Annotated in this window: 48 protein-coding genes (1 of these 48 running past the window's edge); 42 read left to right on the top strand and 6 right to left on the bottom strand. The window is 44.2% G+C overall.

What is annotated here, in order from left to right; genetic code table 11:
• Positions 1-552: 552 nt before the first annotated feature.
• The 13 genes from AB5916_RS11395 to AB5916_RS11455 all read left to right on the top strand — a co-directional run bounded on the left by AB5916_RS11395 (position 553) and on the right by AB5916_RS11455 (position 12,354).
• Positions 553-1,065, top strand: a complete 513-nt coding sequence (locus tag AB5916_RS11395) for a prepilin peptidase (protein WP_262582781.1) — start codon at positions 553-555, stop codon at positions 1,063-1,065.
• On the top strand, positions 1,062-2,081 hold the full coding sequence (locus tag AB5916_RS11400) for a hypothetical protein (protein WP_368190907.1): 1,020 nt from the start codon (positions 1,062-1,064) through the stop codon (positions 2,079-2,081). The genes AB5916_RS11395 and AB5916_RS11400 overlap by 4 nt, the downstream gene beginning before the upstream one ends.
• Positions 2,071-3,261 (top strand): CpaF family protein, encoded by a 1,191-nt coding sequence (locus AB5916_RS11405; protein WP_368190909.1) that lies wholly within the window; start codon positions 2,071-2,073, stop codon positions 3,259-3,261. The genes AB5916_RS11400 and AB5916_RS11405 overlap by 11 nt, the downstream gene beginning before the upstream one ends.
• Complete coding sequence (locus AB5916_RS11410) at positions 3,258-4,106, top strand: type II secretion system F family protein (RefSeq protein WP_244092891.1); 849 nt, start codon at positions 3,258-3,260, stop codon at positions 4,104-4,106. The genes AB5916_RS11405 and AB5916_RS11410 overlap by 4 nt, the downstream gene beginning before the upstream one ends.
• Before the next feature lie 15 nt (positions 4,107-4,121).
• The gene (locus tag AB5916_RS11415) at positions 4,122-5,153 is read left to right on the top strand and encodes a type II secretion system F family protein (protein ID WP_368190910.1); all 1,032 of its coding nucleotides are present in this window, start codon (positions 4,122-4,124) and stop codon (positions 5,151-5,153) included.
• 15 nt (positions 5,154-5,168) lie between these two features.
• Entirely contained in the window at positions 5,169-5,348 is a 180-nt protein-coding gene (locus tag AB5916_RS11420; RefSeq protein ID WP_158421730.1) for a Flp1 family type IVb pilin, read from the top strand.
• A 45-nt stretch (positions 5,349-5,393) separates the two neighbouring features.
• On the top strand, positions 5,394-6,899 hold the full coding sequence (locus AB5916_RS11425) for a DUF5702 domain-containing protein (protein ID WP_368190911.1): 1,506 nt from the start codon (positions 5,394-5,396) through the stop codon (positions 6,897-6,899).
• A 15-nt stretch (positions 6,900-6,914) separates the two neighbouring features.
• Positions 6,915-7,760 (top strand): TadE/TadG family type IV pilus assembly protein, encoded by an 846-nt coding sequence (locus AB5916_RS11430; protein ID WP_368190912.1) that lies wholly within the window; start codon positions 6,915-6,917, stop codon positions 7,758-7,760.
• A gap of 15 nt (positions 7,761-7,775) precedes the next feature.
• A complete protein-coding gene (locus AB5916_RS11435; protein ID WP_158421732.1) occupies positions 7,776-8,189 on the top strand; it encodes a prepilin peptidase in 414 nt (137 codons plus the stop codon).
• Positions 8,186-8,620, top strand: coding sequence for a TadE family protein (locus AB5916_RS11440; RefSeq protein ID WP_262582791.1), 435 nt, complete (start codon positions 8,186-8,188; stop codon positions 8,618-8,620). Before AB5916_RS11435 ends, AB5916_RS11440 begins: the two co-directional genes overlap by 4 nt.
• Complete coding sequence (locus AB5916_RS11445; protein WP_368190915.1) at positions 8,617-10,008, top strand: DUF6382 domain-containing protein; 1,392 nt, start codon at positions 8,617-8,619, stop codon at positions 10,006-10,008. The genes AB5916_RS11440 and AB5916_RS11445 overlap by 4 nt, the downstream gene beginning before the upstream one ends.
• 108 nt (positions 10,009-10,116) lie before the next feature.
• Positions 10,117-11,607, top strand: a complete 1,491-nt coding sequence (locus tag AB5916_RS11450) for an AAA family ATPase (protein WP_368190916.1) — start codon at positions 10,117-10,119, stop codon at positions 11,605-11,607.
• Positions 11,608-11,733: 126 nt separating this feature from the next.
• Positions 11,734-12,354 carry a rhomboid family intramembrane serine protease gene (locus AB5916_RS11455; protein WP_173726805.1) on the top strand — a complete coding sequence of 207 codons (621 nt, stop codon included), beginning with the start codon at positions 11,734-11,736 and terminating at the stop codon, positions 12,352-12,354.
• Here AB5916_RS11455 and AB5916_RS11460 read toward each other — a convergent pair.
• Entirely contained in the window at positions 12,306-12,992 is a 687-nt protein-coding gene (locus AB5916_RS11460; protein WP_158421735.1) for a PAS domain-containing sensor histidine kinase, read from the bottom strand. The genes AB5916_RS11455 and AB5916_RS11460 overlap by 49 nt on opposite strands.
• Before the next feature lie 231 nt (positions 12,993-13,223).
• On the opposite strand from AB5916_RS11460, the gene AB5916_RS11465 reads away from it, so the two are divergent.
• Entirely contained in the window at positions 13,224-13,628 is a 405-nt protein-coding gene (locus AB5916_RS11465; RefSeq protein ID WP_158421736.1) for an HIT family protein, read from the top strand.
• Between the two features lie 43 nt (positions 13,629-13,671).
• A complete protein-coding gene (locus tag AB5916_RS11470; RefSeq protein ID WP_158421737.1) occupies positions 13,672-14,199 on the top strand; it encodes an RNA polymerase sigma factor in 528 nt (175 codons plus the stop codon).
• On the opposite strand, the gene AB5916_RS11475 is transcribed toward AB5916_RS11470, so the two are convergent.
• Positions 14,200-15,264: an undecaprenyldiphospho-muramoylpentapeptide beta-N-acetylglucosaminyltransferase gene (locus AB5916_RS11475; protein WP_158421738.1), complete on the bottom strand. Its 1,065-nt coding sequence runs from the start codon at positions 15,262-15,264 to the stop codon at positions 14,200-14,202. It abuts the gene before it with no gap.
• Positions 15,265-15,389: 125 nt separating this feature from the next.
• Between AB5916_RS11475 and AB5916_RS11480 the strand changes: the two genes are divergently transcribed.
• The 3 genes from AB5916_RS11480 (at position 15,390) to AB5916_RS11490 (ending at position 19,472) form a co-directional block, all read left to right on the top strand.
• Complete coding sequence (locus AB5916_RS11480) at positions 15,390-15,785, top strand: hypothetical protein (protein ID WP_368190921.1); 396 nt, start codon at positions 15,390-15,392, stop codon at positions 15,783-15,785.
• Between the two features lie 566 nt (positions 15,786-16,351).
• A complete protein-coding gene (locus AB5916_RS11485; RefSeq protein ID WP_158421740.1) occupies positions 16,352-16,768 on the top strand; it encodes a hypothetical protein in 417 nt (138 codons plus the stop codon).
• Positions 16,769-17,051: 283 nt separating this feature from the next.
• Positions 17,052-19,472, top strand: a complete 2,421-nt coding sequence (locus AB5916_RS11490) for a glycoside hydrolase family 3 C-terminal domain-containing protein (protein WP_368190923.1) — start codon at positions 17,052-17,054, stop codon at positions 19,470-19,472.
• Positions 19,473-19,590: 118 nt separating this feature from the next.
• Here AB5916_RS11490 and AB5916_RS11495 read toward each other — a convergent pair whose 3' ends face one another.
• Complete coding sequence (locus AB5916_RS11495) at positions 19,591-20,331, bottom strand: 1-acyl-sn-glycerol-3-phosphate acyltransferase (RefSeq protein WP_158421742.1); 741 nt, start codon at positions 20,329-20,331, stop codon at positions 19,591-19,593.
• Positions 20,332-20,455: 124 nt separating this feature from the next.
• Between AB5916_RS11495 and AB5916_RS11500 the strand changes: the two genes are divergently transcribed.
• The 10 genes from AB5916_RS11500 (at position 20,456) to AB5916_RS11545 (ending at position 34,729) form a co-directional block, all read left to right on the top strand.
• Positions 20,456-20,866 carry a protease complex subunit PrcB family protein gene (locus AB5916_RS11500; RefSeq protein WP_244092893.1) on the top strand — a complete coding sequence of 137 codons (411 nt, stop codon included), beginning with the start codon at positions 20,456-20,458 and terminating at the stop codon, positions 20,864-20,866.
• 39 nt (positions 20,867-20,905) lie between these two features.
• On the top strand, positions 20,906-22,456 hold the full coding sequence (locus AB5916_RS11505) for an SPOCS domain-containing protein (RefSeq protein WP_368190925.1): 1,551 nt from the start codon (positions 20,906-20,908) through the stop codon (positions 22,454-22,456).
• 85 nt (positions 22,457-22,541) lie between these two features.
• On the top strand, positions 22,542-23,423 hold the full coding sequence (gene ispE, locus AB5916_RS11510) for a 4-(cytidine 5'-diphospho)-2-C-methyl-D-erythritol kinase (protein WP_368190928.1): 882 nt from the start codon (positions 22,542-22,544) through the stop codon (positions 23,421-23,423).
• The gene (locus AB5916_RS11515; protein WP_158421745.1) at positions 23,413-24,087 is read left to right on the top strand and encodes a GntR family transcriptional regulator; all 675 of its coding nucleotides are present in this window, start codon (positions 23,413-23,415) and stop codon (positions 24,085-24,087) included. The genes ispE and AB5916_RS11515 overlap by 11 nt, the downstream gene beginning before the upstream one ends.
• A 129-nt stretch (positions 24,088-24,216) precedes the next feature.
• Positions 24,217-25,746, top strand: a complete 1,530-nt coding sequence (locus AB5916_RS11520; protein ID WP_368190930.1) for a spore germination protein — start codon at positions 24,217-24,219, stop codon at positions 25,744-25,746.
• A complete protein-coding gene (locus AB5916_RS11525) occupies positions 25,746-27,455 on the top strand; it encodes a GerAB/ArcD/ProY family transporter (RefSeq protein WP_368190932.1) in 1,710 nt (569 codons plus the stop codon). The genes AB5916_RS11520 and AB5916_RS11525 overlap by 1 nt, the downstream gene beginning before the upstream one ends.
• 25 nt (positions 27,456-27,480) lie before the next feature.
• Positions 27,481-27,735: a hypothetical protein gene (locus AB5916_RS11530; RefSeq protein WP_368190933.1), complete on the top strand. Its 255-nt coding sequence runs from the start codon at positions 27,481-27,483 to the stop codon at positions 27,733-27,735.
• 273 nt (positions 27,736-28,008) lie between these two features.
• Positions 28,009-33,174, top strand: coding sequence for a hypothetical protein (locus tag AB5916_RS11535; protein WP_368190934.1), 5,166 nt, complete (start codon positions 28,009-28,011; stop codon positions 33,172-33,174).
• 159 nt (positions 33,175-33,333) lie between these two features.
• Positions 33,334-34,155, top strand: a complete 822-nt coding sequence (gene murI, locus AB5916_RS11540) for a glutamate racemase (RefSeq protein WP_158420879.1) — start codon at positions 33,334-33,336, stop codon at positions 34,153-34,155.
• A gap of 130 nt (positions 34,156-34,285) precedes the next feature.
• Positions 34,286-34,729 (top strand): DUF1934 domain-containing protein, encoded by a 444-nt coding sequence (locus AB5916_RS11545; protein ID WP_158420887.1) that lies wholly within the window; start codon positions 34,286-34,288, stop codon positions 34,727-34,729.
• A gap of 155 nt (positions 34,730-34,884) precedes the next feature.
• Here the strand turns inward: AB5916_RS11545 and AB5916_RS11550 are convergent, their stop codons facing one another.
• Positions 34,885-35,439: a hypothetical protein gene (locus AB5916_RS11550; protein WP_158420878.1), complete on the bottom strand. Its 555-nt coding sequence runs from the start codon at positions 35,437-35,439 to the stop codon at positions 34,885-34,887.
• 229 nt (positions 35,440-35,668) lie between these two features.
• Here AB5916_RS11550 and AB5916_RS11555 point away from each other — a divergent pair, with 229 nt between their 5' ends.
• From AB5916_RS11555 to AB5916_RS11610, 12 genes are all read left to right on the top strand, one after another.
• Positions 35,669-37,450, top strand: coding sequence for a polysaccharide deacetylase family protein (locus AB5916_RS11555; RefSeq protein WP_368190937.1), 1,782 nt, complete (start codon positions 35,669-35,671; stop codon positions 37,448-37,450).
• A gap of 53 nt (positions 37,451-37,503) precedes the next feature.
• Positions 37,504-38,790 carry a trigger factor gene (tig, locus tag AB5916_RS11560; protein WP_368190938.1) on the top strand — a complete coding sequence of 429 codons (1,287 nt, stop codon included), beginning with the start codon at positions 37,504-37,506 and terminating at the stop codon, positions 38,788-38,790.
• On the top strand, positions 38,790-39,893 hold the full coding sequence (gene nagA, locus AB5916_RS11565; protein WP_368190940.1) for an N-acetylglucosamine-6-phosphate deacetylase: 1,104 nt from the start codon (positions 38,790-38,792) through the stop codon (positions 39,891-39,893). Before tig ends, nagA begins: the two co-directional genes overlap by 1 nt.
• A gap of 132 nt (positions 39,894-40,025) precedes the next feature.
• Positions 40,026-41,165 carry a polysaccharide deacetylase family protein gene (locus AB5916_RS11570; RefSeq protein ID WP_368190942.1) on the top strand — a complete coding sequence of 380 codons (1,140 nt, stop codon included), beginning with the start codon at positions 40,026-40,028 and terminating at the stop codon, positions 41,163-41,165.
• Between the two features lie 255 nt (positions 41,166-41,420).
• Positions 41,421-42,773: an alpha-amylase family glycosyl hydrolase gene (locus AB5916_RS11575; protein ID WP_368190943.1), complete on the top strand. Its 1,353-nt coding sequence runs from the start codon at positions 41,421-41,423 to the stop codon at positions 42,771-42,773.
• 34 nt (positions 42,774-42,807) lie between these two features.
• Positions 42,808-44,691 (top strand): 1,4-alpha-glucan branching protein GlgB, encoded by a 1,884-nt coding sequence (glgB, locus tag AB5916_RS11580; RefSeq protein WP_368190945.1) that lies wholly within the window; start codon positions 42,808-42,810, stop codon positions 44,689-44,691.
• 218 nt (positions 44,692-44,909) lie between these two features.
• On the top strand, positions 44,910-45,143 hold the full coding sequence (locus AB5916_RS11585; protein ID WP_368190946.1) for a polya polymerase: 234 nt from the start codon (positions 44,910-44,912) through the stop codon (positions 45,141-45,143).
• Between the two features lie 265 nt (positions 45,144-45,408).
• On the top strand, positions 45,409-46,569 hold the full coding sequence (locus tag AB5916_RS11590; RefSeq protein ID WP_368190948.1) for a CobW family GTP-binding protein: 1,161 nt from the start codon (positions 45,409-45,411) through the stop codon (positions 46,567-46,569).
• Between the two features lie 15 nt (positions 46,570-46,584).
• Positions 46,585-47,535 carry a GTP-binding protein gene (locus AB5916_RS11595; RefSeq protein ID WP_368190950.1) on the top strand — a complete coding sequence of 317 codons (951 nt, stop codon included), beginning with the start codon at positions 46,585-46,587 and terminating at the stop codon, positions 47,533-47,535.
• 16 nt (positions 47,536-47,551) lie between these two features.
• Entirely contained in the window at positions 47,552-48,127 is a 576-nt protein-coding gene (pth, locus tag AB5916_RS11600; protein WP_158420869.1) for an aminoacyl-tRNA hydrolase, read from the top strand.
• A complete protein-coding gene (mfd, locus tag AB5916_RS11605) occupies positions 48,124-51,438 on the top strand; it encodes a transcription-repair coupling factor (RefSeq protein ID WP_368190951.1) in 3,315 nt (1,104 codons plus the stop codon). The genes pth and mfd overlap by 4 nt, the downstream gene beginning before the upstream one ends.
• Positions 51,439-51,584: 146 nt before the next feature.
• Entirely contained in the window at positions 51,585-52,874 is a 1,290-nt protein-coding gene (locus AB5916_RS11610) for an FKBP-type peptidylprolyl isomerase (RefSeq protein WP_368190953.1), read from the top strand.
• An 81-nt stretch (positions 52,875-52,955) separates the two neighbouring features.
• Here AB5916_RS11610 and AB5916_RS11615 read toward each other — a convergent pair whose 3' ends face one another.
• Complete coding sequence (locus AB5916_RS11615) at positions 52,956-53,750, bottom strand: Cof-type HAD-IIB family hydrolase (RefSeq protein WP_368190955.1); 795 nt, start codon at positions 53,748-53,750, stop codon at positions 52,956-52,958.
• Positions 53,743-54,915, bottom strand: a complete 1,173-nt coding sequence (locus tag AB5916_RS11620; RefSeq protein ID WP_368190957.1) for a DUF4317 domain-containing protein — start codon at positions 54,913-54,915, stop codon at positions 53,743-53,745. The genes AB5916_RS11615 and AB5916_RS11620 overlap by 8 nt, the downstream gene beginning before the upstream one ends.
• 272 nt (positions 54,916-55,187) lie before the next feature.
• On the opposite strand from AB5916_RS11620, the gene AB5916_RS11625 reads away from it, so the two are divergent.
• Both AB5916_RS11625 and AB5916_RS11630 read left to right on the top strand, forming a co-directional pair.
• Positions 55,188-56,339 (top strand): substrate-binding domain-containing protein, encoded by a 1,152-nt coding sequence (locus AB5916_RS11625; protein WP_368190959.1) that lies wholly within the window; start codon positions 55,188-55,190, stop codon positions 56,337-56,339.
• Positions 56,340-56,515: 176 nt separating this feature from the next.
• Positions 56,516-57,671: the 5' portion of a sugar ABC transporter ATP-binding protein gene (locus tag AB5916_RS11630; protein WP_158420864.1), read on the top strand. The gene runs 350 nt beyond the window's last position; the window shows 1,156 of its 1,506 coding nt (coding positions 1-1,156); it begins with the start codon at positions 56,516-56,518; the stop codon falls past the right edge of the window.

The following is a 57,671-nucleotide window of genomic DNA, read 5'->3' on the forward strand; positions in this document are numbered from 1 at the left end:
GGTGCGCGTCATGCAATTGCATGACGTACTTCTCCTGCGCACCTCTGCAATCCTGCCGGAGGCTATATCAGCTGGGGGATTTACTCCCAGCTGATATACTGAATGCGCATTATGATCTGTTTTTTCCATACAAATCAGTCCTTTTTCTAACAATTTATATTTTCGACTGACTCTATTATACCACGGATTGTGTCACAGAACAAGCGTTCTTTTCGCTTTTTCGCAATTCATCTCCCACCTGCAGAGGAAGGAGAATTCTTGCTATATTTATGTTAAAGTATATGACGAAATGAACAATCTGTGAAATGGTTCTTGCAGTTTATTGTTTTTTTAGAATAAATACATAAAAATATACTGGACAAATCCAGGATACTGTTCTATACTCTTTTCATCAGCAGGGGCGAATCTTAGATCTGCTGATCCACCGGATATCTTCCGGTATCGAGAACCGTCAGTTCAGACGGTAATTTTCCTATTTTACTTAAGAACTTTATATGAGCATGTACACCCGATAAGAAATCTGAATCACTCATGAGAAACGAGGTGATATTCATGTTTTTCTATACCGGGATTCCGGTAATGATGGCAGCTGCCGCTGTAGTGATGGATCTGCGTACCGCCAGGGTCGATAATGGTTGGATCCTTTTCTGCATGGCAGCAGGCCTGGCAATGCGGATCCTGGCAAATGGAATCATAGGTGTATTTTGGTATTTTACTGGCGCCCTGATTCCTGTCATCCTGCTTGGGTGGCTTTTTGTATTCCGTATGCTGGGACCTGGAGATATTAAACTGCTGTCTGTGATCGGAGGAATTATTGGGGCAGGGGAAATCGTGAAATGTATTCTTGGAGCCATGTTCATTGGCGCTGCCATTTCAGCTGCACTGCTTATATCTAACGGCAATATCTGCCAGCGATTCCTGTATCTTTGGAGTTATATCTGCCAGACGGCCAGAACCGGAAAAAGGAAGCCCTATTACCAAAAGGGGATGTTACCTTTGGAAAATTTTCATTTTACAGTACCGGTATTTTTAAGTGTACTGCTGTATGCAGGAGGTGTGTATTGAAAAAGAATGTTTTTGCAGTGTGTGACCTTGAGGTGGATTATGCTCTGAATTTTATGGAATATCTGAATCAGAAGAGAAATATTCCTTTTGAGATCCAGGCATTTACTACAGTGGATAGTCTGACTGCTTATGGGGAAAAAGTACATATTGAGTTGCTGTTGATTTCCGGGAAGGCAATGTGCCAGAGGGTCCGGGAATTGGATATTGGAAAGATCATAATTCTGTCGGAAGGTGTACATCCACCAGAATTAGATCAATATCCAAGTGTGTACAAGTACCAGTCTTCAGCCAATGTGATCAGGGAAGTGATGGCATGTTATGGAGAAGAAAAGGCAGTTGAGCCCACTGTTTATCCTGTATTGAAGAAATGTACACAGGTTCTGGGGGTATATTCTCCACTGGGTCGCTGCCTGAAAACATCCTTTGCACTTACACTTGGGCAGGTGCTGGCCAGAGAAAAGGCGGTTCTTTACCTGAACCTGGAGGAGTATTCAGGTTTTGGAAGGTTAATGGGAAAGGAGTATGACCATAATCTTAGTGATCTTTTATATTATGTGCGGCAGGGCAGTCAGAATCTGATCCACCGGATGAATGGGATGATACAGACAGTGAATAATCTGGATTATATTCCGCCGGTACAGACACCGGCAGATATCCGTGGGACAGCCTGGGAGGACTGGGAGCAGTTGATACGGGAAATCGTCAGGGACAGCTCCTATGAGATCCTGATCCTGGATATAGGATCGGGCATAGATGGTACATTCCAGATGCTGGATCTATGCAGTCAGATTTATATGCCGGTGCTGGCAGACAGCATATCTGTATGTAAGCTGGAAGAATTTGAAAATCTTCTGAAGGTTTGGGATTTTTCACAGGTGCTGTCAAAGATTATAAAGGTAAAACCGCCTTTTCATATGGGAAACAGTTCCATGGAAACTTATGCAGAAGGGCTTTTATGGAGCGAACTTGGGGATTATGTAAGAAAAATAGTAAAGAAGAATGAGAATGAGCGATGACAAATTTGGCAGATTACGGCAGATGCTCATGGAGAAGCTGGACATGGGTCGGGAATTGTCAGATGAAGAAATCCTGGAAGCAATTGATGGACTGATCCTGACTAACCTGCGAGGTTCATTTACTACTTTGAAGGAAAAGGTGGAATTGCGCCAGGAACTATTTTACTCTGTGCGCAAGCTGGATGTTCTTCAGGAACTGATCGAGGATGAGACAGTTACTGAGATTATGGTCAATGGACCGGATTCTGTATTTGTGGAACGAGCCGGACGTTTGACCAAATGGGATAAATCTTTCACATCAAAGGAGAAGTTGGAGGATGTGATCCAGCAGATCGTAGGAAAATGCAACCGTGTGGTAAATGAGTCCATGCCTATTGTGGATGCACGGTTGGAAAATGGCTCCAGAGTAAATGCTGTGATTCAGCCGGTGGCTTTAGATGGACCTATTCTGACGATTCGACGTTTTCCTGACAAACCGGTGACAATGGAAAAGCTGATTGCATTGGGTAGTCTGACCAAGGAATGTGCGGATTTTTTAAACGCACTTGTAAGAGCCAGATATTCTATCATTATTGGCGGTGGTACAGGAAGTGGAAAAACCACATTTCTGGGGGCATTGTCGGAATACATTCCGGCAGATGAAAGAATCATCACCATAGAGGACAGTGCAGAATTAAGGCTTCAGGGAATTGACAATCTGGTACGTCTGGAGGCGAAGATGGCAAATATTAACGGAGCCGGGGCAGTGACCATCCGGGATCTGATCAAGACGGCTTTGAGGATGCGTCCTGACAGGATTATTGTTGGAGAGGTGAGAGGCGGTGAAGCGGTGGATATGCTGCAGGCGCTTAATACAGGACATGAGGGAAGTTTTTGTACTGCTCATGCCAACAGCAGCAGGGATATGCTTTCAAGATTGGAAATGATGGTTCTGATGGGAGTGGAACTTCCGCTGGACGCTATTCGCAGACAGATCACAGCAGGAGTAGATATTGTGATCCATCTGGGGAGACTGCGGGATAAGTCCAGAAAAGTTTTGGAAATTTCGGAAATCTGTGGATACAGGGACGGAGAGATTCAAATGCAGCCTCTGTATCAGTGGCAGGAGGAAAAGGGACTTGTGTCTACAGCCACTCTTCTGCACAGGGAGAAGCTGGAAAGGGCAGGGATATGTTTATGAAAAAGAAAAACAGGCAGAATGATATGGAAAATACCCGGAAACATGTGCGGGGGACAAATAGCCCAAGCTATGGAAAAGATAATTCTGTCAGGGAGTGGGAAAAAAGCAGGGATTATGAGAATTATCGGTTCAGTACAAAGGAACTGGCATTGTATCTGATGCAAGGCAGTTTTTTGGCTCTGGGAATTAATTATCTGTTTTATAAAAGTATATGGGCAGCAGTTGTATTTTTGCCTATCCCAGTTGTTTACATTTGCTGGCAGCGAAAAAGGCTGGCAAAGGAGCGAAGAAAGACTTTGAATTTTCAGTTTAAGGATGCTCTTAATTCCATGAGTGTGGCAGTACAGGCCGGTTATTCTGTGGAAAATGCGGTGTCGGCCTGTGTGCGGGATCTGCGGCAGCTGTATGATGGGAATGCGGATATCCTACGGGAATTTCAGTATATTGATCATCAGCAGCATGTAAGCGTTCCAGTGGAAGAACTGTTCCTTGATCTGGGGCAGAGAAGTAATGTGGAGGATATAGAAAATTTTGCTGAAGTATTTTATGTGGCAAAAAGAACAGGCGGAGATATGAATCAGGTGATTCAGAAGGTGGCTAGGATGTTGGGAGATAAGATTGATGTAAAAAAAGAAATCGAAGCTACCCTTGCGGCCAAGAAGTCGGAACAGCTGATCATGAGCCTGATGCCGGCTGGGATCATTCTTTATCTGAGGCTTACATCTCCCGGCTTTTTGGATGTACTGTATGGAAATCCATTCGGGATTTGTGCAATGACTGTATGTTTGGGGATTTATACAGGTGCTTATTGGATGGGAAGGCGCATTGTTGATATAGAGGTTTGAAAAGCAGGAGGAAAGATGTGGATACATATAGTTATTTTTGGAATCCTGCTGGTGGTTTTTATTGGCAGCAAAGCAGGATGGTTTTCTTCCAAAAAAGAAGAAAAAGACAGAAGCCTTTCTTTGTTTCTGGCAGTAGCATTGGCTGGAAACCTGCTTGGAATGGCTCTGACTGTGCAAAATGGAGACAGTCAGGTCTATGTGGAAGGAACAGGACTGAAAAAAGAGGAGGATCAGACCTATGAGGAGAAGTTCATGGTATCCGTGGATGGAAAAAAAGCAGGCAGTGTGTATGTACAGATTCCAGAGAAAGAATTGGAGGAAGAACAGGAGAAGACCCAGGATCAGAATATAACTTCTGAACAGCAGCAGAAAAAGGAACTGGAGGAAGCAATTGCAAACTACAATCTGGAAAAGAATGATCCAGACTATTATTATCTGCCGGAAAAGTGGAAGGGGAAACATCTGGAATGGGAAAAACCAGGAAATAATATGGGTAATCTTGTTGCTTTTCTATTTCTTATTACAGGGACGGTGCTGTTTCTTATAAAACGAAGGGAAGGACAGGCTGTTCTAGTGAAACGACAGGAAGAACTTCTAATGGATTATCCAGGACTGATTATGAAATTTACTTTGCTCGTACAGGCTGGAATGACTGTGCGCAAGATTTTTCAGAAAATGGCATTCGATTATCAGCGAAAACAGGGAAAACGAAAAAGAACGGCGTATGAAGAAATCCTGATCCTGTGTCATGAGATGGATAGTGGAGTGTCAGAGATGGAAGCATACAGAAGATTCGGAGAACGATGCGGGCAGGTGAAGTATAAGACCTTTGCCACAATGCTGATTCAGAATCTGCAAAAAGGGAGCAGGCAGCTTGCAGATATGTTGGAAAAGGAATCCATGGAGGCTTGGGATGAACGGAAAAGGAAGGCGAGGGTACTGGGGGAGGCTGCAGCGACTAAGCTTCTGGTGCCTATGATCCTGATGCTTCTGGTAGTAATGGCAGTGATCATGATACCGGCCTGCCTGGCCTTTTATGGGAACTAGAAAGGAGGTGAAAGGATGAAAGGGTTACGACAGCTGATAAAGGAATTTGCAATGGAAGAAGATGCAGTAGGCGTTGTGGAGATTATTCTGATTCTGGTGGTTCTCATCAGTCTGGTTATTATCTTTAAGGAACAGCTTACAAGTCTTGTTAAGAAAATTCTTTCCAAAATCACAAAACAAAGCAACTCGATCTGACAAAAAAAGAAGGTCACGGCTATGACCGGAAAGGAGGGGCTGTCTATGGCTGGGAGAAACAGGAAAAAATCCCAGGGGAGTATTACTGTTTTTATGGCACTGATCCTGAGCCTTGTGGTTTCACTGATCTGTACGGGGATTGAATCTGTACGTATGGCAGCAGCCAGAACGCAGATCCTGGCAGGCATGGATATTGGTTTATATTCTCTGTTTGCACAGTATGATCAGGCACTTTTAAAGGAATATGATCTGTTTGCACTGGATGTTTCAAATGGGACAGAAGCTTTGGATCTTGCCTTTCTCTGTGACGAACTGGAAAAATATATGAAACCTGTACTGAAACAGAATAGTCAGAAACTGAAGCTGCAGCAGTGCGGACTTACCGGATACCGGCTTCTGACAGATCAGAAAGGGGAAGTTTTTTTTCAGCAGATTACAGAATATATGAAAGAAACTTTGGGCAGCCATGGTATACAGCTCCTTCTTGACAAAATGCAGGAAAGAAATGAGAAAACCCGGAAAGCTGAAGAGGAAGGAAATAAAGCGGAAAATGGAGGCACACTGGAATCATATGACCATGAAATGAGCAGTGCTGCCAGAGAAAGCGAGGAAGAACAGAAAAAACAGGAAGCAAATTCGGAATTTTCGGAAGAACTGGGGGATGGAAGTCAGAAGGAGGATAATACAGGAACGCAGGTGGTCCAGGCTGATAATCCTATCCCTTCCATACGAAGAATCCGCTGGATGGGGATCTTGGATTTGCTTTTGCCGCCGGGACAGCAGGTATCGGATAAGGAAGTGTCAAAAAGAAAACTGGTATCTGGACGGGAAATCCAAAGCGGAATGCCTATGAGAGAAAATTTGAAAGAGGATACTTCTACAACATCACAGATCTTGTATCAACAGTATTTGATGGAAAAACTGGGAAATTATAGTGATCCTGGAAAAGGTGGCTTAAGCTATCAGATAGAGTATGTGCTTTATGGAAAGGACAGCGACAGGGAAAATTTGAAAGCTGTAGCCAGAAAGCTTCTTTTGATCAGAGAAGGAGTAAATGCGGCATGTCTGGCAGCAGATCCGGTCAGACAGGGACAGGCATCAGCCCTTGCTGCTTCTATTGCCTCCGGCTTTCTGATACCGCCTGCTGCACCTGTGATTGAGGCGGCACTGATCCTTTGTTGGGCATTTGGGGAAAGCGTGCTGGATGTACGGGAGCTTTTTGCAGGTGGGAAGGTACCTCTTATAAAAAGTGGCGAAAACTGGCAGCTATCACTGGAAAATCTGCCACATCTTCTTGACGTGGCGGAAATGGAAAGAAAGGAAAGCCCGGGAGGAATGAATTATGAGGATTATCTGCAGATTTTACTATTGTCTATGAACCGGGAAAATAAAAAAATGCGGGGAATGGATATGGTGGAGCTGGTAATGAGGACAAGTGCCGGCTGGGAATCTTTCCGCTTGGATGGATGCGTAACCGCACTGGAAGCATCTGCGGATGTGAAGGCCAATACCAGAAAAGTGTTTTCCGTTGCAAGGGAATATAGTTATTAGAAAGGAGGCACAGGGATGCTTTTTCAGGAACCTGCGGTGCATTGCACAGAATTGTGGAAGAAGCCGGGCGAAAGCTGCGGCATGGAAAAAATTGAAGAGATAGAGTCGAGAAATGACAAAGCAGAAAGGAAAAGCTTTTGGAAATACCGGGCAGATTTGTTTCCCCCGAAAAGCAAAGTCTGTCGTCCTGAAAAAGTGTCCCTGTGCCGTCCTTTCAGAAGGCTGAAAAAAGCAAGTTTGACTGTGGAATGTGCGTTGGTACTGCCACTGTTTCTGGCAGCAGTAACTGTCATGATCTCTTTTATGGACATTTACAAGGTACAGACCCAGCATCTGGTCTCCTTGTGCCAGAAGGCAAAAGAAATAGGAATGTATACTTATGCCATGGGTGAAAACGGTACCAGTGAACTGATATTGCCGGACATATATTCCTTTCAACCAATTGGGGGTATCCTTCCCTTGCCGACAGTGTGGACCTGTACAACTGTAAAAGTTCACACCTGGACAGGTATGGAACATCGGACAGGAATTGGAGATGGATCTGAAAGTGAATCCGGAAAAATGGTTTATATGACAGAAAACGGTCAGGTTTATCATAAAAAAATGAGCTGCAGCTATTTGGACCTGTCCATTACTCAGGTAGCAGGAAGCTCAGTGTCATCCAGGCGAAATGCTTATGGGGAAAAATACTATCCATGTGAAAGCTGCAGTAAAGGCAAGAAAGCAGCCGGACGGGTTTATATAACGGAAAAAGGCAATCGGTACCATAATCTGGAGACCTGTAGTGGATTGAAGAGAGCGGTACGACTTGTGAAGAAATCTGAAATTAAAGGTATTCATGCCTGCAGCAGATGTGGCTGAAAGGATAGATGTAAAATGCTTAAAACAGCAGGGGTAATACTGTTCCTTGGATGGAACAGCTGGAAGGATATACGTAAAAAAGAGATTTCCCTGATAATAACCGGCATCTTTGCTTTTCTTGGAATTATGACAGCCTTCTATAATCGAAACGTGACAGCACAGTATTTTATTCCGCCTCTTGTGGGAGGAGGTTTCCTGGGAATCAGTGCAGTGTCAGGAAATCAGATCGGAGCAGGAGATGGCCTTCTGTTGATTGCCCTGGGTACAGTGCTGGAAACGGAAGAATACCTGAGAACTATATGTCTGGCATTGATTGGCTGTGGTCTGTGGGCAGTGATTTTATTGGGAATCCTGAGAAAAAAGAAAACAACGGAACTGCCATTTGTACCTTTTGTCCTGTTGGGATATGTGGGAGGGCTTTTACTGTGAAGAAGATCAAAAAGGGAAGTATGACAATTGAAGCAGCGTGTTTGATGTTTCTGGTTTTACTGGTGATCATGAGCTGTGTGTATCTTTTTTTCTTTGTCCATAACCGGGCATGGCTTACTGCGGCGGCTTATGAAGCAGCCATAGACGGAAGCATGGAAGGAATAAAGAAAAATGGAAAGCCTGTGGAAGTGGCCAGGAAAAAATGTGAAGAGCTGGGAAATACAGGTTTTTTTACAGCGGAAAATCTGAACGGACAGGTTAGTGGACAAAAGAATATTCAGGTAGTCTATGATCTGGATACTGATAAAGGTTTTGGAGGATTTGACTGGCATATTCGGGCAGAAGGCAAGACTGCTGTTATAAAGCCTGTGTCATGGATACGGAAAGCAAAAGCCGTATCGGAGATGGTGAAAGGAGCCACGGATGGATGATGAAAGCAGAATATAAAAGAGATATGAATCATAATTATCTGATTCTTTATCAGGAGGAGCCGGTGGACACTGCCTCCTATCAGGTGAGAATGCTGGTTGGGAATGTGATTCCATCTGTGCTGAAGTGCCGGATGCAGGGAGTGGACGGACAATTGATGGTTTATTATGATATTACATCCAGGCAGCCGCTGGCGTCTTTGTTTGAGGATAAGAAACTGAATCATGAAGACCTGCGGCTGGTTTTTGGAGGTTTTATCCAGGTAATGGAGGAAATGTCAGAATATCTTCTGAATCCGGGAAGACTGGTGCTGCAGCCGGAATACATGTATGTGGATCTGGAAAAAAGAGAATTATTCTTCTGCTATTTGCCTGGGTATGAAAAAGATATAAGGATTCAGTTTCAGTGTCTTACTGAGTATATTCTTCCCAGATTGGATCATGAGGATTCACAGGCAGTAATGCTTGGATATGGTATTTATCGCAGGGCACTGGAGGATAGTTTTCACCTGGAGCATATCAAAGAAGAATTGTTCCGTAAACGCAGTGATGAAGACGTCGTTATAAAGCAGGAAGTAAAGGACAGTGGGGTATGGAAAGAAGATCCGAAAAGTGCAAAGATTCCGGAGGGGAAAGATCTGTGGATGGAAGATGGATCTGCAGGAATGCAGGCGGAAACTCCGTTAGCACAAAGCAGGAAAAATAAAAGGAATCAAAATAGGAAAAGTGTGGAAAACAGAAAAAAAGATACAGAAAAACGGGAAATACCATGGAAAGAAATAGGGGGCTGCATGACAGGGGCTGGCGTAGGCCTTCTTATCCTGGCTGCCAGAATCTGGGGATATCTGCCGCAGATTCCGTTTTGGCTGCTTCTTAGCGTGATGGTGAGCTTTATGGGGATCGGAACATTAGCCGCCGTACTTTTGGAGCGAAAAGAAACCAGAAATGCTGAAATTGTATATAACCAAAGATCAACACCTATGCAGAAATCAGAAGACAGTTTTTCACAGGTTGGCAGTGTGGGAGCTAAAGGAGAAGATAATGAATTACTTGGAGAAACTGTGGTTTTGTCTTCCGGAAATGTATATGGCCCGTCTACTTTGGTGAGTAAAGAGCCAGGGGAACTGGCAACCATCTACCTGAATGAGGATCTGACAGTAATCGGGAAACTGGAAAATGCTGCAGATGCAGTGATCAATCTTCCTACTGTCAGCAGAATGCATGCCAAGATCAGAAAAAGAGAAGGGGAGTATTATCTGACAGACCTGAATTCCAGAAATGGGACGGCTGTAAATGGGCAGATGCTGAAACCAGAGGAGGATTATCTTTTGCAGGATCAGGACGAGGTGGATTTTGCACAGGCAAGATATATTTTTATTAAAATCGGATAAAAAGCAAAGAGCTATTTGACGCGGCAGAGAAACATAGCTATAATTGCAACTATCTAGTACAGTGGATGCGGAATGGTTACATATAATTCATATCAAAGGAGGATCACCATGCCGGTTTTTGATTTTAATAATACGTCTGAACAGACAGAAATGGTTCAAAGTGAGTGTACGTATACGGTTTTTTATTCAGATGAGACAGAGGCTACACCTGAAAAGCCCATGCTGGTTTTAGATAATAAAGAGAGGCAGTGGAAGCATCATTCCTGTGGATATTTTACAAATCCGGGAAAAAGGACTTCTTTTGAATTTAAAGAAGATGAGGGTGTTTTCTGCACAGATATTCTGAAAATAGATGCAAGATTTGTAAGCCTTTTAAAATGGCTGGGAGAAAATCATATTAATGTAAGGCTTTCCGGAGAGAATCAGGAAGATGGATATGCAGTTTACAGGATTCGTGAGATCGCGTTTGGAGGCGGAACAAAGCTGTCGGCAGAGGATGGTTTTCTTCAATTTATGATCGGAAGACTTCTGGCCAGCAACGCACCTGCACAGGAACAGGAAGATGAGGATGCAGTTGAAGATGGCGATGAGATGAAGCTCACCAGTATTCAGAGTATTACAGATTTTATGAACTGTGCAGGGAAAACACTGCCTGATAATATACGGTTGTGGGCAAGGAGAAATTTGGCAGTGGCACGTTCCCATGAAGTATCACAGGAAGAACGCAGGCATGCACAACGCGCATTGTCTATTATGATGAATATTCAGTGGAAGAGTAATTATTTTGCTCCCATTGATCCTGATGAGGCAAGAAAGATCCTGGATGAAGAATTGTATGGTATGGAAAGGGTAAAGCAGAGAATTATTGAGACGATCATACAGATCAACCGGACTCATACACTTCCCGCATATGGACTTTTATTGGTAGGACCTGCAGGAACCGGCAAATCCCAGATCGCATATGCAGTAGCACGTATTTTGAAGCTTCCCTGGACAACTCTGGATATGAGTTCCATTAATGATCCGGAGCAGCTGACAGGAAGTTCACGTATTTATGCAAATGCGAAGCCGGGGATTATTATGGAGGCCTTTTCGGCGGCAGGAGAATCAAATCTTGTATTTATCATCAATGAACTGGATAAGGCTTCTGCCGGGAAAGGAAATGGCAATCCTGCAGATGTGCTTTTAACTTTGCTGGACAATCTGGGCTTTACGGATAATTATATGGAGTGTATGGTTCCTACGGTGGGCGTATATCCTATTGCAACTGCAAATGATAAAGATCAGATCAGTGCACCGCTGATGTCCCGCTTTGCAGTGATCGAGCTTCCTGATTATACTCCGGAAGAAAAGAAAGTGATCTTTTCACGGTTTGCGCTTCCAAAAGTATTGAAGCGTATGGGATTGAAAGAACAGGAATGTGTGATCAGTGAGGCCGGATTAGAGGCAGTTGTTGAGAAGTATGCAGATACAACCGGTATCCGTGATCTTGAGCAGGCTGCAGAGCATATTGCGGCGAATGCACTGTATCAGATCGAAGTAGACCATGTAAAGTCAGTAATCTTTGACAGGGATATGGTAAGAGAGCTTCTTTCTTGAGAGATAATATTGTAGCGATACAATTTTACTGGCTGATAATTTTTTTGCATTTCATGTGCAAATTTAGAGAATTTTTTGTATCCACAGGTTTGCAGATATGCTATAATGCTTAAGTAGGGAAATTAGATGAAAGATGAATTGAAAAAAATGCCTGTAACAGCGTGCCTGATATTGGTGAATCTGATCGTATTTTTGATCACAGATTTTACAGGCGGTACAGAGAACACAGTTCATATGATCGCCTGTGGAGCCGGTTATGGTCCATTAATAACAGGTGCAGGGGAATGGTATAGGGTGTTTACCTCTATGTTCCTTCATTTTGGAATTTCACATCTGGCTAATAATATGCTGGTTTTGTTTGTCCTTGGACAGCGCCTGGAGCCTGCAGTTGGAGGAGTAAGGTATCTGCTTATTTATCTCCTGTCTGGCTTTGGAGGGAATGTGATTTCTTTGGGATTGGAAATGCAAAGCAGTAATTATGCAGTTTCTGCAGGGGCTTCAGGAGCTGTATTCGGCGTGATGGGAGCCATGATTTATGTAATTCTGCGCAATAAGGGAAGGGTGGCTGATCTTTCCATTAAAAAGATGATGATCATGGCGGCCTTTTCTCTATATTTCGGCTTTACAAGTACAGGGGTGGACAATGCTGCTCATGTGGGCGGTTTGATTTGTGGCTTCTTGGCAGCTTTGCTGTTATATCATCCAGGGAAAGGGACAGTAAGGATGATACGGAAGACCGAGCCCTGATCAGGAGAACTTTCGAGATCGATCCTGCCTCCGTGAGCTTCCACAATTTCTTTTGTAACAGCAAGTCCAAGCCCGCTGCCTGTGGACTTGAAGGTGATGAAGGGTGAAAAAATATCTTTTTGTACTTCAGGAGGGATACCACATCCGTTGTCCATGACAGAAATACAGACAGCTTGTGCACTGGCATGGACACGGAAGGTAATCTTGCCTCCAGAGGAAGGAACTGCTTCCTGTGCATTACGCAAAAGATTCAGAATCGCCTGTCTGAGCTTGATTCGGTCAACTGGAAGTATGGGAAGGTTGTCAGGGCAATCCGCTGCAAAGTTAATGCCAAGATAATCGAAAGTAGGTTTTACCGAGGAAATAATGGAAGACAGATAAGAACTCAGGTCTGTAAGTTCCAGTTTGATATGCCCGGCATTGCTGTAGCAGGACAGATCATTCAGAAGCTCTCTTATATATTCCATATTTTCCATAATCTCTTCCCATTCCTGATAATCTGCAAGTTCCGGATGAGTGGATACCATCAGAAGCAGTTCGCTGTTGATCAGAGAAATGGGATTTCGTATTTCGTGAGAAAATTTTGACAGTGTAAGCCGAAAATGGTTTTTTAACTGTTCGGTAGTGGTATTTGTCATATTATCACCTCAATTGGAAGTGTATCATGGTAATACTCTGACAGCAAGCAATATCGTAGTAAAAATATCGAGATAATCCGACATTTACGAATGATTCCTGACAAAGATACTGATTTGTTTCTCATTATCTACAGAGTTGGGGTCACGGCATAGCTAATGTATGCATAGAGAGGCTATATAGTCTGGAATGCATTTCATTATACATAAAGAAAATAACAGGAGGAATGAAAGATGGAAACGTGTATTTTTTGTAAGATCGCAAATGGCGAGATACCGGCTGCAACATTGTATGAGGATGAGGATTTTCGAGTGATCCTGGACCTGGGACCTGCAAGTAAAGGACATTCTCTGATCATTCCCAAGAGTCATGTGGCTAATATTTATGAGATACCGGATGAACTTGCTGCAAAAGCAATGCTCCTGGCAAAAAAAATGGCAGGTAAACTGACAGACGCTCTTGACTGTGACGGATTTAATATTGTACAGAACAATGGAGAAGCTGCAGGTCAGACTGTTTTTCATTTCCACATGCATTTGATTCCAAGATATAAAGATGATCATGCGGGAGTAACATGGACGCCTGGAACTTTGACTGATGAAGTAAAAGAAGAAATACTGGCAAAAATCAGAGGTTGATAGAGCACATCTATGGGATGGCTGATCAGAACAGGACAAGTATATGAATAATGCGGAATTCCAGGAATTTTACGAAAAATACTATGAATTCTCAACAAGGATAGCAAATAAGATTGTAAAGAGTCATGTTGTTGCGGAAGATATCAGCCAGGAAACATTTTTTAATTTATACAAGATCAAAGATGCTCTGGATTGCAGCAGTGAACTTAGGCTGCAAGGATTGGTCGCCAAAGCTGCTGTAAATAAAGCAAGAGATTATCTGAGGAAAAATTACACAAAACGGGAAATCTTTCAGATGGACCAGATTGGACAGGAGAAATACCTGGAATCTGTGGAGGATCAATTCCTTGATGTGGAGAAAAAGAAGTACATGTTCAAGGCACTTGAAAACCTCAGAAAGAAAAATAAAAAGAATTATGAGATTTATGTTGCAATAAAAATCCTGGATATTCCTCCTGAAAGGGTTGCCTTGGTATACAAGATGTCAAAAAATAATGTAAACAACCGTATTTACAGGACAAAACAATGGTTGATGGAAGAATATACCAGGATTTATGATAGTTTCGGCTGATCAGGCAATACAGCTTTCGATGATGGAAACGATCTGGTTGATAGAATCTAACTGCTTGCTGCTTTGCATAGCTTCAATGTAGGAATTGCGGTTCTCATATAATTTACGGATGGAATCCATTAACACAGATTCTGTGATTTCCTCTTCTTCAAGAACCATACTATAGCCCTGACGCTCAAATGAACGGGCATTCAGAATCTGGTCACCACGGCTTGCATTGGCAGACAGAGGGATCAGAAGGTTTGGCTTGGCCAGTGCGTTAAGTTCGCAGATGGCATTTGCACCGGCTCTGGAGATTACGATATCGGCTAAAGCAAACAGATCGGGAAGTTCTTCTTTTATATATTCATATTGTACATATCCTGCGGTGTGTTCAAGAGAACTGTCGGTTTTGCCTTTGCCGCAAAGATGGATCACCTGAAATTCTTTCAAAAGCTCAGGAAGGATCTTGCGTACATTCTCATTTACTGAGGCAGCACCAAGACTGCCGCCAATGACCAGAAGAACCGGTTTGTCAGAGGAAAAACCGCAGAAGTTACGGGCAGCTTCTTTATCACCGTGAAGGAGTTCCTGACGGATAGGAGTTCCTGTAAGGACTGCTTTATCTGCTGGAAGTGTGGAAACAGTTTCCGGAAAATTGCAGCAGATTTTGGTTGCTGAAGAAAGACACAATTTATTTGCCAGCCCCGGGGTCATATCGGATTCATGTATGATGGCAGGTATTTTACGCTTTTTTGCAGCCAGAACTACAGGAACTGTGACGAAACCACCTTTTGAGAATACTACATCAGGCTTTAACTGTTTCATCAGTTTTTTTGCCTGACTATATCCTTTCAGTACCCGGAAAGGATCAGAGAAATTTTTGATGTCAAAGTACCGTCTTAATTTTCCTGAGGAAATACCATAATAAGGAATTCCAAGTTCCTGGATCAGGCTTTTCTCGATACCATTATAAGAACCGATATAAGATATCTGGAATCCTTTTTCCTGGAGCTTGGGAATAAGAGCGATATTTGGAGTTACGTGGCCGGCGGTTCCGCCACCGGTGAGTACAATATGTTTCATAGGGGCCTCCTGGAAATTCTTAGAAAGTCCAGCCGGAATAAATAATCGGCTGGCAGATGTATTAAGATAAATATGAACCCCTGTGGAAGAATTGTCAAGGACAGATGAATGTCCGGGAGAAAAAAATGAGTAGACGATTAGTGGATGAGGATGATTTATCAGATCAGAGATTATATACAGATGAGGAAATCCATGTTTTTTATGGGCAACTGGTAGAGCGCCTGAAAGCAGAAGGGGTATACAGGGAAGATGAGGATGAATCAAAGGAAAAAACCCATGCAGGAAAGAACAGGTATAACAAAGTGGTGCAGCAGCATCGGAGAGTAAAGACCGCAGGATTTGCCATTGTATGTTTTCTTGGCGTGTTAGCTGTAAGTATGATAAGCGAAACAAACAGGAATTATGTTGTAAAAACCATTATATACTTATTTAGTGATGAGACTAATGTGATCGTAGACAATGTCCCAGAGAATGAATATCCGGACCTGAACGAAGAAGAGGCAGGGACAGAAAAAATCTAAAAAATAATAAAAAAATTGCAGATTTTAAGTGATTTTTGAGAAAATCTTTCGTATTAAAGATGTAATGTAAATTTCACAGGAAAATAATGGTATGGTACCGGATTAGAAATAACCTGCTTGACAAAACAAATTCATCCAATACGTATTATTTCCGTGCAACAACAATAACCCAACTGCACAGTGTACAATACGGTGATGAAAACTAAATAGTCAGACATTGAAAAACCGTTGTCCGAAAAATAGAACAAAAAAATAGCACTGTGATTTTGCATTACCGTTCAACGGTTTGAAATGCCTGCCCAAATTGTCTGGCAGGAGCTGATAGAAGCAAATGAAGAAATTAAAGAACAAAAATTGAGCTATTTGAACAAAAATGATAGCTGAAATTTAGGAAAAACAACCAAAAAGATTTGGCTTTTATATAGAAATTTGTAAATGCAAAAATTCATTTTCTATGGTATTATGCTGTGTATTCAAAGAGCCTTGAGGGTGACGGGGAGAATGCAGAAGTGAAGATTTCTGTCGGAGAAGTTGGGCAGATCAGAGCTGCAAAGGAGGAATAGAAAATGGATTGGAGAGATTCCTGTGTAGATGAAATATCTAAACATCACTGCTTTTTTTCGGCATTACACAGACAACGGTTTATGGAATTATTTGAGATGGTACAATGTGAGCCTTTTCTCACAAAGGAGATTGCAAAATGCATTTTCCTTGCTGCATGGCAAAGACCTTCTACAGATGAAATGGCCGGGATTTTTCAGAAACTGATCGATGAAGAGGCAATGGAGGCAAATTGCCTGCAGGGAGCCAGAGACAGTCGCCCTGCAACAGCGGACGAGCGGGAGATATTTAAGCTTGCCCAGGATTTCCTGGCACATCCGGAGGAAACACCAGATGAAGCATGTCTGATCCGATTGTCAAAAGCATGGATTCCGTTGGGAGACTGCGCACTTCAGGTCAGTGAGATTATAGATAGCTTATAAAACAAACAGGATTTTGGTCTGAAGAACCTATAGGGTATCATAAGAAAGCAGACAGATATCAAGATGAAAATCATTATGTATCTGCCCCATCTTATGATACCTTTTTTTATGATTACACGGATTGTTCCGTGCTTTGCACTCCCACAATCACTGTAATCATAAAATCATTGAGGTATGAATTGTTCACTGGTATAATGATTGCAAAATATAGCACTCATCATTACAGGTGATGAGAAATAAATGTCAATTGATGAACACCAATGAATACGAAGGAGGAATACAAGTGAAAAAATGGGCGCGGGCACTGTATCAGCCAAATCTTCCATTGGAAGAAAACCATCGGGTAACAGCATGCGAAGAACACATCCGGTTATCAAAAGAAGCTGCAACAGAAGGAATGGTGCTTTTGAAAAATGAAAAAAATCTGCTTCCCCTGGCAAAAGGAACCAGACTGGCACTTTTCGGAAAAGGTACCTTTGATTATGTGAAAGGTGGAGGCGGCAGCGGAGACGTAACTGTTTCCTATATTCGTAATTTATATGAAGGTCTGAAAATGCAGACCGGTATAGTAGACATATATGAACCTTTGGCAGATTATTACAGGGAAAATGTGCACCACCAGTATGAACAGGGAACTGCTCCTGGGATGACAGTAGAGCCGCTGCTTCCGGAAGGGCTGTTAAAAGGAGCAAAGGCTTTTGCAGATACTGCCGTGATCGTGATCAGCCGTTTTTCTGGAGAAGGATGGGACCGTTCTGGTATAGAATGCAGGGATGAAGATGATGAACTGCCGCAGGGCGAACTGACCATGCCCAAGATCTCCCAGCAGGTATTCCCAGATGGGGATTTTTATCTTACAGAAAATGAGAAGAAGATGATCCGTCAGGTGGAAACAACATTTGACAAGATTGCAGTAGTTTTAAATGTTGGCGGGATTGTGGACACTACATGGATCAAAGAAAATGATCAGATCAGCAGTGCACTTCTTGGCTGGCAGGGAGGCATGGAAGGCGGTCTTGCCATGGCAGAGATCCTTTGTGGAAAGGTAAATCCATCCGGAAAGCTGACAGACACCTTTGCAAGGAGAGCTGAAGACTATCCCTCTATGGAAACCTTTCATGAGTCTTTCTACTATGTGGACTATATGGAGGATATCTATGTAGGATATCGGTACTTTGAGACCATTCCCGGTGCTGCTGCAAAAGTAATATATCCCTTTGGATATGGGCTTTCCTATACGGACTTTGAAGTACAGACAGAACAAACAGAAGAAAGAGAAGGCAGGATCTTAATTTATGTAAGGGTCACAAATACAGGGAAGCGGGCAGGAAAAGAAGTGGTGCAGGTGTACTTTCAGGCACCCCAGGGACTGCTTAAAAAGCCATTCCGTCAGCTGATCACGTTTGAGAAGACAAGGCTTTTACAGGCAGGGGAAAGCCAGATTCTGAAGCTTTCCTTCAAAGCAGATGAGATGGCTTCTTATGATGATCTGGGTAAGATCCGTAAATCTGCCTGGGTCCTGGAAAAAGGAACCTATGAATTTTATGTGGGAACTTCTGTAAGAGACACAGAAAAAACAACATATAGCTGGGAGCAAAAAGAAGATAAAGTTACAAAGCAGCTTATGGCAAAGCTGGTGCCGTCCAATCTGAAGAAAAGGATGCTGTCTGACGGTACTTATGAGGCTTTGCCATTAATGGAAGCCAATGATCCGAATGCATGTGTTTTTGAAAAAATGCATCCTGGAAGCGAGGAAGGGCTTACACCGGTTATCCGTGCATGGGAACGGAGAAAGCTTTGGGGAGTGAGAAAAGAAGAACCAAAGCAGTTTATACAGGTGGCAGAAGGAACACTGACGATGGATGAGTTTATAAACCAGCTCACAGAAGAAGACCTGCTGGAGCTTCTGGGTGGACAGCCTAATACAGGAGTGGCGAATACCTTTGGATTCGGTAATCTTCCCGGATACGGAGTACCTAATATTATGACTGCAGATGGTCCGGCCGGTCTCAGGATCGCACCGGAGTGCGGGATCTGCACTACAGCATGGCCCTGCGCTACACTTCTTGCATGTACCTGGAATACGGATCTGGTAGAAATGATAGGTGAGGCCGGAGCCAAAGAGGTAAAGGAAAATAATATCGGCGTATGGCTTACTCCAGCAGTAAATATCCACAGAAATCCTCTTTGCGGCAGGAATTTTGAGTATTATTCAGAGGATCCGCTGGTAGCAGGTAAAATGGGAGCAGCCATGGTACGTGGGATCCAGTCCAGGCATATTGCAGCTACTGTAAAGCATTTTGCGGCTAATAATAAAGAAACTAACAGAAAGCACAGCGATTCCCGGGTATCTGAGCGTGCACTTCGTGAAATCTACCTGAAAGCTTTCCAGATTATTGTTGAAGAGGCTGATCCATGGGCAATAATGTCTTCTTATAATATTATCAATGGACACAGGGCTTCGGAATGTAAGGAATTGCTGGAAGACATTTTGCGTGGAGAGTGGGCCTTCAAAGGAATGGTTACCACGGATTGGTGGACCAGGGGAGAACATTACAAAGAGATTAAAGCAGGAAACGACTTGAAAATGGCAAACGGCTTCCCGGAAAGAGTGAAGCGAGCCATGGATCTGGGAGAATTGGACAGGAAGGATCTGGAGCATTGTGCAAAGAGGATCCTGGAACTGATCCTGAAACTGGATTGATCATAAAAAGGAGCACATCTCATACTGTAAAGGGTATGGAATGTGCTCCTTTTCATATATTACCGGATGTGTACCGGTGAAATCAGATGGTCACTGTCGGGAACTGCTTGCCAAACAGTTATATCAGATATTCATTTTTCTTCAGCATTTCCAGAAGGATGTTCTGTGTGTATGCTCCGATATGCTTCTGGGTCTCTTTATCCAGCTGATCCACATAAATAGGTTTGCCGTATTCAATAACTACATGGCAAGGCTTGATCTTTGGAAAATGAGCTTCCCACAAATTCACTGAACCGGAAATCGCCATTGGGATAATAGGGCATTTGGCACGGGTGGCAATCTTGAAGCTTCCCTCATGGAATGGCAGAAGATCTGTCTCCTTTTCATTCTTATTACGTGTACCCTCAGGGAAAATACAGATGGAAATCCCGGATTTTACCTTCTCAATAGCAGTAAGAATGGTTTTCAGTCCCTGTTTAATATCTGTACGGTCAAGGAAAAGACAGTGCAGATACTTCATCCAGCTGGAAAGAAGAGGTACCTTCTCAAGCTCCTTTTTGGCTACATAGCCTGTGCGGATAGGACATCTGGGATATGTAAGCGGAATGTCGAAAAAGCTGCGATGATTGCCGATGTAAAGGACCGGTGCGTCCTTGGGAACATTCTCCTCGCCGATCACTGTGACCTTAACTCCGGAGATCCATAGAACACCCTTAAATACAGCCTGGATGATTCTAAGGGAACTGATATCCTTGGCAGATGGTGAAAATTTCCCGATGATCCATTCAGCGATAAGAAGGGGAATGGAAAGGATAAGAAATACCACTACATAGGTTACACAAAGTATAAATCGAATCATAATTTTGGCTCCTTAGTTTTCCTGAATTTCATTCTAGCAAGGGAAAAATGGAAAGTCAATACTGTGTTCATAAACGGCAGAGTACCGCATAAAATGAATAGTGAAAGACCAGTGGAGGTTTGCCATGGGAAGGAGAAAACTGCTGATCAGTCTGCTGCTGTTAATGCTGGTTTTGCTTTCAGGCTGCAGATTTGTCAAGATCCGGGAGGAAGAAAGGCAGCCTCTGGAATATGAAATCGTCGGCCAGGATCAGATACCCGAAGAGCTGGCAGCGATTATCCGGGAGCGTAAAACCGGAAAAATGCAAATGACTTATCAAAGAGGCGGGGAGATGTATCTGGTAAAAGGCTACGGACAGCAGCTTAGCGGCGGGTACAGCATTCAGGTGAAAGAATTGAGCTGTTCCTCCAACGGAGTGTTTTTTAAAACCAGGCTGCTGGGACCGGAGGATCTGGAAAAGGCGTCAGGAGTTCCATCCTGCCCTTACATTGTGGTTAAGATGCAAAACCGAAAGGATCCAGTGGAGTTTTTGTAAAAAGATTTTTGTAAAGGGAAGCAGGAAGGAGAGGGGAAAGTGGAATTAAGAAAAGAAAGTGTTCAGATGCTGCGGATCAAAAGCAAGGCCACCAGTCAGGTGACTTTTGATGTGGATTATAATGTGCCGGATGTAAAACCGGATATTGGCCGGATGATCCAAAGTAAAGGTGAGGTTTCCATGGATGAGGTGCGCCTGGGTGAGGGGAAGGCATTTATAAAAGGAAATCTGCTGGCAGATATGCTGTATGTGGGGGAAGAAGCCGGAAAAGTGCACAGTCTGACAGCTAAACTGTCCTTTGAGGAGACTTTGAACCTGGAGGGAATCGTCAGTGGGGATAAAATCTGCCTGAAGTGGGAGATTGAAGATCTGAGTATACATGTGATCCATTCCAGGAAGCTGAATATAAAAGCCATTGTTACCTTACGGGCAGTTGTGGATGAAATGAAAGGGATTCTGATTCCTGTAGACGTTTGCGAAGAGAATGTTTCTGTAAAAAAGAAAAAGATTCATCTGATGAGTCTGATGGTACATAAGAAAGATACTTTGCGGATAAAGGATGAAATGACCATTTCTTCCAATAAGCCCAATATAGGGAATCTGTTGTGGCATACCATTTCGGTAAGAGGTCTGGATCTGAGGCCGGAAAACCATCTCCTTCGGGCCAGAGGGGAACTGGCGGTGTTTGCCCTGTATACCGGAGATGATGAAGGAAATACCCTGCAGTGGGTAGAATATGCCCTTCCTTTTGAAAGGGAGGTAGAATGCAGCGGATGCCAGGAGGAAATGATTCCGAATATTGAAACCTGGGTGATGCATCAGTCACTGGAGGTAAAGCCAGATGCAGACGGGGAAGAGCGGATCCTGGTTGCAGATGTGGTACTGGAACTGGATCTGAAGCTTTACAGGGAAGAGGATCACCAATTGGTACAGGATGTATATTCCCCTCTTAAGGAGTGTATTTCTCAAGGGAAAACAGAAACACTGGAAGGGCTTCTGGTACGAAACTTTTCTAAGTGCAGGGTAACAGACCGGATCCAGGTAAAGGAGACCCAAGGCAAGATCCTGCAGCTGTGCAGCAGTCAGGGCACGATAAAAATCGACAAAACAAAGATTGTGGAAAATGGTATCCAGGCAGAAGGGATCCTGCTTTTGAAAGTGCTGTATGTGGTAGGAAATGATGAAATGCCGCTGTATTCTATGGAAGGAATGATCCCATTTACACATGTGATCGAAGCTCAGGGAATCCGTGAGGGATGTTCCTATTATCTGCAGGCAGAGCTGGAGCAGCTCTCTACTATGATGGCAGACAGCAACGAACTGGAGATCCGTGCAGTTCTTGGCCTGAATGTTCTGGTGCAGCAGCCAGTGGAAGAGCTGATCATTGACAGGATCCAGGAAAAGCCTCTCGACATGGAAAAAATACAAAGTATGGCGGGAATCACCGTGTATATGGTAAAACCAGGGGAAAGTATGTGGGATATTGCTAAAAAATTTTATACCACAAAAGAGGAAATCATCAGGATGAATGAACTGGCAGATGATCTGGTAACACCGGGGCAGCCATTATTGTTGGTAAAAAAAGTATAATTCCCCATGAAAATATGTATTGAAATAAATACAAAACTCATTTAAAATGGATTGTATACAAAGTACAAAAGATGTGGGGGATTTTATGCGATTACGTGCATATGCGAAGATTAATCTTGGATTAGATATTCTGGGGAAGCGGTCTGATGGATATCATGAAGTAAAAATGATCATGCAGACCATTCAGATGTATGATCTGCTGGAAATAAAGAAAAAGAAAACATCAGGCATCAGCCTTACATCCAATGTGCCCTATGTGCCTACAGATGAGCGGAATCTTGCATATAAAGCAGCTAAGCTGCTGATGGATGAGTTCGAAGTTCAGGAAGGGCTTTCCATTAAGCTGGAGAAATTTATTCCTGTGGCAGCAGGGATGGCCGGGGGCAGTTCTGATGCAGCAACAGCCATGATAGGAGTGAACCGGCTGTTTCAGCTGGGGCTTACAGACCGAGAGCTGATGGAGCGAAGTGTACAGATTGGTGCAGATGTGCCCTATTGTATCATGAGGGGCACAGCCCTGGCAGAAGGGATCGGGGAACGATTGACTTCATTACCTGCTCTTCCCAGATGCTATGTTCTTATTGGCAAGCCCTCGGTAAGTGTATCTACCAAGATGGCATATGAAAGTCTGGACCTGACTTCCGTTTCGGTACATCCGGATATTGATGGTATGATCCGTGATATCCAGGCTGGGGATCTCACCGGGATAGTATCCAGGATGGGGAATGTATTTGAGCCAGGTATCCAGAAGCGGTATCCTGTGATCGGGGATATCCGCAGACTGATGGAAGAGTATGGGGCCATGAAAGCTATGATGAGCGGCAGTGGTCCTACTGTATTCGGCATTTTTCAGGATGCAGCCCAGATGGAAAAGGCAGCAGCAGCTTTGCGGGACAGCCATCTGGCAAAAGTAGTATTTGCTACAGAAGTATACAACCGGAATGGAGGAACTACCAATGACAAGTGATTTTTCGGCAGATATGAATGAGTACCTTCCTCTGCGGGAAGTTGTTTTTAATACCCTTAGGCAGGCAATCCTGAAAGGTGAGCTGAAGCCAGGGGAGAGATTGATGGAGATCGCACTGGCAGAGAGGCTGGGAGTCAGCCGGACTCCTATCAGGGAGGCTATGCGTAAGCTGGAGCTGGAGGGGCTTGTAGTTATGATCCCAAGAAGAGGTGCACAGGTTGCTAACATTACAGAGAAGGATCTGAATGATGTGCTGGAGGTACGTATCGTTCTTGAGAATATGGCCATTGAGAAGGCATGCGCCCGTATGACTGAAGAGGATATTGAGAAGCTGTGGGCGGCTGCCAAGGCTTTTGAGCAGACTACGGCAGAGGGGAATCTGGTGAAGATGGCAGAGGCTGACGTGGCTTTTCATGAGATCATTTATCAGGCCTCTGACAATAAAAGGCTGATCCAGGTACTGAACAATCTTCGGGAACAGATCTACCGCTACCGGGTAGAATATCTGAAGGAAGAAGAAACGAGGAATCTTCTTGTAAAGGAGCATGAGGAGATCACACAGGCGATCCGGGAACGTAATGTGGGACAGGCCAGGGAGCTTTCCTACCAGCATCTGGAGAACCAGCGCAAGGGGATCATTTCTTCCATTCAGACAGAAGAGTGATCTGCAGTTGCTTTCACCGTACTAGTACAGGTGGATCTGCTTTATTAAAGATATAGATCCGCTGATGTTCCTGCATAAAACCCAAATATCTGGAAATTCTAAGAGAGATGTAAAAGTCTCTCTTTTTTTATGTTTTATGGAGGAATGGCGGTGGATAAGAATAACAGCAAAACGGAAGAGGAGAAAAAGGTTTCGGTAAGTCTGAGGGAAAACGAGGCTTATATAAGGAAACGGTGTGAAAACTGCGGAGATATTGTGATACGTCCTATGCGGCTGGGAAAAGAGCGGAAAGCAGACTGCCTGATGGTTTATCTGGAAGTGGCAACCGCCAATATGATGCTGGAGGATTCGGCACTTGGAAAAATGATCAATCACTTCTGGGAAATTCCTCCGGAACAGATCCGGGAATTTGTGAAGAACAACAGCCTTGGCATTGCATCAGCAGGGAAACTTTCTACAATGCAGGAAGTTTTTGCAGCACTGCTGGCAGGGAATGCGGTGTTTTTCCTGGATGGATTTGATCAGGCAATGAAGATCTCAAGCAGCGGCTATCCTGGTATGGGCGTGTCTGAAACGGAAACGGAAAAGGTACTAAGAGGATCCAAGGAAGGATTTTCTGATAGTGTAAAGATCAATTCTGCACTGGTAAGAAAAAGGCTGCGGGATACCAGAATGAAGGTGGAAGAGCATTATATGGGTGTTCGTTCCAATACCCTGATCCATATGCTTTTTATGGAGGATCTGGTACGGGAAGAGCTTCTGGATGAGATACGGGAGCGGATGGAAGCCTTTCAGGTGGATGGGATCCTGGACAGCGGCATGCTGGAGCAGCTAACAGAAGATTCCTGGATTTCACCCTTTCCCCAATATCAGACTACAGAGCGGCCGGATCGGGCGGCACAGGAGATTTTAAACGGAAAAGTAGTACTGCTTTGTGACAATTCCCCTTTTGCTTTAATCTTTCCGGGAACTTTTTCAGGCTTTATGGAAAGCAGCGAGGACTGGTATAACCGGTTTGAGATGGCTTCATTTCTGCGGATCATGCGGTATCTGGCAATGCTGGCCGCCACACTGCTTCCAGGACTTTATCTGGCTGTGATCCGGTTCCATACCCAGGTTCTGCCGGCCAATCTGATCCTGTCTTTTGCACAGGCAAGGGAAGGCGTGCCTTTTTCCAGTGTGGCCGAGCTTTTGTTTCTGGAGCTGGGGTTTGAACTGATCCGGGAGGCAGGGGTACACATACCGGGAACACTGGGAAATGCCATGGGGATCGTAGGCGGCCTGATCATAGGATCTGCAGCAGTGGAGGCCAATCTGGTAAGTCCCATCGTGGTAATGATCGTAGCGATTACTGCTCTTGGTTCACTGGCAATTCCAAATGAAGAATTTACGTCTGCTTTTCGGCTTATTAAATATTTTTTCCTGTTTCTTGGCGGCTATCTGGGTATTTACGGGATGGTGCTGGGGATCTACATGGTAATCTCTCATCTGGCGGGGCTTTTAAGCTTTGGATTTCCTTACCTTGGTGCGTTTACCAGGAAGAACAAAGCCCAGGGAGTAGGGGACGGCATTTTCCGGATACCATTTCGGCTTCGCAGGTACAGGCCTGTGTTTGCCAGCAGAAAAGAAAGAATCCGGCTGAAAAGGAGAAAACAGTAATGAAAATGGAAGAAAATAACAGGATTTCTCACAAACAGCTTTACTTCCAGATCCTGCTTACGTTTACATCCCCGTTACTTCTGGGACTTTTTGGAAAAGGAAGACCTGCAGGAATCTGGGGGATCCTGGGTACGGCAGCAGCGGTGATCCTGTTGTTCCTTTATCTGGTATTTCTCATCCGGCTGGCACCTTTTTGCACAAATCTGAAAAAATATGCAGGGACAGGGGGAGGCATTGTGATCGCCTTGTTTTTGTCAGTATATGTGATCTTAACCTGCGGATATCTGCTGCATATGCTTGCAGTGATCGTACCGGAGAGCCTGACAAACCAGATCAGCGGAAAATGGATCGCTTTTCTTGCAGTGCTGGTGTGTGCTATGGGCACCCATAAAGGGATGCAAAGACGGGGGCGCATGGCAGGAGCAAGCGGTGGCCTGTATTTGGCAGCAGTTATTCTTCTTATGGTACTGACCGCATTTCAGGGAAGGAAGGATTATCTTGTACAGATGATAGAGGATTCTGTTGCAGCAGGTCTGGAGTTTAAAGATGGATTTTATATTCAGTTGTGTGCTTTTTCAGGGATCGGACTTTTGCCTTTTTCCCTGCCTTGCGTGGAAAAGCAGGGCAGCAGCGGAAAAGTCCTGGCCTGTGGGATATTGACTCTGGGCGGGATACTTGTGGGAATGGAGCTGCTTCTGCCCGCTGTTTTTGGATGGAACAGGGTTTTGCAGGAGGAATATCCGGTGCTGCCTCTTTTGGCAGGTGCCAATCTGCCGGGCAATGTGCTGGCGAGATTTGATGTGATCTGGATGGGAATCCTGGTGTTTGGGCTTTTATTTTCTATAGGAAGTCTTCTTCATTACGGTGATCAGATCCTGAAAAATGCCAGGCTTGGAACTGGCAGATACTGGCTGGCAGGTGCTGCTTATGCTGTTTCCCTGACGAAAGTAAAGGGGCTTGGTATCGGGCAGATTTTTGAGCCCTATTTGGAGTATGTTTTCCTTCCCGGGCTATTGCTTCTGCAGATATTCCTGATGGTGCGGAACCGAGGAAAATGGAAGAAAAAAGGTCTGGCAGCTGCGGGAATGGTTTTGAGTATGTGTTTATTTGCAGGGGGATGCGGAGGTGTTGAGCCTGAAAAAAGAATTTATCCGTTGGCCTTAGGCGTAGATCTGGATGAAAAAAAGAATTATGTTTTCACATATGGAATGCCGGATATGATGCGGGCTACCGGGCAGGATAAGGCAGGAGAGGAAGGCGTGGGCAGTCTGACTGTTTCAGGTAGCAGCTTTTCTGAAATAGAGCAGGTCTATCGCAGGTCACAGGGAAAATATCTAGATCTGGGACATCTGCAGATCCTGGTGCTTGGTAATTCCATGCTGGAAAGGGAAAACTGGAGGCACCTGGCAGATTATCTGCGGCAGGAGCTTTATGTAGGGGAAAATATTTACGTATTTCAGGCAGAAAACGGACAGAGGGCTGTAAGCTGGAGGTCCGGTACAGAAAGCTCTCTCGGAGAATGGGTACAGGGGATCATGGAAAATAACCAGTGGGACAGAAGACCTGATGGGATCACTTTGCGGGACATTTATTATGATTTTTATACAGGAAAAGAACTACAGAAGCTACCGGTGATCCGTGTGGAAGGAGAGCAGATCCATGTGGATTTTCCAGGGCAGAATAAACAGGAAAAAACAGGGAATACTTAAGGGAAAGAAACAGGAGGTACAAAAGGTGAGAAAGTGGTTAAGGAGAAAAAGCACCCGGCTGTGTCTTTCCCTGCTGTCAGGTCTTCTGGCAGTGGGATTTACAGGAAATACAGCGGATATGGGAAATACACAAAAGCCTCACAGTATAGTGGCATGGTGGGGGCTTTTGTACCCTGATTTTTGCAGGATTCCGGCGGAAGAATGGAAAGAGGAGCAGGATGTGGAGGATACACAGCCTCAATATGTCTTTTGGATTGTGGAATTTATAAAGAATCTGTAAGTGCAAAGCACGGAACAATCCGTATAATCATGATTTTGGTGTTTTAACACCAAAATCATGATTATACCAGGGGAAGGCATGTGGGTTTTTGTGAAATTTTGCGACTTTTGTGTTGGGGTTTATGGAGTTTTATAGAGTTTATATGGGATTTTGTTACTTTTTATGTTGTGGTTTATGGAATTTATATAGGGTTTTATGATGGATTTTATTGACATATATTTATCTTTTCAATACAATTAAAATAATAATAATCACAAGAGGGAGAGGAACAACATGAAAAATCGTTTGATATCACGAGTATGTTCCGTGCTTTTAACGGCTGCAATGCTGGTGACTTCTGCACCTGCATCTGTATTTGCAGAAAGCATAGGAGAAGAGAGTGTTTTCACAGATGTGGAAGCAGAAAATGACTTTGCAGAACCGGAAGTAAAGGATGCACAGGATCTGGAAAGCGAAGTTGTTGAGGATGTGGCAGAGGAGCCGGAAGCAGAGGCAGATCAGCTCTCTGATTTTTCAGATGGAGCCACTGTCCAGGGGACAGATCCTGTCCTGGCTGATGGTCAGGTGGACGCAGACCAGGTAGCATCTGTGTCTATAGATATGCTTCATGCACAGACTGAATTTTATGAACATCTTACTGATCCATGCAGGATCGTAGGTGCGGTGCTGCATATTACTTACGGGGATGGTTTTACAACAACGCTCACATTTAACCAGTACAGCTCTACAGTTGAAGATAATGATAAGGGATATCAGTGGACCTATACTTATGAAAAAGATGGACAGCCGGTAAGTGGTATGTTGGCTGCAGGTACATATGACCTGGTTCTTACAGGCAAAGATATCCGTGGGAAGGGAAGACCGGATGTTACAGTGAAAGAGGGGATCTGTCCCATTACTATAAAGGCCAGAAGTGAAGCACCAAAGCTTACTGTGGGTGATGAGAATCATGATATTGCAAGTCCGGCAGACGGAAGGGATTCCTGGTATCAGATCACAGCTCCCCAAACAGGTATTTATGTTTTTGAACCAGTGGGGGATTATGTAGATGTGATAGAGGAGAATGGTGACAGTCTTACCGGAGTTGACCGGCTGTTTACACACCCTCATGAATTTACCAGCGTTGCTTATCCGATGACAGCGGGGAAAATATATTATGTGAACTTTAGAGGTAACATTAGTATTTATGATGATGACGGGTATCATGCATCAAATACGGCTTCCCAGATGAAAATCTATCAGACTCCGGGGATTTCTGCTGTTGAAGTAGATGATACAAATGTGCAGAAGGACTTTGTGGCGAATCAGGATGCGGTCTCTTTCGGGGGTGCAAAGGTACATATAAATTATGATAACGGAACATCTTATGACCTTGAGTATAATGGCGGCAGTGTGTATGACGAATATGGAAATAATTTTTCAGAGTATATCATAACAAATGATGGTATGTCTAGAGGCGAAGTTGAGCTGGAAGCAGGAGAATACAAAATATACTTTACCTGTAACGACCAGAATGTGGGCCAGAAGAATGGATATGATATCCGGGTGATCCCATTAAAGGAAGTACGTACTTTGCAGTCCGGTTCCAATGCAGATATAGAGGGCTGTTCAGGAAGGAACTACTGGTATCAGTTTACTCCTGGAAAAGACGGTACATACAAAATATATCCTATGTCCATCAACAGCTGGGTTTATCCGGAAAAAGAGGATTCTTCCAGTTATGCGAACAGTGATGCACTGAGCGCTGTTTCAGAGGATGATAATAAGGATACCGGGCTTGGACGGACTTATGAGCTGAAAGCAGGAACTACTTATTATCTGAAATTTTCTGACCATCTGTACACAGGTATTGATGAGAATGGGTATCCTAAATATGCAAATAAGGCAGACCTGCAGATTAAACTGGTTCCCCATGTGCAGTCTGCAAGCACAACCTTGTATCGTACAGAGTTTACAGAACGCTGGTCCAATACCTTGCAGTCAGAAAGTGTTCTTCATGTTATATTCAGTGACGGAACTACAGAGGATCTGGGTTTTGATGAAAGGACAGACTCTCTTGGAAATAAATACAGCAAATACTTCCAGGATATTTTAGACGAAGAGGGAGAAGAGTATGCGATGGGTGCTTTTTTGCCTGCAGGTACTTACAAACTGATCGTAAAATGTAATGACAAGCCCCTGCCCCTAGACAAAGAATATACTATTCATGTAAGTGCACTGGATGAGCTGACAGAGCTTCATGAAGGAGTAAATAAAGAAGTAAAATATAATAAGACCAGCGGTAACAATCAGGAATGTGTATGGTATCGTTTTACAACAAAGGATGCAGGAAATTATGTGATCCATGGCAGCAAAGAGGTTTCTTCTGTAGTCCGTGAAGATTATGGAAATGATTACACGGATCTTGTCTGGGGAAAAACCGATGATGGAGATCAGGTTTATACCCTTGAAGGAAATAAAACCTATTACATAGGCCTGGGATATGACTGGATGGATGTGACCGAGACAGTATGTGATCTTACCATCACGAAGAAAGAGGATGCACCGGCGATTCAGTCTGCTAGCCTGGAGTTTGGCGAAATGAACTATACAGAGCGACTGGACGATGTGTATTTGAGTGGTACATTCACGGTTCATTATGAAAATGATGTTGAGAAAGAATTTACTTTTGATGGTTGGAATAAGAAGGAAGCAGTTGACGAAGATTATGGATATGTTTATACCTATAAGCTGCAAAGATGTGATGTGGAAGATGGCATAGAAGTGGCACCTGGGAACAGCCTGGGGGCAGGAACCTATAAGATCCTTATAAGCTGCAATGGAAAGCAGATCACAACCATGGATCAGACATACACCTTCCAGGTGAAAGCAGTTTCACAGCTTGCAGAGCTTAAGGTAGGGATCAATAATGGAGTGAACAGCCCTGCAGGTAAATATTGCTGGTACAGATTTACAGCACCGGCATCCGGGAAATTCAAACTTGGGATTAATACAGAAGATGAAGATGCTAAAATGGGCACAGTAAGTGTCTTCCAGTTTCTGGATGACTTTGAGGATCTGCTCGCTCCGGAAATGAATGCAGAAGGGTATAAAACCTACAATCTAAAGCAGGGTACAACCTATTATGTTGGCTTTAGCGGCAGGGTATTTCTTGGTTATGACGATGAAAGCGATGAGATGTATACCAATGTTTTCAATCTGAAGATCACATACCTGAAAGAAGTGAAAAAGGCTTCTATAGAGTGGAAACTGGAAAACAAGATAGCTGAGTATATAGATATGTTCTATCTGTTTGGTATCTTACATGTTACATATCAGGATGGCACAACAGAGGATGTAGAGATCCGCACCAATGAGGATAATCAGGATATATCAGGCAACAGCTATGATCTGTGGCCGCAGAAAGTCAGTGTGGATACAGATTCTTCCGCACACTATCCTGCAGGAACTTATAAAGCAGTGATTTATGTCAATACCTTTGATCAGCTGACCATCGAAAATGAAGAAGACTGCATGATCCAGGTATTGCCTGTAGATCAGATGGTTCTTGGCACTTTAAAAATGGGCACCAACGAAAATATAAAAAATCCATTACAGTATCGTAATGCCTGGTATACCTTCACACCGGATCACACAGGTGCGTATGTGTTTGATCCGGCACTGCGGCCGGTTATCTATGCTATGGAAGGCGAAAAGCCTGTAGCTCAGCGGGAAATAGTGAACACTTCCGATTGTACTGTAAGATATAACCTGACAGAGGGGATCACCTATTATGTTGGGTTTAACGGGGGATTTGTTGTAGGAATTGATCCGGATGACCAGCATTTGATCTGCACAGATATTGGAACTGTCAACATTCATGAATATCAGTCAGAAGACCAAATAGGGGATAAGATGGATGAAATCGACAGTACGCTGGAAGAAATTCTGGAAAACATTGATGAAGATACAAAGGAATTAACAGAAGAGCAGAAGGAACGCATCAATGATTCTGTAAAAGACCTCATTTCCATTGACAATGAAGAACTGGCTTCCAGAGGCAACTTGAATAATGTTCTTCCAATATCAGAGAAGCTGGCAATAATGGCCAATGAGAATGTTACAGATACCGTTACAGATGTAACAGATAAGGTAGGCAAGATCCAGGTTACAGGAGCAGCGCTTACTGCTTTGGATGCTGCGTCTGCCGGAACCAGCCAGGATCAGGTACTGGCAGCCAAGCTGACAGTAAAGGAATCAGGTAATACTTACGGTTATACACCAGGTAACAGTCTGGTACTTAGTATTAAGCTGTCTGTAGTGGATACAAAAAATAATAACCAGGTAGTGGAAGGAAAAGAAAACATCCAGCCATCTGCACCAATCCGTGTAACAATGCCGATCCCGGATGGAATGGATCCAGATAATATGAAGCTGATCCACGTACTGGGGGATGGAACAAGGGAAGAACTGCCATTTGATTATGAGGAAGAGGACATGACCGTTACTTTCCTTATCAGTTCTCTTAGTGATTATATCTTTACTGAAGAAAATCAGGACAGTGATATTTGTACAGCTCATGTGCCAAATGAAAACGGATGGGTTACTGTAAAGGAGCCAACTTGTAAAGAGGCAGGTCTGAAAAAGACTACATGTATTAAGTGTAACACACCGGTAGAGGCAGTGATCCCTGCAACTGGAAACCACAGCTATACAGTGGAAATCGGAGGCAAGGCTGCTACCTGCAGTGAGAATGGATACAAGGTTCTTAAGTGTGCAACCTGTGCTGAAACGACCCAGACAGTGATTCCTGCAACAGGTAACCATCAGGCAGGAGAATGGACAGTGGTTCAGGAGGCAACTGCTCTTGTGGCAGGAAAGAAGGTACAGAAATGTACGGTATGCCAGAAAGAACTGAACGTACAGGAAATTCCTGCACTGCCGGCAACACTTACCATGTCTGTTGGGGCAAAGAAAACGGTTCCTCTGAAGGTAAAACAGTCTTATACTGTGAAGGTAAGTGGTCTGGCAAAGGGCGACAGTGTTGACCGTTTTGTTAGCAGCAAACCAAAGGTTGCAGCAGTAAGTAATAAAGGGAAGATCACAGGCAAGGCAGCCGGTACTGCAGTGATTACAGTGAAACTGAAAAGCGGATATTCTGTATGGTTTAAGGTAAAGGTACAGAAAAAGGCAGTAAAGACTACTGCTTTGACAGTTACCAATGCTGCTACAGGCAAGAAGGTTGCAAAGAGCGTAAAGCTTGGAAGGAACAAGAAGTTGAAGCTGCAGGCAACAGTTGCACCTGTGACAAGTCTTCAGAAGGCAACATATACTTCCTCCAACAAGAAGGTTGCCCAGGCTGCTAAAAATGGAGTGATCACAGGTAAAAAGGCCGGTACTGCAGTGATCACAGTAAAATCAGGGAAGAAAACCTGTAAGATCAAAGTAACCGTTAAATAAGGAGCAGGGTCTTTCCGTTTACATGGGCAGGATCTTTCTGGTTCATGCTCAAGGGCGGCCTGTCTTGCACTTGGGCTGATTTGGTGGTAAAATGATTCAACAATCCTAAGATGCAGGGGACAAATTCTGCCCTGAATCCATGAGAACGGAGAATTAATAATGAAGATAGATAGAGATGCCCCTGTTGGAGTATTTGATTCCGGGATAGGCGGGTTGACTGTGGCAAGAGAGATCATGCGTAATCTTCCTTCGGAGAAAATCGTATATTTTGGTGATACAGCCAGAGTTCCATATGGAAGTAAATCAAAGGAGACGATCGTCAGATATTCCAGGCAGATCATCCATTTCCTAAAGGAACAGCAGGTAAAGGCTATTGTCATAGCCTGCAATACAGCCAGTGCCTTTGCACTGGATACTGTAAAGGCAGAGCAGGATATTCCGGTGATTGGAGTGATCGAGGCCGGTGCAAAGGTAGCTGCTTCAGTGACCAGGAATCACCGCATTGGTGTAATCGGCACAGAAGGTACCATTGGCAGTGGGATCCATGCAAAATATCTGAAAAAGCTGGATCCGAAGATCACAGTGATCGGCCGGCCCTGCCCGCTGTTTGTACCTTTAGCAGAAGAAGGGTGGACCCATGATCCTGTAACCACCCAGGTAGCCGAAAGGTATCTGGAGGATCTGAAAAAAGAGAACATTGATACACTGATCCTTGGCTGTACCCATTATCCATTGCTGAGATCCACCATCGCACAGGTGATGGGAGATGGTGTACGCCTTGTGAATCCTGCCTATGAGACAGCGTTGGAGCTGGGACGGCTTTTGAAAGAAAAAGATATGCTCAGTGCAGGAACAATCCAGGAGGATTTTCCTTATAGATTTTTCGTCAGCGATCTGGCAGACAAATTTACAGGATTTGCAAATTCCATCCTGCCCTATGATGTGTCTATGACAAAGAAGATCGACATAGAGAAATACTAAAAGGACCGGCATAAGAACAGGGACATAACAAAAACAGAGAATTATAACACAGGAGCAGGATGCATATCCAAAAGGCCGGCTCCGGTGTAATGCCGAGGCATTCTTGAACAGAAAAGGAAATGAACATAACATGGAAAAACAGGTGCTGGTGCATGTAAGCGGATTGCATATGATGGAAGGAGATGGACAGGAGGAACCGGTAGAGATCGTGGTTCCGGGGGAACATTATTTCCGCAATGGCAGCCATTATGTGCGATATGAAGAAATGTTGGATGACAGCAATAAACCAACAGTAAATTATATCAAGATCTCCCCTAAGGGGATGGAGGTGCGTAAGAAAGGCCTGGTGAATACCCATATGGTCTTTGAACAGGGAAAGAAGAATGTGGCTTTTTATACCACACCCTTTGGCACTCTGCAGATGGGGATCGCTGCTACGAATCTGGAATTTAAAGAAAAAGAAGGATGCCTGGATATGAAAGTAGACTATGCCCTGGAAATGAATGAGGGTTATGTGGCGGACTGCTGTCTTTCTATTCTGGTAGAAGAAAAGAACGATCATTTTGCTTTATAGAAGATATTGAAGATCCGGGTAATCCGGATCCAAAAAAAAACCTGTATATACAGCCTGGGAAGCAGGTCTGTGTATACAGGTTTTTGTATACGGCTTTAGCTTGTTCAAAATGTCTACGCAGCGTGTAGACATTTCATATAGTGCCGAAATACGGTTTATTTCTTTTTCTTGTTTTTCTTGTCGGTTGTATTGGTATTAGCTGCAGCAGTTTTGGTATTTTTTGCGGATTTGCCGGACTGCTTTGGCTGTGACTGGACTTCCGGAGCTTTGTCTTTTTTGAAGCGGGCAAAAAAGCCTTTTTTCTTCTTGACTGGAGCCTCCAGAGTACCATGGATACCCTTAACACCTACAATATATAATCCGCTGACTTCTGCCTTGATCTCTTTCTTTACTGGGATCAGGTCAAAAACCTTCTCATCTGCGATCAGGATAGAAATCTTCGGGCCGACTTTTGCTTTTACGATCGGCAGTTTGGAACGGCGCAGAAGCTTTGGAGTCTGGTCAATGACCATCTGTGGAAGACCGGACTGCTTCAGCGGCAACCGTTTTTTGTCGATGACCAACATGGAAACCGTCTGTTTGGAAGCTTCGATCTGTGCCTGCTGCTCCTCTTGCTTCTTCTGGGTCTTTTTTCCGAAAAAATACAAGCCGATCAACAAGCCTACCAGAACAACCAGAATGACAAGAAGGACGATAGTTACTGTACTCATATACGCATCCTCCTGTGTGTAATTTGTAATAATACTCACGCAGAGTTTATTTTAACATTGTTTGAGGTAAAACGCAATTATTAAAATAAAATTAAAACGGAATAGGAATGTAGAATTTAGGAGAATAAACGGTTATAATAAAAAATACGATATTGGGAATCATACAGATAAGAAAAACTTTTTGGACGGATGCTTTTGTATCGTCCATGAAGAAAAAGGAGTATATTGAATGAGGGAGATGAAGCCGGAACAGGAGGACAGCAGGGAGATTAAGGACGAACTGCAGCTTCCTGAAGAAGAGAAGCCAGGATTCTGGGGAGACAGTTTGGCTGATTCCGGGGAAACGGATACAGATGAGAAGGCTGAAGCGGCTTATTATGAAGCACGCAGACAGGAACGGCATGAGCGGATCCTGCTTCGCAGAAAGAGAAGAAAGCGGAACAGGATTCTTGGATCGGTTCTTGCTATATTGGTACTGTTTACCTGCGGAGGGATTCTATTCCGTAAGGATATCGGGAAGCAGTTTGGCAGGATCCGGACGGCTGTGACAAATGGAATTAAGACGACCGGTAATAAGAACAGCACAGATAATAAGAAAGATATTGATGTGGCGGCAGTGACAGGAATCACACCAACGCCAGAGGTGACAGAAGAAGCTACACCAACGCCGGAGGTGACAGAAGAAGCTACACCTACACCGGAGGTGACAGAGGAAGCTACGCCTACACCAGAGGTGACAGAGGGAGTTACGTCTACACCAGAGGTGACAGAAGAGCTTACACCAATCCCGGATCCGGCGGCAGCTGCAGAGGCAGAGCGAATCCAGCAGGTATTGGCTCAGGCAGAGAACTGTGCAGTTCAGTATGACTATGACCAGGCGATCAGCCTTCTTCAGAATGATGCTGCTTACGGAAGCAACCCTGATATGCAACAGGCTGCTGCAGGTTATCAGCAGACAAAGGATGCCTGTGTGGTATGGAGCCCTGAGCAGGTAACACATATCTTTTATCATTCTTTGATCGTAGATCCATCAAAGGCATTTGATGGAGATTACAAACAGGGCGGTTACGACCAGGTCATGACTACTATGAGTGAGTTTAACCAGATCACCCAGACCATGTATGACAAAGGTTATGTGATGGTGAGCATTTATGACCTTGCCCAGATGGATGAGAATGGTGTGATGCAGGGAAAAGAGGTGCATTTGCCGGAAGGGAAAATCCCGTTTGTGCTTTCACAGGATGATGTGTGTTATTATCATTCGCAGGATGGAGACGGGATCGCTACAAAACTGGTAGTAGATGGAGATGGCAGGGTTCGGAATGAATACGTGGAGGATGACGGGAGTATCTCTGTGGGGGATTATGATGTGGTTCCCCTGATCGACCGTTTTGTTGAAGCGCATCCGGATTTTTCCTATCATGGAGCCAAAGGCATTGTTGCACTTACTGGATATAACGGGATTCTTGGATACCGTACAGATATCAGTTATCAGACCAGACCGGATGATCTGAATGATGATAAGAAAGCCTGGTTGGATGCACATCCGGATTTTAATCTGGATACAGAGCGTGCAGGAGCAAAGGCAGTAGCAGATGCTATGAAAGCTGAGGGTTGGATTTTTGCCAGTCATACCTGGGGACATAAGAATATGTCCAGTGTATCCATGGAACGGCTTGTGACAGATACGCAGAATTTTAAGGAGAATGTGGATCCGCTGATTGGCGGTACAGATATTATTATCTTTGCATTTGGCGCAGATATTAATGATGGCGGCGATTATACTGGAGATGAGAAGTTTGAATATCTGAAGTCACAGGGTTATAACTATTACTGTAATGTGGACTCTAGCAGATATTTTGTACAGATCAGAGACGGTTATTTCCGTATGGGCCGCAGGAATGTGGATGGGTACAGGATGTACTACAATCCGGAGATGCTGTCAGATCTGTTTGATACATCTGCTGTGTTTGATCCTTCAAGACCCACGCCGGTACCACCTATGGGCTGATGCCGGGGGGATCATTATAAAGATGGCATAAACAGGAGAAAGGAAGACAGAAAATGAAACGAAAAACATGTGTGGCAGTACTTGCCATGTGTCTGATATTGGCTGCTGGCTGCGAAAATAATGGAAGCGGTAACGCAGACAGGACAAAGACAGAGGACACAAAGACCGATACAACACAGGATACAGATATGAACAAGAGCAGCCAGGACTCAGACACCCGTCTGGTCTCTGTAGATGATATAGATAAATATATTACACTGGGTGAATATAAGGGAATCGTCCTGACGAAAAGTAATGTGCAGGTTACAGAGGAAGATGTGGACAACCGTGTTACAGAGAATCTGAAGGACAATATGAAGGAAGTTACCCAGAAGGGAGCGACTGTCCAGGATGGAGATGCAGTTACCATTAATTTTGTAGGCAAGAAAGACGGAGTGGCTTTTGAAGGCGGATCAGGGAACAATTATGATCTGACCATCGGAGACGGCACCATGATCCCAGGCTTTGAAGAAGGTATTATCGGTATGAAGAAAGGTGACACCAAGGATGTTGAAGTTACATTTCCGGAGAACTACAGACAGACAGATCTGGCAGGGCAGGATGCTGTATTCCAGATCACTTTGCAGAGCTTTCGGAGAGCACCTGAGTTTACAGATGAGTGGGTGACTGATAATACCGATTATGCCAATATGGAAGAATACAAGGCAGGGGTGCGTACCCAGCTGGAAGCAGAGGCTGTAACAAATGCGGATCAGGCTTTGAAGACTCAGGCATGGTCACAGGTATTTTCCAATTCTGAGGTTAAGGAATACCCGCAAGCGGATATGGATGAGGCTTCTGCAGAGTACAAACGTCTGGTACAGAAGTATGCAGATCAGGCAGGGATGAAGCTGGAAGAGTTTGTAGAGTCTCAGGGACTGACTACCGAAGATTTTAACAGCCAGTGTCAGTATTATGCACAGCAGAAGGTAAAACAGAATCTGATCGTCCAGAAGATTATGGATGCCGAGGGCATTGCATTGGATGATGAGGAATGTCTGGCTATTCAGGATCAGATCCTGCAGCAGTCAGGTGCAGGAGATATGGCTGTATTGATTGATACTTACGGACAGGCAGCAGTGGATGAGACGATTGGACTGCTGCGTATCGAAGATTTCCTGGTAGCCAATGCCAATGTGGAGCAGACAGAAGCAGCTACGGATGCAGAAGCAACAGGTGCAGATGCAGCAAATACGGAGACAACAGAAGCAGAAGCAACAGGTGCAGATACGGCAAATACGGAGACAACAGACACAGCAGATACAGATGCAACAGGTGCAGACAGTACGGAGGCTCAGTGATGATCATTCAGGGCGGGATGGTGTTCCAGGAGGACGGAAGTTTCCGCAGACAGGAACTGTATATTGAAGGACACAGGATCGTATCCGGCCAGGAGCAGCTGACGGACTGCACTGTAATTGATGGGGAGGGATTGCTTGTTCTGCCGGGACTGATAGATATCCATACCCATGGAGCCTGCGGACATGATTATTGTGACGGAGATATGGAGGGACTGAAGGCTATTCTGAGATATGAAAGGCAGCACGGGATCACATCCTGCTGTCCAACATCCATGACATTGCCAGAGGATAGTCTGAAGGATATTTTTATCAACATCCGCAGTCTGGGAGAATACCGGGAAGGGGCAACCGTTCAGGGAATCAATATGGAGGGACCTTTCCTTGATCCTGTCAGGAAGGGTGCGCACAAGGAAAGCTACATCCTAAAGCCAGATCCTGAACTATTTAACAGGCTGAACAGGTATTCCGGCGGACGGATCCGTATTATGACCCTTGCACCCAATACAGAAGGGGCAATGGAGTTTATCCGGGAATTTCATGATCAGGTATGTATTTCCCTTGGACATACATCAGCAGATTATGATACAGCCAGGGCAGCCATGCAACAGGGAGCACATCATGTGACCCATCTGTTTAATGCTATGGAGCCTTTGGGACACAGGGCACCAGGGCTGATCGGCGCGGCCCTTGATGATCCTGAATGTATGGCAGAGCTTATCTGTGATGGGATACATGTACATCCCTCAGTAGTGAGAGCAGCATTTCATATGTTTGGATCTGAGAGGATGATCCTGATCAGCGATTCCATGATGGCAGCCGGAATGGAAGATGGTACTTACCATCTGGGCGGCCAGCTGGTACAGGTACAGAATAAAAAGGCACTCTTGCAGGACGGCACGATTGCCGGCTCTGCGACCAATCTTTTTGACTGTATGAAGAAGGCAGTATCTTTTGGGATTCCGTTGAAGGATGTTATTTTTGCAGCAACCAGGAATCCGGCAAAGAGTATAGGGATCTATCACAGAACCGGATCAGTAACAATTGGAAAGGAAGCAGATCTTCTTCTGGTAACACCGGAATTGGATCTTATTCAGGTAATATGAGTATAGAAGTGGGATGTTAATCCTGCCATATGCGAATAATCATACAATCGGTTAATCATAGTTAAGAGTGGGGTTATTGGTGAAATGAACAGAAGAACAGCACGCGAGAGGATGCGCAGAAAAAAGCGCCAGATGAGACGAAGGAAGATCATCAGGCTTGCCACATATTTGGTGGCTATGGTTCTGGCAGTGGTATTTGTAGTAAGAGGGATTATTATTCCCATTGCCAACCGTATCAGTGGAAAGGATGAAAGCAAGTCGGTAGAGGTACAGGCCAATATATCAACAGATCCAGATGCAGCGATCCGCCAGCCTTTAAAGGGGCAGCAGGATACGGCCAAGGTGGCATATGTAACTCCCGGATGGCATGAAGATGAAAATGGCAAGTGGTATCAGAATGCTGATGGTACATATTATGCAGGAGGGCTTCAGGATATTTCCGGAACAAAATACTGCTTTAATGATAATGGTTATGTTCAAACTGGCTGGGTATCAAAAGGAATAAAGGATTATTATTTTAATGAAGATGGATCTTATGACCCCACACAGAAGCGTAAATTACTTTGTCTTACTTTTGATGATGGACCGGGACAGTATACAGATGATTTGTTGAACTGTCTGGAAGAGAACAATGCACATGCAACGTTTTTTATGCTTGGACAAAATGTGGGCAATTATCCGGAACAGGTACAGCATATTCTAAAAGCCGGATGTGAGATCGGAAGCCATTCATATGATCATCCGAATCTTAAAAATCTGGATCTGGATTCTGTAAAGAAACAGTTTACAGATACAGATGATCTTCTGATCAAAGCCTGTGGCCAGGCGGCAACGGTAGCCAGGGCACCTTATGGAGAATGGAATCAGGATATCATTGATACTGTTGGAAAGCCGTTTTTTACCTGGAGTGTGGATTCCAGGGACTGGGATTATAAGGATGCAGATCTTGATTATAAGTCCGTTATGGAGGGGGATCTGTCTGATGGAAGTATCATTTTGATGCATGATATTCATCAGCCTACAGTAGAGGCCGCAAAGAGGATCATTCCGGAGCTGGTGGCGCAGGGTTATAAGCTGGTCACAGTAAGCGAGATGGCTCAGGCTAAAGGAGTGACTCTGCAGATGGCATCCTATTCCGATTTCTGGCAAAGTTCTTTTGATAAGGGGATCATTGCTGGGGCTTCTTCTGATGCAGGAGATACTTCTGGCGAAAGTACTGATGGAAATACTGACGGAAGTACAGATGGCAATACGGATGAAAGCGGCGAATAACTGGAATAGTCAGAAATAACAGATTTATGCATAAAATACAAGAATATGGGAGGGTATGTTGTCATTTAACATTGACGCATTGCCCTCCCATTGGTATAATATTGACTATGAGGCGGTTCTATAATATGACTTTTTTGAACAAAGTGCATAGATACAGACGGAAAAGGTATGGGATCGCCCAAATTGCGATCCGGCAGATATTACAGAGCAGGAAAATGCCGGATGAGCGGATTTAAGAGCAGGAGGCATAAAACATTGAGCAAATGGTATGAAGAAGCAGTATTTTATCACATGTATCCAATCGGTATGACAGGTGCACCCAGGCAGAACACACAGGAGGAAGTGACACACCGTTTTCCGGAACTTATGGAGTGGCTTCCGTATGTTCAGTCATTAGGCTGCACTGCGATTTATATAGGACCATTATTTGAGTCTACTTCCCATGGCTATGATACCAGAGACTATAAGCTGGTTGATCGCAGACTGGGAGACAATGAGGATTTTAAAGCTTTTGTGGCAAAAGCGCATGAGCTGGGGATCAAGATTGTTGTGGATGGCGTATTCAACCACACAGGCAGAGAATTTTTTGCATTTAAGGATATTCAGCAGAACAGGGAAAATTCCCCATACTGTTCCTGGTTTAAGGGGATCAATTTCGGATGGAATTCCCCGTATAATGACGGATTCGGCTATGAAGCATGGCGGAATTGTTTTGAACTGGTCAATCTGAATTACTGGGAGCCAAAGGTAAGGGAGTATATCCTTAGTGTGATCGGCTTCTGGATCGATGAATTTGATATTGATGGTATCCGTCTGGACTGTGCAGACTGTCTGGAATTTTCATTTATGGAGGAGATGCGCCGTTATACTAATGAGAAAAAAGCAGATTTCTGGCTGATGGGTGAAGTGATCCATGGGGATTACAGCCGTTATGTAAGTGCAGATAAACTGGACAGCGTAACCAATTATGAACTTCATAAGGGCCTTTATTCCGGTCATAATGATCACAATTATTTTGAGATAGCGCATACCATTCGCAGGGAATTTGATGCTAACGGAGGCATTTACAAAGGACTGAAGCTGTATTCCTTTGTAGACAACCATGATGTGGACAGAATTGCTTCCAAGTTGAATGTACCAGGACATATTTATCCGGTACATACCCTGTTATATACACTTCCTGGTATTCCATCCTTGTATTATGGTTCAGAGTGGGGCATTCAGGGAAGAAAAGAAGGGGCAAACGATGATCCTCTTCGTCCTGCAGTAGATCTGAAGGAGGCCCTTGAGCATGTACCGGATCCAAAGCTTCTTCAGTGGGTAAAAACACTGGGACGTATCCACAAGGAACAGCCGGCATTGTCTGATGGACGGTATCAGGAGCTGCTTCTTACGAACAGACAGTATGCATTTGCAAGGATTCTGGGAGATGAGGGTGTGATCGTTGCAGTGAATAATGACGATAAAGATGCATACTTAAGTATCCGTGTTCCGATGCAGGGTAAGACATATACCAGCCTTCTGAACGGATCAGTAATAAAAGAAGAAAACGGTGCTCTTCAGGTGAAGCTTGCACCTAATGAGAGTTTTTTAGCAGCTATGCGCTGATATGCCAATAAATGTTTTCTAGGAGGTATTCAGTATGGGAGAGAGAATGCAGTTCACAGAACTGGATCAGTATCTGTTTGGACAGGCAACGCATTATGATCTTTACAAGAAGCTGGGAGCCCACCCGGTTTCTTATGGCAGACAGAAAGGTGTATATTTTGCTGTATGGGCACCGAATGCACAATATGTATCCGTGATCGGCGAGTTTAATGATTGGGATACCCAGGCAAATCCTATGGAAAAGGCCGGGCCTATTGGCGTTTTCCAGGTTTTTGTGCCTGGAGCCAGAGAGGGGCAGCTGTATAAGTTTTATATTGTGGGGATGCATGGCGAAGAGCTTTATAAGGCGGATCCATATGCAAATGCAGCCGAGATGCGTCCTGGAACTGCCTCCCGTATTACAGATATTTCCTCATATAAATGGAATGACGGTGTATGGATGAAGAACCGTCCCCGGTTCAACGAAAAAAAGGATGCAATGGCGATTTATGAAGTGCATCCTGGCTCCTGGATGAAGCATCCAAGCACTGAGGATAACAGAGAAGGCTTTTTCAATTACCGGGAATTTGGTGAGATGTTAGCCAAGTACGTAAAAGAAATGGGATATACCCATGTAGAACTGATGGGGATTGCAGAGCACCCGTTTGACGGTTCATGGGGGTATCAGGTTACCGGCTATTATGCACCTACTTCCAGATATGGCACTCCACAGGACTTTAAGTATATGGTCGATTATCTGCACAGACAGAAGATCGGTGTGATCCTGGACTGGGTTCCGGCTCATTTCCCCAAGGATGCCCACGGACTGGCCAATTTTGACGGTACAGCAGTTTATGAGCATGAAGACCCAAGACAGGGGGAGCATCCGGACTGGGGCACTAAGATCTACAATTACGGACGTCCGGAGGTAAAGAATTTCCTGATTGCCAATGCACTTTTCTGGATCGAAGAATGCCATGTGGATGGCCTGCGTGTGGATGCAGTAGCGTCCATGCTTTATCTGGATTATGGCAAAAGTGATGGTCAGTGGGTAGCCAATAAGTACGGTGGCAATGAGAATCTGGAGGCTATTGAATTTTTCAAGCATTTGAATACGGTTGTCCTTGGAAGAAATCATGGGACGGTGATGATCGCCGAAGAGTCTACGGCATGGCCTAAGGTAACTGGCAAAGCAGAAGATGGCGGTCTTGGATTTTCCCTGAAATGGAACATGGGATGGATGAATGATTTCCTGGAATATATGAAGCTGGATCCTTATTTCCGCAAGGATAATCACAACAAGATGACCTTTGCTATTACATATGCTTACAGTGAGAAATATGTGCTGGTGCTTTCTCATGATGAGGTGGTTCATCTGAAATGCTCCATGCTCAATAAGATGCCAGGTGAATTGGAGGACAAATTCAAAAACCTGAAAGCCGGATATACATTTATGATGGGGCATCCTGGTAAGAAGCTGCTGTTTATGGGACAAGATTTCGGGCAGCTGCGGGAGTGGAGTGAGGAGCGAGAGCTTGACTGGTTTCTGCTTCAGGAAAAGGAGCATCGGGATCTGCAGAGCTTTGTTAAGGATCTGCTGTATATTTACAGGAAGTATCCCGCCGTTCATGCCACAGATAATGATCCACAGGGATTTGAATGGATTAATGCAGACGATGCCTACAGAAGTATTTTCAGCTTTGTGCGCAAGTCGCCTACCAAGAGAAACAATCTTCTTTTTATATGTAATTTTACACCGGTTGCAAGACCGGACTACCGGGTTGGTGTGCCAAGACTTAAGCAATATACACAGCTTATGGACGAGAATGGAAGAACTGAGAAGAAGGTATTCCGGGCAGTGAAGCAGGAGTGCGACAACAGACCATATTCGTTTGCATATCCGCTGCCTGCATACGGGATCGCTATTTTTCAGTATTAAGCGGAAAGAACTTTGCCATACTTATGGCAAAATACATCGAGGGATATTGTCTTTGAATAGTAACGTAACCTTATTGATCTTTTTTTCTGTATTAAGTGAACCTGCTCTTGCTTTTTAGAAAAAGTTAGGGTATAATGAGCGCGAAATAGATATAACTGTGAAAGTGCTGAACAGTTATATTAATCAGGAAAGCGTAGAGTTTGAAAGGAGATATTAGCATGAAAGTATCCAATATTAAAGACGTTGATAAATTTTTTGAAGTAGTTGACAGCTGTACAGGTAAAGTTGAGCTTGTTACAGGCGAAGGCGACAGACTGAATCTGAAGTCTAAATTATCTCAGTATGTATCTCTTGCAAACATCTTCTCCAATGGCGAGATCCCGGAGCTTGAGATCGTAGCATATGAGAAAGAAGACATCGAGAAGCTGATGAACTTCATGATCAACGGCTGATTTAGAGCGAGCCGCTGTGAACCGTAAGATAGTGTTTTATTTATTGCGAAGAGGACATTTTCTTCGACTTAGATAAAAGAATATCAGGCTGACGTTTCTAAGAGATACAGATACTTTTTGGTGACTGTGAGGATATGAAGCAGTTACGTTTACAGTATTGCGATTAGGGACGTCGGCCGTCGTTTTATGCATGAACCAGGGGGCGCAAGCGTTTCCTGGTCAAGTTGCGTTCATGGATCAAATCCAGAACAGAAAGGAAAATAAAATGGTAAAGATTGATATTGTTTCAGGATTTCTTGGAGCTGGAAAAACAACTCTTATCAAAAAGCTGTTGAAGGATGCATTTCAGGGAGAGCAGGTTGTTCTGATCGAAAATGAATTTGGTGAGATTGGTATTGATGGTGGGTTTTTAAAAGAAGCGGGTATTCAGATCCGTGAAATGAATTCCGGATGTATCTGCTGTTCTCTGGTCGGTGATTTTGGAGCATCCTTAAAGGAAGTTGTAGAGAAGTATCATCCGGATCGAATCCTGATCGAGCCATCCGGCGTAGGTAAGCTGTCTGATGTGATCAAGGCTGTACAGGGTGTGGAAAAAGAAGTTGACATAACACTGAATAGCTATACAACCGTTGTTGACGCAAAGAAATGCAAAATGTATATGAGAAATTTTGGTGAGTTCTTCAACAACCAGGTAGAGTATGCCGGGGCGATCATTATGAGCCGTACAGATATTGTGGATGAAGAAAAAGCTACAAAGGCAATGGAGCTTTTAAGGGAGATTAATAAGAATGCTGCCATCATCACCACACCTATCGAGAAGCTGGAAGGCAAGAAGCTGCTGGAGGTTATGGAGCATCCTGTATCTTTGGAAGAAGAGCTTTTGAAAGAGGAGCATGAGCATCATCATGACCATGATGAAGAGTGCGGTTGTGGACATGATCATGAACATGAGCATCATCATCATGACCATGATGAAGAGTGTGGCTGCGGACACGACCATGAACACGAGCACCATCATCATCATGACCATGATGAAGAGTGTGGCTGCGGACACGACCATGAACATGAGCATCATCATCATGACCATGATGAAGAGTGCGGTTGTGGACATGATCACCACCATGACCATCATCACCATCATGCAGATGAAGTATTTGCAAGCTGGGGCCGCGAGACCATTAAGAAATATACTAGAGAAGCACTGGAGAAAATGCTGGAAGCACTGTCCGCATCTGAGGAATATGGTATCATCCTTCGCGCAAAGGGAATGCTGCCTGCAGAAGATGGAACATGGATTTATTTTGACATGGTTCCGGAAGAAACAGAGATCCGTGAAGGTGCACCTGAATATACTGGTCGTCTCTGCGTGATCGGATCTAAGCTGAATGAAGAGAAACTGGCACAGCTTTTTGGATTGAATGCATAAAGCGGAGGATAGACCATGGATGAGATCAGGGTTCCCATATATTTGATCACAGGATTTCTGGAAAGCGGTAAAACCACTTTTCTCAGATTTACTCTGGATCAGGACTATTTCCAGATCGATGGAAAAACACTTCTTATACTTATGGAAGAGGGAGAAGAGGAATACGATACAAAAGCCCTTGCGAAAAATAATACAGTGGTAGAAGTGATCGAAAAAGAAGAGGATCTGACTACAGAGCGCTTAGAGGCAATGGAGATCATCCATCAGCCGGACAGAGTGGTCATTGAATACAATGGCATGTGGCTGGTCAGCAGGTTTTATGACATGAAGCTGCCCTTTGGCTGGGGTGTGGAACAGCAGATTACCTGTGTGGACGGAAGTACGTTCCAGGTATATATGGCAAATATGAAGTCCATTTTTATGGACATGGTGAAATATACGGACATGGTAGTATTTAACCGGTGCAAGAGAGAAGATCCGCTGGCCAATTACCGGAGAAGCATTAAGGTTTCCAACCAGAGTGCAGAAGTGATCTTTGAAGATGAAGAAGGGGAGATCGATGATATTTTCGGGGATCAGATGCCCTTTGACGTAAATGCTCCTGTGATTGAAATTCCGCCTGAGGATTACGGTATCTGGTTTGTGGATGCAATGGATCACCCGGATACTTATGTTGGAAAAACTGTCCGGTTTAAGGGAAGGGTTATGAAGCCACGCGGAATGGGCAGCAAATTCTTTGTTCCTGGAAGGATCGCCATGACCTGTTGCGCAGATGATACTACATTCCTTGGCTTTGTATGCAAAAGTGCATTTGCATCTAAGCTGAAAGAAAAGGAATGGGTGGAGGTTACTGCAAAAGTGGCTTTTGAAAGACGAATGGAATACCAGGGAGATGGCGTGGTTCTTTATGCAGAGAATGTTACGCCATGTGAGCCACTGGAAGAAGAAATGGTATATTTTAATTAGATAGCATGAGGACAATATGTATTTAATAGTTGGTTTGGGAAATCCAGGAAGACAGTACGAGGCAACCAGGCATAATATGGGGTTTGACACCGTTGATTGCCTGATCGAAAAGCATAATGTACCGCAGGGCGGCGTAAAATTTAATGCAATGTATGGAAAAGGGATCATAGGCGGTGACAAGGCCATTTTGATGAAACCTCTTTCCTTTATGAATCTTAGCGGAGGCCCTGTCCGTGATATGGTGAATTTTTTCAAGATCGATCCTGAAAAGGAATTGATCGTGATCAGCGATGATATTGATCTGGAGCCGGGGCAGCTGCGAATTCGTAAGCAGGGCAGCGCAGGTGGTCATAATGGATTAAAAGACATTATCCAGAAGCTGGGCACTCAGAATTTCGTCAGGATCAAAATTGGCGTAGGTGCCAAGCCCCAAGGCTGGGATCTGGCGGATCATGTGTTGTCCAGATTCCCGGACAGTGAACGTAAGCTGGTGGATGAAGCGATCCGGGAGGCGGCAGATGCTGTTGAAAAAATTATTGCACAGGGACCGGATGCGGCCATGAATGAATATAATCGGAAAAAGAAAATATGAAAACATTTATTCAACCTTTACACAATCTTGCAGAGTTTGAAGAAATACAGAAATCTATAAAAAATAACAAAGGGGTGTTGCTGTTGACCGGCTGCACCCTTTCTCAAAAAGCGAATATGATTCACGGATTGTCTGACATGTTCCGGCGTCGCCTGGTGATCTGTGAGGATGAAAAAAGAGCAAAGGAACTATATGAGGACACATGTTTTTATGATAAAACAGTGCTGTATTATCCGGCCAAGGATCTGCTTTTTTTTCAGGCTGACATCCACGGAAACCTTCTGATCAGGCAGAGAATGCAGGTGATCCAGGCACTTCTTGAGAGGGAAGAGGTTACGGTTTTTACCAGCATTGACGGCTGCATGGATTATCTGATGCCTCTGGATAAAATACAGAATCGGGTGCTTCATTTTTATAATGACAGTGTGATTGATATGGAGCAGCTGAAAAAATCCCTGGTAGAACTGGGATATGAGCGTGTAGGCCAGGTGGAGATGCCGGGACAGTTTTCAGTCCGTGGAGGCATTGTGGATATTTATTCGCTGACAGAAGAAAATCCATGGCGTATAGAGCTATGGGGAGATGAAGTGGATTCTATCCGCAGCTTTGATGCAGAAAGCCAGCGTTCTTTGGATAATCTGGAAGAAATCATGATTTATCCGGCAGCAGAAAAAGCGCTGGACAAAGGTATGGTATCTTTTCTTGATTACTTCCCGGAGAAGGAAGCTTTGATTTTTCTGGATGAGCCTAACCGGCTGACAGAAAATGGCCAGGCTGTGGAAGAGGAATATCAGCAGAGCCTGATGCACAGGGAGGAAAAAGGGGAACAGAAGCTTCCGGGACAGTGGCTGTGCAGGTTTGAGGATGTTAAGAAAAACCTGAACAAAAGAAACTGTATCGCCCTATGTGCTTTGGAACCAAACCGGGAAGGGTGGAGATTTACGGATAATTTTGGGCTGACGGTCCAATCTGTAAATTCCTACAACAGCAGCTTTGAGCTCCTTGTAAAAGACCTTTTTAAATACAAAAAGCAGGGATATCAGATCGCTCTATTATCCGGCTCACGTACCAGGGCAGAACGGCTGGCAAAGGATCTGCAGGCTGAAGGCCTGAATGCTTTTTATAGTCAGGATTATGACCGGGTGATCCAGCCGGGAGAGATCATGGTGCTGTATGGCCATGCAAGCAGAGGCTTTGAATATCCGTTGGTTAAATTTGCAGTGATGACGGAGACGGACATCTTTGGCCAGGAGCAGAAAAAAAAGAAAAAACGAAAAAAATATAATGGCAATCATATCCAGGATTTTTCCGAGCTTTCCATTGGAGATTATGTAGTCCATGAAAAGCATGGATTGGGGATCTACCGTGGGATTGAGAAGGTAGAAGTGGATAAGATCGTCAAGGACTATATAAAGATTGAGTACAGAGACGGAAGCAACCTGTATATTCTGGCTACTCAGCTGGATGCCCTACAGAAATACACCGGTGCAGATGCAGACAGGAAGCCTAAGCTGAATAAGCTGGGAACACAGGAATGGAACCGTACCAAAACCAAGGTGCGGGGAGCCGTAAAGAATATTGCAAAAGAGCTGGTGGAGCTGTATGCAGCCAGGCAGGAAAAAGAAGGGTATGTATGCGGCCCGGATACTGTATGGCAAAGAGAATTTGAGGAAATGTTTCCCTATGAGGAAACGGACGATCAGCTGATGGCCATTGAAGATACCAAGAAAGATATGGAAAGCACCAAGATCATGGATCGCCTTGTATGTGGCGATGTAGGGTATGGAAAAACGGAAATTGCCCTGCGTGCTGCCTTTAAGGCTGTACAGGAAAGCCGTCAGGTGGTGTATCTGGTGCCTACTACAATCTTGGCTCAGCAGCATTACAATACTTTTGTACAGAGGATGAAAGAATTTCCTGTACGTGTGGATCTGTTGTGCCGGTTCCGCACGCCTGCCCAGCAGAAGAAAACACTGGATGATCTGAAAAAGGGACAGGTGGATATTGTGATAGGTACCCACAGAGTCCTTTCTAAGGATGTAATATTTAAAAACCTTGGTCTTCTGATCATTGACGAGGAGCAGCGCTTCGGGGTTGCACATAAAGAGCGGATTAAGCAGATGAAGAAGGATGTGGATGTGTTGACACTTACCGCCACACCTATTCCAAGAACCCTTCATATGAGTTTGATCGGGATCAGGGATATGAGTGTGCTGGAAGAACCGCCTATGGATCGTATGCCTATCCAGACCTATGTGATGGAGTATGATGAAGAGACTGTCCGGGAAGCCATCAAAAGAGAACTACGCCGTGGCGGACAGGTTTATTATGTATATAATCGGGTGACAGATATTGATGAGGTAGCTGCCAGGATCGGAAAGCTTGTTCCGGAGGCTAGGGTAGAGTTTGCCCATGGACAAATGAGCGAGCGGGAATTGGAACGGGTGATGTATGGTTTTATAAGCGGTGAGATCGATGTACTGGTTTCCACTACGATCATTGAAACGGGGCTGGATATTTCCAATGTTAATACTATGATCATTCATGACTCAGATAAGTATGGGCTTTCTCAGCTTTATCAGTTGCGGGGGCGTATTGGCCGTTCCAACCGGACAGCATATGCATTTTTGATGTACAGGCAGAACCGTATGCTGAAAGAAACAGCAGAAAAAAGACTGTCTGCTATACGGGAGTTTACAGACCTGGGAAGCGGGTTCAAGATCGCCATGCGAGATCTGGAGATCCGCGGGGCAGGAAACCTTCTTGGAGCGCAGCAGCATGGACATATGAATGCAGTAGGTTATGATCTGTACTGCAAGATGCTTAGTGAAGCAGTCAAAGAGGCTAAGGGCATTCAGACCATGGACGATTTTGAGACCACTATAGACCTTGTAATGGATGCATTTATCCCGGACACCTATATATCCAATGAGTTTCAGAAGCTGGATATTTATAAACGGATCGCAGGGATAGAGTCTCAGCAGGATTATGATGAAATGCTGGAAGAGCTGATCGACCGTTTTGGGGAACCGCCAAAAGCAGTACTAAATCTTCTGGCCATTGCCCGTCTGAAGGCACTGGCACATCAGGCATATATTACGGAGATCAAACAGACATCCAGGGAGTGCAGGATCACTTTATATGAAAATGCAAAGATCAATCCGGCAGGGATTCCGCCGCTTATGGAAAAATACAGACGATCCCTGCAATTTAAAAACGATCAGACGCCCAAATTCCTGTTTGCACCTGTAGGACCTGTGGTTCCTGCACTTACCCGGTTTGCAGAGGAATTGCTGGAACTGGTGGAATAAGGGGAACAACCAAGCACAGGCGGTCCCAGGCCTTTTAACCCTGGTATCATCAAAATTCACACAAAAATAGTTGCCTGATGAGGAAAAACAGGATATACTATAAAAAGTGTAACCTGTGATACAGGTGCGTCAGATTGGAGGAAGATATGAAGGATTTATTGAAAAGAACAACCATCGCAGCCCTGGCCGGAGTGCTGGCAGCAGGGATGTTTACAGGCTGCGGTGAGAAAAAAGTAGATGGAACAAAGACAGTTGCTACTGTAGATGGTACAGACGTGCCGATGGGTGTATTAAGTCTTTTTGCTAGAGAGCAGCAGGCACAGACCATTGCTATGTATCAGCAGTTTATGGGTGGCAGTGCTTCCAATATCTGGAGCGGTGTGGCAGATGAGGATACAGGAGAGACTTATGGAGAGAGCGCTGTAAAGAGTGCCCTGAAGCAGGTAGAGATTCTGTACGTAATGAAAGAGAAGGCTGCAGATTACAATGTGGAGATCACAGAGGATGAGCAGAAAGCCATTGAAGACGCAGCAGCAGCCTTTATGAAGGATAATGATGAGGATACGATCAAGGAGCTTTCTGTTACAGAGGATCAGGTGAAGACTTTGCTTGAGCTTGAGACTTATCAGAAGAAGATGCAGGATCCTATCAAGAAAGAAGGCAATATTGAGGTTTCTGAGGATGATGCACAGCAGTCAGCCTTTACCTATGTTAATATTTCATTGTCCGGAGATGATCTGACAGATGACGATATTGCCAAGAGGAAAGAGCAGGCTCAGGAGATCCTTGATAAGGTGAAAGAGGATCCCACAGCAGATATGAAAGAGATCGCTAAGGGGGTAGATGACAGCTATACCGCATTAAATGGCACATTTACTACCAAAGAATCTGATGATGAGGATTTCCAGTCTACTGCATATCCGGATGAAGTGCTCACTGCACTTCGTACCCTGAAAGAGGGTGAAGTTTATGACTCTCTTGTAGAGACAGATACAGCTGCTTATATCCTCAGACTGGATTCTGAGAAGGATGAGGATGCTACTGCTTCCAAGGTTAAATCCGTAACCACTACAAAAGAGAATAAATATTATTCCGAAACAACCGAGAAGTGGCTGGATGATGCGAAAGTCACAGAGGATGAGAAGGTTCTTAAGACTCTTACATTCTCAGATAATCATACTTTCACCATCAAAGCTACCACATCAGATGCAGCAGGTGACAGCACAGAAGAGACAGCAGAGGAGGCCGAGGTAACACCAACAGAAGAAGCTGCAGAGGAGACTGAGGTAACACCAACAGAAGAAGCCGCAGAGGAGACTGAGGTAACACCTACAGAAGAGGCAGCAGAGGAGGCCGAGGTAACACCTACAGAAGAGGCCGCAGAGGAGACTGAGGTAACACCAACAGAAGAAGCTGCAGACGATACAGAAGAATGATAGACATATCAATCCATAAAAAATGGGTACGTGGCACAGACCAGTGCTGCGTACCCATTTTTTAATATGAGCAATTTATTTTCAAATCAGCTGGAAGTGCTTCATTGCATTCCAGATCCCATTGTCTGTAATACCTGTGGTGCGGTAAGTACAAAAAGGAAAAATCTCAGGCATGGAGTTGCCCATGGCAATGCTGGTGCCTGCATATTTCAACATAGCCAGGTCATTGGTGCTGTCACCAAAAGCAAAGCTGTCTTCCAGGGACATGCCAAGATGATCCAGCAGGAACTGGATGCCGGTAGCTTTCGTATATTTGGCAAGAGTAACTTCCCATACATCATGCCCATGATCAAAACAGATCATGTCATTTTCCTGGGCATATTTTTCAAAGCCTGCCCGGTCAGAGTCTGGCCCAATGGATACCAGATATTTGTCGAAGGTATAAGTGGCAGCTTTTTCTCCTGTGTATTCAGCTATGTTCTCCGTAGGTGCCATTTTCCGGATCATAGGGAAAACAGGATGATGATGTGGCTCACCATCATATAAAATTGCATCACACCGCTCAAAATACGTGGGGATATGGAATTGACGCAGCTTTTTTACAATATCCACGCATTGGTCATGGGGGATGGATTGAGAGAAAAGCAGCTGGCCATTCATGTAGATTTGAGTGCCGCAGCCACATACATAACCGTCAAAGCCAAGAGTCAGCAGATCTTTAGGGATGATCACACGGGTGCGGCCAGTATTGATAAAGCACAGATGACCATTCTTTCTGGCTTGGGTAATGGCCTGGGCAGTGCTTTCGGGAATGGTACAGGGCGGTGCTGTGACGAGAGTGCCGTCAATATCAAAAAACAGGATTTTTCTATTCATCGTCTACCTCATTATCCGGATATTCTGTGTCTTCAGAAAGATTGCCCATGTGTACGCAGATGCCATTAACTTCGATCTCACCTTCCATAGGGATCACCAGACATTTTCGACCGTCAATTACTTTGGTCTCGATCAATTCTGCACGCTCAGGATCGATCTTCACTACTACATCCGGTGTTTTGACTTCAAATTTACGGGGGCTGGCAATATTGGAGGCCATCAGGGAAGGCTGATCTCCTGCCACAAGTTCATACTGCTGGTCAAAGGTATCCAGCTTTTCTTCTGCCACGCCACAGTCCTCAAGAAGCCTCTTCACTTCCGGTTTTGTGAGCACTACCGGTTCAGGCTCATCTTTCTGTGCTTCAATCAGTTCATTCAGCTTCTCATGGATACTGATCACTGTATTGTAGTCACAGTCATCTCCAAGGGTTTCTTCTACAAGCATGTTAAAGGAATCCCGCTGTCCACCAGCAGACATGGGAGCTGTGCAGCCCAGAACCTGATCAATAAACAGATCATGAAGTGCTTCTGCATTTTTGGAATAGTATAAAAGTCCGTGAATGTCTGTGCTCCGGTCATTAAATACGGGGAAAAGAAAACCGGACTCCGGCATTTCCACGATCCAGTCGCGGATACGGTCTTCAATCAGATTTGTCTCTGCATTATAACAAAGTCCTGCCTTAGAAAGCTTAACCGGGCAGATGCTGCAAAGAAGATGCTCATAGATCTCGTCAGATGCATCAAACATGTCAAGACCGTCAGAAGATTTGCCTGGAATATCATATACTGCATGGACAAGGATAATGTAATAATTCTCCGGATAATCGTAATTCTCAATGATCCGGTCATAGAACTGCTGGATCAGTTCATCGTCGGTGAGACGGCTGGCTCTAAGACGCATAAGAAATTCCTGGGTTCCTCCATCTGCTTCCTGATTCGTTGGAAATTCCATGTTCAGCAGATTTTTGCCAAGGGTACCAGACAGGGTTTTCTTGAAAATCTCAAAATATTTGAACATTTCTTCCTCAGACAGGGAGAGGAAGGCTTCTTTTAATTCTGTTTTCTTATTCTTGTCACCATCCACATAACAGCCGCAGATCCTTGTAATGGAACAATTGGCTGGTGAAAACTGTTTTTTGATCTCGGAAATTTCTTTTTTGTTCATGGTTGATCCTCCTCGTTTGCTCATTATATCGCAAAATCTTTTGACGGGCAAGAAAACAAAAAATTATAGATTTCTTTTGATAAATAAGAAAAACCTAATGGGTAATGGTAAAAGTGCATAAAAATGAACACCAAAAACTGTTAAAAACGATTAAATACGTTAAGAAATTTATAGATAGACAAAAAAATATTATATTTATTTCCTAAACAAGGATTGCTAAAATATAAAACATCAAGAGCGGTACGAACCGCAATAAAAGGAGGACGTTTTCAATGAAGAGAAAAGTACTTGCCAGCTTACTTTGTGTAGCAATGGGAGTAACAATGATCGGATCAACAGCTGTATTTGCAGAGGACGCAGCTGAGGAAACTACAGATGAGGCAGCAACAGAGGAAAATGCAGAGGCTGAGGATGCTGATGCAGAAGAAGCTGCAGATGATACAGCAGAGGCAGCAAGTGATCTCCTTGCAAAACCAGATATGGAAGGCGTTGATGTAGATAACGCTAAGATCGGTATCAGTATTTATCAGTTTACAGATAACTTCATGACACTGTATCGTACAGAGTTAGTTCGTTATCTTACCGAGGATCTTGGATTTAATCCTGACAATGTAATCGTACAGGATGGTAAGAATGACCAGGCAGAGCAGACCAACCAGATCAACAACTTCATCACAGATCAGGTTGATGTTATGATCCTGAACCTTGTTCAGTCTTCTTCCGCTCCTCAGGTAACAGATATGTGCAACGAAGCAGGTATTCCTGTAGTATATATCAACCGTCAGCCAGATGAGACAGAGTCTGACAGATGGGCTTCTGATGGACTGAAAGCTACATACATCGGTGCAGATGCTAGACAGTCCGGTACATTCCAGGGCGAAGAGATCCTTGAGACAGAGAACAAAGGTGATATCAATGGCGACGGCAAAGTTTCCTATATCATGGTTCAGGGTGATCCGGAGAACATCGATGCTCAGTACAGAACAGAGTACTCCATCAAAGCTCTTACAGATGCTGGTGTAGAAGTTGATGAGCTTCTTCTTCAGAGAGGTGACTGGGATCAGGCTAAAGGACAGCAGATCGTACAGGATGCCCTTACACAGTACGGCGATGATGTAGAAGTTGTATTCTGCAACAACGATGCTATGGCTCTTGGTGCTCTTCAGGCTATCCAGGCAGCTGGCAGAACAGTTGGCAAGGATATCTACCTTGTAGGTGTTGATGCTCTTACAGATGCTGTTCAGAATATCGTTGATGGCAACTTCACAGGTACAGTATTCAACGATTACTTCAGCCAGGCTCAGGGTGCTGCTAACCTTGCAGTTAAATTCCTCAAAGGCGAGGAAGTTGATCCTGTAAACATGGTTGACTATGTAAAAGTTACAGCTGACAACGCACAGGAAATTCTTGACAAAATCAAATAATTCAGATTCGCATTGACAGTTGACTGAACATTTCGGGTGTGTCTGAAGGACACACCCGATTTTATGAACAGGATGTGACGATTCAGTAGGTAATATGCCAGAAATACTGAACAGTTACAACAGGGATTACGATTACAATGGCTGTTCGGCCAATATCCAGGAAAGGAGAGAGTGGGATGGCAGAATATAGATTGGAGATGCGCGGTGTAAGCAAAAGCTTCCCGGGTGTCAAAGCGCTGGACAAGATAAATCTTAAGGTTCGGCCGGGAACCGTCCACGCCCTTATGGGAGAGAACGGCGCAGGTAAGTCTACACTAATGAAATGCCTGTTTGGTATCTACCATATGGATGAAGGAGAAGTTTATGTAGACGGTAAGAAGGTCGACATTAACAATCCGGATGAAGCATTACATAACGGACTGGCAATGGTTCATCAGGAGCTGCAGCCTGTTCCGGAGCGGACGATCGCTGAGAATATGTATCTTGGCCGTTTTCCGACTAAGAAAGTGGGACCACTTCAGGTGATCGACCACAAAACAATGAATGAAGAGGCAAAGAAATGGCTTGATAATGTTAAGATGCCTTTTGACCCAAAGAAAAGACTTGGGAATTTATCCATTTCACAGATGCAGTCTGTTGAGATTGCCAAGGCAGTTTCACAGGAGGCAAAATTGATCATTCTTGATGAGCCCACCTCATCTCTGACAGATAATGAGGTAGAAGCTCTTTTCCGTATTGTACGTGATTTACGTGACAGAGGCGTGTCCTTTGTATTTATTTCCCATAAGATGGCAGAGCTTCGTAAGATCTCTGATGATATTACCATCATGCGAGACGGTACTTATGTTGGTACATGGGAAATGAAAAACATCAGTGATGATGATATTGTTAAAAACATGGTAGGCCGTGAGCTTACAAATATTTATCCTCCCCTTGATAACACACCGGGAGATGTACTTCTTGAAGTAGACAATTTTACCAGCATTCACAGCAATTCTTTCAAGAACTGTTCCTTTAAGCTGAGAAGAGGTGAGATCCTTGGATTCGGCGGTCTGGTTGGAGCACAGCGTACAGAGCTGATGGAGGCCATTTTTGGTATCCGCCATACTACCAGCGGCGAAGTAAAGCTGAATGGAAAGCCACTGAATATCAAGAGCCCGAAAGATGCTATCCGCAATGGTATCGGCATGATCACAGAGGACCGTCGTGGAAGTGGTATTCTTGGATGCCTGTCTATTGCAGATAATATTTCGATTGCATCCCTTGACCATTATGTAGAGGGCGGCGTGAAGCTGAACAACGGAAAGATTGAAAAGCTGGTTCAGGATAATA

This window comes from Blautia sp. 1033sp1_1033st1_G9_1033SCRN_220408, from assembly GCF_040929965.1.
GTDB classification, from domain to species: Bacteria; Bacillota; Clostridia; order Lachnospirales; family Lachnospiraceae; genus Blautia_A; species Blautia_A ammoniilytica.

Coding starts and splice junctions, on each gene's coding strand:
- AB5916_RS11395 (WP_262582781.1), top strand. CDS start 553: ATGTTTTTCTATACCGGGATTCCGGTAATGATGGCAGCTGCCGCTGTA.
- AB5916_RS11405 (WP_368190909.1), top strand. CDS start 2,071: ATGAGCGATGACAAATTTGGCAGATTACGGCAGATGCTCATGGAGAAG.
- AB5916_RS11410 (WP_244092891.1), top strand. CDS start 3,258: ATGAAAAAGAAAAACAGGCAGAATGATATGGAAAATACCCGGAAACAT.
- AB5916_RS11415 (WP_368190910.1), top strand. CDS start 4,122: ATGTGGATACATATAGTTATTTTTGGAATCCTGCTGGTGGTTTTTATT.
- AB5916_RS11420 (WP_158421730.1), top strand. CDS start 5,169: ATGAAAGGGTTACGACAGCTGATAAAGGAATTTGCAATGGAAGAAGAT.
- AB5916_RS11425 (WP_368190911.1), top strand. CDS start 5,394: ATGGCTGGGAGAAACAGGAAAAAATCCCAGGGGAGTATTACTGTTTTT.
- AB5916_RS11430 (WP_368190912.1), top strand. CDS start 6,915: ATGCTTTTTCAGGAACCTGCGGTGCATTGCACAGAATTGTGGAAGAAG.
- AB5916_RS11435 (WP_158421732.1), top strand. CDS start 7,776: ATGCTTAAAACAGCAGGGGTAATACTGTTCCTTGGATGGAACAGCTGG.
- AB5916_RS11445 (WP_368190915.1), top strand. CDS start 8,617: ATGATGAAAGCAGAATATAAAAGAGATATGAATCATAATTATCTGATT.
- AB5916_RS11450 (WP_368190916.1), top strand. CDS start 10,117: ATGCCGGTTTTTGATTTTAATAATACGTCTGAACAGACAGAAATGGTT.
- AB5916_RS11455 (WP_173726805.1), top strand. CDS start 11,734: ATGAAAGATGAATTGAAAAAAATGCCTGTAACAGCGTGCCTGATATTG.
- AB5916_RS11460 (WP_158421735.1), bottom strand. CDS start 12,992: ATGACAAATACCACTACCGAACAGTTAAAAAACCATTTTCGGCTTACA.
- AB5916_RS11465 (WP_158421736.1), top strand. CDS start 13,224: ATGGAAACGTGTATTTTTTGTAAGATCGCAAATGGCGAGATACCGGCT.
- AB5916_RS11470 (WP_158421737.1), top strand. CDS start 13,672: ATGAATAATGCGGAATTCCAGGAATTTTACGAAAAATACTATGAATTC.
- AB5916_RS11475 (WP_158421738.1), bottom strand. CDS start 15,264: ATGAAACATATTGTACTCACCGGTGGCGGAACCGCCGGCCACGTAACT.
- AB5916_RS11480 (WP_368190921.1), top strand. CDS start 15,390: ATGAGTAGACGATTAGTGGATGAGGATGATTTATCAGATCAGAGATTA.
- AB5916_RS11485 (WP_158421740.1), top strand. CDS start 16,352: ATGGATTGGAGAGATTCCTGTGTAGATGAAATATCTAAACATCACTGC.
- AB5916_RS11495 (WP_158421742.1), bottom strand. CDS start 20,331: ATGATTCGATTTATACTTTGTGTAACCTATGTAGTGGTATTTCTTATC.
- AB5916_RS11500 (WP_244092893.1), top strand. CDS start 20,456: ATGGGAAGGAGAAAACTGCTGATCAGTCTGCTGCTGTTAATGCTGGTT.
- ispE (WP_368190928.1), top strand. CDS start 22,542: ATGCGATTACGTGCATATGCGAAGATTAATCTTGGATTAGATATTCTG.
- AB5916_RS11515 (WP_158421745.1), top strand. CDS start 23,413: ATGACAAGTGATTTTTCGGCAGATATGAATGAGTACCTTCCTCTGCGG.
- AB5916_RS11520 (WP_368190930.1), top strand. CDS start 24,217: ATGTTTTATGGAGGAATGGCGGTGGATAAGAATAACAGCAAAACGGAA.
- AB5916_RS11525 (WP_368190932.1), top strand. CDS start 25,746: ATGAAAATGGAAGAAAATAACAGGATTTCTCACAAACAGCTTTACTTC.
- AB5916_RS11535 (WP_368190934.1), top strand. CDS start 28,009: ATGAAAAATCGTTTGATATCACGAGTATGTTCCGTGCTTTTAACGGCT.
- murI (WP_158420879.1), top strand. CDS start 33,334: ATGAAGATAGATAGAGATGCCCCTGTTGGAGTATTTGATTCCGGGATA.
- AB5916_RS11545 (WP_158420887.1), top strand. CDS start 34,286: ATGGAAAAACAGGTGCTGGTGCATGTAAGCGGATTGCATATGATGGAA.
- AB5916_RS11550 (WP_158420878.1), bottom strand. CDS start 35,439: ATGAGTACAGTAACTATCGTCCTTCTTGTCATTCTGGTTGTTCTGGTA.
- AB5916_RS11555 (WP_368190937.1), top strand. CDS start 35,669: ATGAGGGAGATGAAGCCGGAACAGGAGGACAGCAGGGAGATTAAGGAC.
- tig (WP_368190938.1), top strand. CDS start 37,504: ATGAAACGAAAAACATGTGTGGCAGTACTTGCCATGTGTCTGATATTG.
- nagA (WP_368190940.1), top strand. CDS start 38,790: ATGATCATTCAGGGCGGGATGGTGTTCCAGGAGGACGGAAGTTTCCGC.
- AB5916_RS11570 (WP_368190942.1), top strand. CDS start 40,026: ATGAGACGAAGGAAGATCATCAGGCTTGCCACATATTTGGTGGCTATG.
- glgB (WP_368190945.1), top strand. CDS start 42,808: ATGGGAGAGAGAATGCAGTTCACAGAACTGGATCAGTATCTGTTTGGA.
- AB5916_RS11585 (WP_368190946.1), top strand. CDS start 44,910: ATGAAAGTATCCAATATTAAAGACGTTGATAAATTTTTTGAAGTAGTT.
- AB5916_RS11590 (WP_368190948.1), top strand. CDS start 45,409: ATGGTAAAGATTGATATTGTTTCAGGATTTCTTGGAGCTGGAAAAACA.
- AB5916_RS11595 (WP_368190950.1), top strand. CDS start 46,585: ATGGATGAGATCAGGGTTCCCATATATTTGATCACAGGATTTCTGGAA.
- pth (WP_158420869.1), top strand. CDS start 47,552: ATGTATTTAATAGTTGGTTTGGGAAATCCAGGAAGACAGTACGAGGCA.
- mfd (WP_368190951.1), top strand. CDS start 48,124: ATGAAAACATTTATTCAACCTTTACACAATCTTGCAGAGTTTGAAGAA.
- AB5916_RS11610 (WP_368190953.1), top strand. CDS start 51,585: ATGAAGGATTTATTGAAAAGAACAACCATCGCAGCCCTGGCCGGAGTG.
- AB5916_RS11615 (WP_368190955.1), bottom strand. CDS start 53,750: ATGAATAGAAAAATCCTGTTTTTTGATATTGACGGCACTCTCGTCACA.
- AB5916_RS11620 (WP_368190957.1), bottom strand. CDS start 54,915: ATGAACAAAAAAGAAATTTCCGAGATCAAAAAACAGTTTTCACCAGCC.
- AB5916_RS11625 (WP_368190959.1), top strand. CDS start 55,188: ATGAAGAGAAAAGTACTTGCCAGCTTACTTTGTGTAGCAATGGGAGTA.